The 54379-nt window shown below is 60.6% G+C and carries 59 protein-coding genes and 1 pseudogene (2 of these 60 only partly in view); 43 read left to right on the top strand and 17 right to left on the bottom strand.

Translation table 11 applies throughout. From position 1 onward, the window contains the following. The 25 genes from napA to HYN24_RS12820 form a co-directional block, all read left to right on the top strand. A protein-coding gene (napA, locus tag HYN24_RS12940) for a nitrate reductase catalytic subunit NapA (RefSeq protein WP_117609637.1) crosses the window boundary here: on the top strand, window positions 1-1398 show its 3' portion. 1116 nt of this gene lie to the left of the window's left edge; only the last 1398 of its 2514 coding nucleotides appear in the window; its start codon lies beyond the left edge, outside the window; its stop codon occupies window positions 1396-1398. Between the two features lie 68 nt (window positions 1399-1466). Next, window positions 1467-1916, top strand: coding sequence for a nitrate reductase cytochrome c-type subunit (locus HYN24_RS12935; RefSeq protein WP_240327675.1), 450 nt, complete (start codon window positions 1467-1469; stop codon window positions 1914-1916). Beyond that, a complete protein-coding gene (locus HYN24_RS12930) occupies window positions 1916-2563 on the top strand; it encodes a NapC/NirT family cytochrome c (RefSeq protein ID WP_117609635.1) in 648 nt (215 codons plus the stop codon). Before HYN24_RS12935 ends, HYN24_RS12930 begins: the two co-directional genes overlap by 1 nt. A 223-nt stretch (window positions 2564-2786) precedes the next feature. Then, on the top strand, window positions 2787-3086 hold the full coding sequence (locus HYN24_RS12925) for an HU family DNA-binding protein (protein WP_117609634.1): 300 nt from the start codon (window positions 2787-2789) through the stop codon (window positions 3084-3086). A 58-nt stretch (window positions 3087-3144) separates the two neighbouring features. Further along, window positions 3145-3513 carry a hypothetical protein gene (locus HYN24_RS12920; protein ID WP_117609633.1) on the top strand — a complete coding sequence of 123 codons (369 nt, stop codon included), beginning with the start codon at window positions 3145-3147 and terminating at the stop codon, window positions 3511-3513. Between the two features lie 40 nt (window positions 3514-3553). After that, entirely contained in the window at window positions 3554-4717 is a 1164-nt protein-coding gene (locus HYN24_RS12915) for a UbiH/UbiF family hydroxylase (protein ID WP_117609632.1), read from the top strand. Between the two features lie 9 nt (window positions 4718-4726). Further along, on the top strand, window positions 4727-5428 hold the full coding sequence (locus HYN24_RS12910; protein WP_117609631.1) for a DsbC family protein: 702 nt from the start codon (window positions 4727-4729) through the stop codon (window positions 5426-5428). Between the two features lie 74 nt (window positions 5429-5502). Then, complete coding sequence (locus HYN24_RS12905; protein ID WP_117609630.1) at window positions 5503-6744, top strand: sensor domain-containing diguanylate cyclase; 1242 nt, start codon at window positions 5503-5505, stop codon at window positions 6742-6744. A 300-nt stretch (window positions 6745-7044) separates the two neighbouring features. Then, on the top strand, window positions 7045-7491 hold the full coding sequence (gene mraZ, locus HYN24_RS12900; RefSeq protein ID WP_117609629.1) for a division/cell wall cluster transcriptional repressor MraZ: 447 nt from the start codon (window positions 7045-7047) through the stop codon (window positions 7489-7491). Further along, entirely contained in the window at window positions 7488-8414 is a 927-nt protein-coding gene (gene rsmH, locus HYN24_RS12895) for a 16S rRNA (cytosine(1402)-N(4))-methyltransferase RsmH (protein ID WP_117609628.1), read from the top strand. Before mraZ ends, rsmH begins: the two co-directional genes overlap by 4 nt. Next, entirely contained in the window at window positions 8414-8674 is a 261-nt protein-coding gene (ftsL, locus tag HYN24_RS12890; RefSeq protein WP_117609627.1) for a cell division protein FtsL, read from the top strand. The genes rsmH and ftsL overlap by 1 nt, the downstream gene beginning before the upstream one ends. After that, on the top strand, window positions 8674-10422 hold the full coding sequence (locus HYN24_RS12885; RefSeq protein WP_117609626.1) for a penicillin-binding protein 2: 1749 nt from the start codon (window positions 8674-8676) through the stop codon (window positions 10420-10422). The genes ftsL and HYN24_RS12885 overlap by 1 nt, the downstream gene beginning before the upstream one ends. Then, entirely contained in the window at window positions 10422-11894 is a 1473-nt protein-coding gene (locus HYN24_RS12880; RefSeq protein WP_117609625.1) for a UDP-N-acetylmuramoyl-L-alanyl-D-glutamate--2,6-diaminopimelate ligase, read from the top strand. Before HYN24_RS12885 ends, HYN24_RS12880 begins: the two co-directional genes overlap by 1 nt. Then, window positions 11891-13261, top strand: a complete 1371-nt coding sequence (gene murF, locus HYN24_RS12875) for a UDP-N-acetylmuramoyl-tripeptide--D-alanyl-D-alanine ligase (RefSeq protein ID WP_117609624.1) — start codon at window positions 11891-11893, stop codon at window positions 13259-13261. The genes HYN24_RS12880 and murF overlap by 4 nt, the downstream gene beginning before the upstream one ends. Beyond that, a complete protein-coding gene (mraY, locus tag HYN24_RS12870; RefSeq protein ID WP_117609623.1) occupies window positions 13261-14364 on the top strand; it encodes a phospho-N-acetylmuramoyl-pentapeptide-transferase in 1104 nt (367 codons plus the stop codon). Before murF ends, mraY begins: the two co-directional genes overlap by 1 nt. Before the next feature lie 3 nt (window positions 14365-14367). Further along, complete coding sequence (gene murD / locus HYN24_RS12865; protein ID WP_117609622.1) at window positions 14368-15720, top strand: UDP-N-acetylmuramoyl-L-alanine--D-glutamate ligase; 1353 nt, start codon at window positions 14368-14370, stop codon at window positions 15718-15720. Next, on the top strand, window positions 15717-16880 hold the full coding sequence (gene ftsW / locus HYN24_RS12860) for a putative lipid II flippase FtsW (RefSeq protein ID WP_117609621.1): 1164 nt from the start codon (window positions 15717-15719) through the stop codon (window positions 16878-16880). The genes murD and ftsW overlap by 4 nt, the downstream gene beginning before the upstream one ends. Continuing rightward, window positions 16877-17935, top strand: coding sequence for an undecaprenyldiphospho-muramoylpentapeptide beta-N-acetylglucosaminyltransferase (murG, locus tag HYN24_RS12855; RefSeq protein ID WP_117609620.1), 1059 nt, complete (start codon window positions 16877-16879; stop codon window positions 17933-17935). The genes ftsW and murG overlap by 4 nt, the downstream gene beginning before the upstream one ends. Further along, window positions 17932-19338, top strand: a complete 1407-nt coding sequence (gene murC / locus HYN24_RS12850) for a UDP-N-acetylmuramate--L-alanine ligase (protein ID WP_117609619.1) — start codon at window positions 17932-17934, stop codon at window positions 19336-19338. The genes murG and murC overlap by 4 nt, the downstream gene beginning before the upstream one ends. Further along, entirely contained in the window at window positions 19335-20240 is a 906-nt protein-coding gene (locus HYN24_RS12845; protein WP_117609618.1) for a D-alanine--D-alanine ligase, read from the top strand. The genes murC and HYN24_RS12845 overlap by 4 nt, the downstream gene beginning before the upstream one ends. Window positions 20241-20248: 8 nt before the next feature. Then, window positions 20249-20989 carry a cell division protein FtsQ/DivIB gene (locus tag HYN24_RS12840; RefSeq protein WP_117609617.1) on the top strand — a complete coding sequence of 247 codons (741 nt, stop codon included), beginning with the start codon at window positions 20249-20251 and terminating at the stop codon, window positions 20987-20989. A 4-nt stretch (window positions 20990-20993) separates the two neighbouring features. Beyond that, entirely contained in the window at window positions 20994-22223 is a 1230-nt protein-coding gene (gene ftsA / locus HYN24_RS12835) for a cell division protein FtsA (protein ID WP_117609616.1), read from the top strand. 35 nt (window positions 22224-22258) lie between these two features. Next, window positions 22259-23455: a cell division protein FtsZ gene (ftsZ, locus tag HYN24_RS12830; protein WP_117609615.1), complete on the top strand. Its 1197-nt coding sequence runs from the start codon at window positions 22259-22261 to the stop codon at window positions 23453-23455. 83 nt (window positions 23456-23538) lie between these two features. After that, window positions 23539-24453: a UDP-3-O-acyl-N-acetylglucosamine deacetylase gene (gene lpxC, locus HYN24_RS12825; RefSeq protein ID WP_117609614.1), complete on the top strand. Its 915-nt coding sequence runs from the start codon at window positions 23539-23541 to the stop codon at window positions 24451-24453. Window positions 24454-24558: 105 nt separating this feature from the next. Continuing rightward, window positions 24559-24747, top strand: a complete 189-nt coding sequence (locus tag HYN24_RS12820) for a hypothetical protein (RefSeq protein WP_117609613.1) — start codon at window positions 24559-24561, stop codon at window positions 24745-24747. On the opposite strand, the gene HYN24_RS12815 is transcribed toward HYN24_RS12820, so the two are convergent. After that, window positions 24734-25168 (bottom strand): DciA family protein, encoded by a 435-nt coding sequence (locus HYN24_RS12815; RefSeq protein ID WP_162888733.1) that lies wholly within the window; start codon window positions 25166-25168, stop codon window positions 24734-24736. The genes HYN24_RS12820 and HYN24_RS12815 overlap by 14 nt on opposite strands. Before the next feature lie 10 nt (window positions 25169-25178). Between HYN24_RS12815 and HYN24_RS12810 the strand changes: the two genes are divergently transcribed. The 5 genes from HYN24_RS12810 (at window position 25179) to ydiK (ending at window position 32398) form a co-directional block, all read left to right on the top strand. Continuing rightward, window positions 25179-26099, top strand: a complete 921-nt coding sequence (locus HYN24_RS12810) for a M23 family metallopeptidase (RefSeq protein WP_240327674.1) — start codon at window positions 25179-25181, stop codon at window positions 26097-26099. A 94-nt stretch (window positions 26100-26193) separates the two neighbouring features. Further along, window positions 26194-28908, top strand: coding sequence for a preprotein translocase subunit SecA (secA, locus tag HYN24_RS12805; protein ID WP_117609610.1), 2715 nt, complete (start codon window positions 26194-26196; stop codon window positions 28906-28908). A 65-nt stretch (window positions 28909-28973) separates the two neighbouring features. After that, entirely contained in the window at window positions 28974-30200 is a 1227-nt protein-coding gene (gene argJ / locus HYN24_RS12800) for a bifunctional glutamate N-acetyltransferase/amino-acid acetyltransferase ArgJ (protein ID WP_117609609.1), read from the top strand. 198 nt (window positions 30201-30398) lie between these two features. Then, entirely contained in the window at window positions 30399-31310 is a 912-nt protein-coding gene (locus HYN24_RS12795; RefSeq protein WP_117609608.1) for an ankyrin repeat domain-containing protein, read from the top strand. Window positions 31311-31333: 23 nt separating this feature from the next. Next, the gene (gene ydiK, locus HYN24_RS12790) at window positions 31334-32398 is read left to right on the top strand and encodes an AI-2E family transporter YdiK (RefSeq protein ID WP_117609607.1); all 1065 of its coding nucleotides are present in this window, start codon (window positions 31334-31336) and stop codon (window positions 32396-32398) included. A 3-nt stretch (window positions 32399-32401) separates the two neighbouring features. On the opposite strand, the gene HYN24_RS12785 is transcribed toward ydiK, so the two are convergent. From HYN24_RS12785 to apaG, 4 genes are all read right to left on the bottom strand, one after another. After that, window positions 32402-32995 carry a class I SAM-dependent methyltransferase gene (locus HYN24_RS12785; protein ID WP_117609606.1) on the bottom strand — a complete coding sequence of 198 codons (594 nt, stop codon included), beginning with the start codon at window positions 32993-32995 and terminating at the stop codon, window positions 32402-32404. Window positions 32996-33040: 45 nt separating this feature from the next. Beyond that, window positions 33041-33700: a general secretion pathway protein GspB gene (locus tag HYN24_RS16315; RefSeq protein WP_117609605.1), complete on the bottom strand. Its 660-nt coding sequence runs from the start codon at window positions 33698-33700 to the stop codon at window positions 33041-33043. Between the two features lie 3 nt (window positions 33701-33703). Further along, on the bottom strand, window positions 33704-35377 hold the full coding sequence (locus HYN24_RS12775) for an ExeA family protein (RefSeq protein ID WP_117609604.1): 1674 nt from the start codon (window positions 35375-35377) through the stop codon (window positions 33704-33706). 72 nt (window positions 35378-35449) lie between these two features. Then, on the bottom strand, window positions 35450-35833 hold the full coding sequence (gene apaG / locus HYN24_RS12770; RefSeq protein ID WP_117609603.1) for a Co2+/Mg2+ efflux protein ApaG: 384 nt from the start codon (window positions 35831-35833) through the stop codon (window positions 35450-35452). A 40-nt stretch (window positions 35834-35873) separates the two neighbouring features. On the opposite strand from apaG, the gene rpe reads away from it, so the two are divergent. The 3 genes from rpe (at window position 35874) to trpE (ending at window position 38865) form a co-directional block, all read left to right on the top strand. Next, window positions 35874-36575, top strand: a complete 702-nt coding sequence (gene rpe, locus HYN24_RS12765) for a ribulose-phosphate 3-epimerase (RefSeq protein ID WP_117609602.1) — start codon at window positions 35874-35876, stop codon at window positions 36573-36575. 11 nt (window positions 36576-36586) lie between these two features. Next, window positions 36587-37267: a phosphoglycolate phosphatase gene (locus HYN24_RS12760; RefSeq protein ID WP_117609601.1), complete on the top strand. Its 681-nt coding sequence runs from the start codon at window positions 36587-36589 to the stop codon at window positions 37265-37267. Window positions 37268-37389: 122 nt separating this feature from the next. Then, on the top strand, window positions 37390-38865 hold the full coding sequence (trpE, locus tag HYN24_RS12755; protein WP_117609600.1) for an anthranilate synthase component I: 1476 nt from the start codon (window positions 37390-37392) through the stop codon (window positions 38863-38865). Window positions 38866-38933: 68 nt separating this feature from the next. Here trpE and HYN24_RS12750 read toward each other — a convergent pair whose 3' ends face one another. The 5 genes from HYN24_RS12750 to HYN24_RS12730 all read right to left on the bottom strand — a co-directional run bounded on the left by HYN24_RS12750 (window position 38934) and on the right by HYN24_RS12730 (window position 42838). Next, window positions 38934-39623, bottom strand: a complete 690-nt coding sequence (locus HYN24_RS12750) for a phosphatase PAP2 family protein (protein WP_162888732.1) — start codon at window positions 39621-39623, stop codon at window positions 38934-38936. Further along, window positions 39604-41067 carry a glycosyltransferase family 39 protein gene (locus HYN24_RS12745; RefSeq protein ID WP_162888731.1) on the bottom strand — a complete coding sequence of 488 codons (1464 nt, stop codon included), beginning with the start codon at window positions 41065-41067 and terminating at the stop codon, window positions 39604-39606. The genes HYN24_RS12750 and HYN24_RS12745 overlap by 20 nt, the downstream gene beginning before the upstream one ends. Then, window positions 41064-42074, bottom strand: a complete 1011-nt coding sequence (locus HYN24_RS12740; protein ID WP_117609597.1) for a glycosyltransferase family 2 protein — start codon at window positions 42072-42074, stop codon at window positions 41064-41066. Before HYN24_RS12740 ends, HYN24_RS12745 begins: the two co-directional genes overlap by 4 nt. Before the next feature lie 145 nt (window positions 42075-42219). Next, window positions 42220-42555 carry a hypothetical protein gene (locus HYN24_RS12735; protein ID WP_205421389.1) on the bottom strand — a complete coding sequence of 112 codons (336 nt, stop codon included), beginning with the start codon at window positions 42553-42555 and terminating at the stop codon, window positions 42220-42222. Further along, window positions 42545-42838 carry an ADP-ribosyl-(dinitrogen reductase) hydrolase gene (locus HYN24_RS12730; RefSeq protein ID WP_117609595.1) on the bottom strand — a complete coding sequence of 98 codons (294 nt, stop codon included), beginning with the start codon at window positions 42836-42838 and terminating at the stop codon, window positions 42545-42547. Before HYN24_RS12730 ends, HYN24_RS12735 begins: the two co-directional genes overlap by 11 nt. Window positions 42839-43074: 236 nt before the next feature. On the opposite strand from HYN24_RS12730, the gene HYN24_RS12725 reads away from it, so the two are divergent. The 8 genes and pseudogenes from HYN24_RS12725 to HYN24_RS12695 all read left to right on the top strand — a co-directional run bounded on the left by HYN24_RS12725 (window position 43075) and on the right by HYN24_RS12695 (window position 48064). Then, on the top strand, window positions 43075-43647 hold the full coding sequence (locus tag HYN24_RS12725; RefSeq protein WP_117610382.1) for an aminodeoxychorismate/anthranilate synthase component II: 573 nt from the start codon (window positions 43075-43077) through the stop codon (window positions 43645-43647). Further along, window positions 43644-44672, top strand: coding sequence for an anthranilate phosphoribosyltransferase (gene trpD / locus HYN24_RS12720; RefSeq protein WP_117609594.1), 1029 nt, complete (start codon window positions 43644-43646; stop codon window positions 44670-44672). Before HYN24_RS12725 ends, trpD begins: the two co-directional genes overlap by 4 nt. Before the next feature lie 57 nt (window positions 44673-44729). After that, complete coding sequence (locus HYN24_RS12715) at window positions 44730-44981, top strand: type II toxin-antitoxin system prevent-host-death family antitoxin (RefSeq protein WP_240327787.1); 252 nt, start codon at window positions 44730-44732, stop codon at window positions 44979-44981. Continuing rightward, window positions 44971-45231, top strand: a complete 261-nt coding sequence (locus HYN24_RS12710) for a Txe/YoeB family addiction module toxin (RefSeq protein WP_117609592.1) — start codon at window positions 44971-44973, stop codon at window positions 45229-45231. The genes HYN24_RS12715 and HYN24_RS12710 overlap by 11 nt, the downstream gene beginning before the upstream one ends. Further along, window positions 45228-46010: pseudogene (gene trpC, locus HYN24_RS16195) on the top strand (indole-3-glycerol phosphate synthase TrpC); the annotation flags it as partial. The gene HYN24_RS12710 and the pseudogene trpC, both read left to right, overlap by 4 nt. Next, window positions 45990-46436, top strand: coding sequence for a nucleotidyltransferase substrate binding protein (locus HYN24_RS16190; protein ID WP_240327786.1), 447 nt, complete (start codon window positions 45990-45992; stop codon window positions 46434-46436). The pseudogene trpC and the gene HYN24_RS16190, both read left to right, overlap by 21 nt. Beyond that, window positions 46436-46768, top strand: a complete 333-nt coding sequence (locus HYN24_RS12700; protein WP_117609590.1) for a nucleotidyltransferase family protein — start codon at window positions 46436-46438, stop codon at window positions 46766-46768. Before HYN24_RS16190 ends, HYN24_RS12700 begins: the two co-directional genes overlap by 1 nt. A 201-nt stretch (window positions 46769-46969) precedes the next feature. Continuing rightward, window positions 46970-48064 carry a porin gene (locus HYN24_RS12695; RefSeq protein ID WP_117609589.1) on the top strand — a complete coding sequence of 365 codons (1095 nt, stop codon included), beginning with the start codon at window positions 46970-46972 and terminating at the stop codon, window positions 48062-48064. A gap of 55 nt (window positions 48065-48119) precedes the next feature. On the opposite strand, the gene HYN24_RS12690 is transcribed toward HYN24_RS12695, so the two are convergent. From HYN24_RS12690 to rplU, 5 genes are all read right to left on the bottom strand, one after another. Beyond that, entirely contained in the window at window positions 48120-48791 is a 672-nt protein-coding gene (locus tag HYN24_RS12690) for a recombinase family protein (RefSeq protein WP_117609588.1), read from the bottom strand. A 139-nt stretch (window positions 48792-48930) separates the two neighbouring features. Then, on the bottom strand, window positions 48931-50052 hold the full coding sequence (gene proB, locus HYN24_RS12685; RefSeq protein ID WP_117609587.1) for a glutamate 5-kinase: 1122 nt from the start codon (window positions 50050-50052) through the stop codon (window positions 48931-48933). Then, window positions 50052-51125, bottom strand: a complete 1074-nt coding sequence (gene cgtA, locus HYN24_RS12680; RefSeq protein ID WP_117609586.1) for an Obg family GTPase CgtA — start codon at window positions 51123-51125, stop codon at window positions 50052-50054. Before cgtA ends, proB begins: the two co-directional genes overlap by 1 nt. A 104-nt stretch (window positions 51126-51229) precedes the next feature. Continuing rightward, entirely contained in the window at window positions 51230-51493 is a 264-nt protein-coding gene (rpmA, locus tag HYN24_RS12675; protein WP_117609585.1) for a 50S ribosomal protein L27, read from the bottom strand. 17 nt (window positions 51494-51510) lie between these two features. Beyond that, window positions 51511-51822 (bottom strand): 50S ribosomal protein L21, encoded by a 312-nt coding sequence (gene rplU, locus HYN24_RS12670; RefSeq protein ID WP_117609584.1) that lies wholly within the window; start codon window positions 51820-51822, stop codon window positions 51511-51513. Between the two features lie 129 nt (window positions 51823-51951). Here rplU and HYN24_RS12665 point away from each other — a divergent pair, with 129 nt between their 5' ends. Both HYN24_RS12665 and HYN24_RS12660 read left to right on the top strand, forming a co-directional pair. Then, window positions 51952-52296: an FKBP-type peptidyl-prolyl cis-trans isomerase gene (locus tag HYN24_RS12665; protein ID WP_117609583.1), complete on the top strand. Its 345-nt coding sequence runs from the start codon at window positions 51952-51954 to the stop codon at window positions 52294-52296. Next, entirely contained in the window at window positions 52293-53492 is a 1200-nt protein-coding gene (locus HYN24_RS12660) for a pseudouridine synthase (RefSeq protein ID WP_240327673.1), read from the top strand. Before HYN24_RS12665 ends, HYN24_RS12660 begins: the two co-directional genes overlap by 4 nt. 85 nt (window positions 53493-53577) lie before the next feature. Here HYN24_RS12660 and HYN24_RS12655 read toward each other — a convergent pair whose 3' ends face one another. Further along, window positions 53578-53997 carry a MaoC family dehydratase gene (locus HYN24_RS12655; protein ID WP_117609582.1) on the bottom strand — a complete coding sequence of 140 codons (420 nt, stop codon included), beginning with the start codon at window positions 53995-53997 and terminating at the stop codon, window positions 53578-53580. A gap of 78 nt (window positions 53998-54075) precedes the next feature. Beyond that, window positions 54076-54379: the end of an ABC transporter permease gene (locus HYN24_RS12650; protein ID WP_117609581.1), read on the bottom strand. The gene runs 896 nt beyond the window's last position; only the last 304 of its 1200 coding nucleotides appear in the window; its start codon lies beyond the right edge, outside the window; its stop codon occupies window positions 54076-54078.

Genomic DNA, 54379 nt, shown 5'->3' with positions numbered 1-54379 from the left:
GTCAAGGTCATTTCATTCTGGACCATGGGGTTCAATCAGCACACGCGCGGCACCTGGGCGAACAACCTCGTTTACAACATCCACCTGCTGACCGGCAAGATTTCCGAGCCGGGCAACAGCCCCTTCTCGCTGACCGGGCAGCCGTCGGCCTGCGGTACGGCACGGGAGGTCGGTACCTTCTCGCATCGTTTGCCGGCCGACATGGTCGTCACCAACCCGGATCATCGCAAGCACACGGAAGAGTTGTGGGGGCTGCCCGAAGGCACCATCCCCGACAAGATCGGCTTCCACGCCGTGGCCATGGCCCGGGCGCTCAAGGACGGCAAGGTCAATTTCTACTGGCAGCAGTGCAACAACAACATGCAGGCCGGACCGAACATTAACGAAGAACTCTATCCGGGCTGGCGCAAGCCGGAGAACTTCATCGTCGTCTCCGACCCCTATCCGACCGTCTCGGCAATGGCGGCCGACCTCATCCTGCCGACCGCCATGTGGGTCGAGAAGGAAGGTGCCTACGGCAATGCCGAGCGGCGTACCCAGTTCTGGCGGCAGCAGGTCAAGGCCCCGGGCGAGGCACGCTCCGATCTTTGGCAGGTTATGGAGTTTTCCAAGCGTTTCAAGTTGGAGGAGGTCTGGCCCGCCGAATTGCTCGCCAAGGCGCCCAAGCTCAAGGGCAAGACGATGTATGACGCCCTTTTTGCCAATGGTGTGGTGAACAAGTACAAAGTCGGCGAAACGGCCTCCGGCTTCGATAACGACGAGTCCAAGCACTTCGGTTTCTACGTTCAGAAGGGGCTCTTCGAGGAATACGCTGCCTTCGGGCGAGGCCACGGCCACGACCTGGCGCCGTTCGATACCTACCACCAGGCGCGTGGCCTGCGCTGGCCGGTGGTCGATGGCAAGGAAACGCTGTGGCGCTTCCGCGAAGGTTATGACTCTTACGTCAAGAAGGGTGAGGGCGTGAAGTTCTACGGCCACAAGGACGGCAAGGCAGTGATCTTCGCGCTGCCCTACCAGCCGCCAGCCGAGTCGCCGGACAAAGAATTCGACATGTGGTTGTCGACCGGTCGCGTCCTTGAGCATTGGCACACCGGTTCGATGACCCGCCGTGTTCCCGAGCTGTACAAGGCTTTCCCGGATGCCGTCGTTTTCATGCACCCGGATGATGCCAAGGCGCGTGGACTGCAGCGCGGCATGGAGGTCAAGGTGGCTTCGCGGCGTGGAGAAATCCAGCTCCGGGTTGAAACGCGCGGCCGCAACAAGCCGCCACGTGGCTTGGTCTTCATCCCCTTCTTCGATGCCGGTCGTCTGGTCAACAAGCTGACCCTGGATGCCACCTGTCCGATTTCCAAGGAAACGGACTACAAGAAGTGTGCGGTCAAGGTCACTCGGGTCTGATGACGGTTAACGACAAAAATGAGCGAAAAAGCGGCCGGTGGCAGCGCCTCGGCCGTTCATCGGAGGTAATGAATATGAGATTGATCACTGCTCTGGCTTTGGCCGCCGGCATGCTCCTCGGGGGAGCTGGAGGCGTCAGCGCGCAGGAACTGCGGGTGAATGAGATCGGTATCGAGTCGATCGAGGGGAATTCGAAGGTTGACATGTTCCGTCCCGAAAAGGAACAGAGCGTCATTCCGCGCAACTTCCAGAAACAGCCGCCGCTGATTCCGCACAGCATCAAGGGTTACAACATCACGCAGAACTTCAACAAGTGCATGGACTGCCACTCCAAGGAGCGCGCCGAGGAAACCGGGGCGACCAAGGTAGCCAAGTCGCACTACCTGGACCGCGAAGATAAGAAGCAAAGCAATATTTCGCCGCGCCGCTATTTCTGCATGCAGTGCCACGTGCCGCAGTTCGACGCCAAGCCGCTCGTCGCCAATATATATAAGCCGGCTGCCAAGAAGGGGGAATGATGAGTCTCGATAAATTCACGCCCGCATGGGTCAAACGCATCGGGCTGGTCACTGTTCTTGGCCTGTTCGTCGCCGGTATTGTCTTCTGGGGGGGCTTCAACTGGGCCCTGGAGGCCACCAACAAGGAAGCGTTCTGTATCTCGTGTCACGAAATGGAGGAAAACGTCTTCCGCGAATATCAAAACACGGTGCACTACACCAACCGGACCGGGGTTCGTGCCACCTGTCCGGATTGTCACGTCCCCAAGGAGTGGGGCCCCAAGATGATCCGCAAGATCCAGGCGTCCAATGAAGTCCTGCACAAGATCCTCGGGACCATCGATACGCCGGAGAAGTTCAACGCCAAACGTGGTCAGCTGGCGCAGAACGAATGGCGTCGGATGAAGGCGAACGATTCGCAAGAGTGTCGTAACTGTCACCGCTTCGACTACATGGACTATACCGAGCAGGGCAATCGTGCCGCCCGGCAGCATCCGCAAGCCTTTATCGAAGGCAAGACGTGTATCGACTGTCACAAGGGAATTGCCCACCAACTGCCGGCCATTGACCAGCATATCGGCAAGCAGAATGATGGTGCCGTTGCTATCTCGCATGGCGAAAAGCCAGCCGAGCCGGCCAGGGAAGAGGCCAAGCCCGAGAGCAAATAGGCTCGTTTTTGCGCACCTCAAGACAAACCCGGCAAGTCGCCGGGTTTGTCTTTTTGGGCTAAAGCGTGTGGCTGACGTATGAATATTACAAATTTTCTTGCAATCGCCCGCAAATAGGCACTCTTGGGCCAACACTTATTTAAAAAGGTGTGCTACTTTTATTGTGCTGCCGTTCCGACGGCCAGTTTTCTTAAACATTGATAGGTAACTAGGAGGCACTTAGATGAATAAATCCGAGCTGGTCGAAGTTGCTGCAAAAGAAGCTGGTATAACCAAGGCTGCTGCTGACAAGGCGCTGTCTGCAATTATCGGAGCGGTGGTTAAGACCGTTACCAAAGGGGAGTCAGTTACACTTGTTGGCTTCGGTACTTTCAAGTCCGCCAAGCGCGCAGCGCGCACCGGCAAGAATCCCAAAACCGGCGCTACGCTGAAAATTCCCGCTACCACGGTTCCGAAATTTACTGCTGGTACGGCTTTCAAGGCTTCGGTCGCTGCTAAAAAGACCGCCGCCAAGAAGAAGTAATCCGGTGTTATCGAATGCGGGGTTCGTCTTTGACGGGCTCCGCTTTTTTTAAGTTGCAATGAACAATCCCAATCCAGAAAACCCGCCCGAAGTTCCCGTCGCTGCAGCGCCACCGCCGCCCGATACGCGTCGCCGCCTGCGTGATCTTCTCTCGATTCCCGAGCGAGATCGCACCGACGAACAGTGGGACGAAATCATCGAGCTGGAAATTCAGCTCGCACCGGGTAACCGTATCTCCAGCAACGAGCCGCTGGGGGGCAATCCCGGACGTAGCAACATGCAGCACGGCAAGCCGGGTGGCAATCCCGGTGGTGGCCCGGGCCAGCAGCAGAAGAAGCATCGCCCGCGCACCAACAACAATCGTCGGCCCCGCCCGAACAAGCCGCAAACCGGCGGTGGTGGCGGCACTGGCGGCACGCCCGCCTGATCTGCTTGTTTCATTCCCCTGAAGCGGCATAATCGCCGTCATGCAGCAGTTTGATCTGATCATCGTTGGTGGTGGGCTGGCCGGCGCCAGTCTCGCTCTCGCTCTGCGCGACACTCGCCTGCGTATCGCGCTCGTCGAAAGCCAGCCTCCGCGTCTGCCGGAGGGCTGGGATGCGCGCATTTACGCGATCAGTCCGGCCAATGTCTCGTTTCTTGAGGCGATCGGTGCCTGGCGCCATCTCGATGCGGCCAGAATGGCCCCCATCCGCACCATGCAAATTCATGGCGATGACGGCGGCCGACTCGATTTTTCCGCTTTTGAGACTGGCGTTCCCGAACTGGGCTGGATCCTTGAGTCATCGCAGATGGCCTGCGAGTTCTGGGAAAGCGCCAAGCGCCAGGGCAATCTCACGTTATTCTGCCCGGCCCGGCCTGACTCGCTCGAGTTTCGCCAGGATGCAGCCGTCCTCCACCTTTCCGATGGCACGGTGTTGTCGGCCCGTCTGCTGGTCGGTGCTGATGGTCGCGATTCGTGGGTGCGTCAGGCTGCCGGACTGGCTGCGGTCAATACGCCATATGGCGAAAAAGGCCTGGTTGCCAATTTCGCTACGGAAAGGCCGCATAACAATACCGCCTTCCAGTGGTTTCGCGACGATGGTGTGCTGGCCTATCTTCCTTTGCCCGGGAACCGCATCTCTATCGTGTGGTCAAGTCCAGATGACCATGCTGACCAACTTTGTGCCCTGTCGCCCGAGATGCTCTGTGAGCGGGTGGCAGATGCTGGCGGACGGGTGCTCGGTCAGCTCGAACAACTTACTTCCCCGGCAGCCTTCCCCTTGCGTCTGATGCGCGTCCCGAAGACCGTTGCGCCCCGTCTCGCTCTGGTCGGTGATGCGGCGCATGGTATTCATCCCTTGTCCGGTCATGGCATCAACCTCGGATTTCAGGATGCTATGGTGCTTGCCGCTCAGCTGGCGGCCACCCAGCCGTGGCAGGATATCGGGCAGGAACGATTCCTGCAGCGTTATCAGCGGGCGCGTCGCGAGGAAACCGTATTGATGCAGACGACCACTGACAGCCTGCGTCGTATGTTCAAGGCTTCGCCTGCCGGTTTGCGCCCCTTGCGCAACTTTGGCCTGGATATGGCCAACGGGCTGCCTCTAATCAAAAATGCCCTGGTGCGCTATGCGCTCGGCGCCCTCTAGGAGATTCACATGTTGAACAAATTGTTGCCGACGGTTTTGGTTATGACGTTTTGCCTGAACGTAGCGGCCGATGAGGCAGAAGTCCGCAAAATGATGGAGAGCAAACTTGGCGCCAAGGTGGAAAGCGTCACCAAGTCTGGCTTCATGGGCTTATACGAAGTCTTTGCTGATGGCAATATCGTATATACAGATGAAAAGGGTACGGCGATCATTGTCGGTCCTCTGATCGATGGCAAGACCATGAAAAATGTTACCGAAGAGCGCATGAAGAAGCTGTCCGCCATCAAATTCAGCGACTTGCCGCTCGATCGCGCCATCAAGCAGGTGCGCGGCGATGGCAAGCGCACCCTGGCCACCTTCGAGGATCCCAACTGCGGTTATTGCAAACGTCTGGCCAAGGAGTTGCTGAAGCTCGATAACGTTACGGTCTACACCTTCCTGCTGCCCATCCTCTCAGAGGACTCTGTCCGCAAATCCAAGCAGATCTGGTGCTCGGCTGATCGCGCCAAGGCATGGAACGACTGGATGGTCGACGGCAAGGCGCCGGCTGGGCGTGAGGACTGCGACACGACAGCGGTGACCAAGAATCAGGAGTTTGGCCGCAAACTCAATATCACCGGTACGCCGACCATGTTCTTTGCCGATGGCGAGCGTGTTCCCGGGGCCATTCCGCTGGCCCGGATCGAGCAGAAGCTCAGTCAGGCAAAATAAGCAACGGCTTTGGTGCCGAGGTGTCGCTGGCTGGGGCTGTTGTGATTTGATGATCCGAATGGCATGATTGGCTGATGGATATAAGCCCCTCCGGATACAAGAACCGACGAACCTTTGGGGCGCGTCTTCGGTTGGTGCTGTTTTTTCTGTTCACCTGGCTGGGCGTTGCACTGATTCTGTTTTTGTTCGGTGCGCGAGGTTTGCAGGGTGATGATTTTACCGTGGGGTCAAATCCCGGCCTTGGTGTCGCAGCGGTTTCGGCGCTGTTGCTTTTCCTTGCCTTGTCGCTGCTCCTGATTCGCCTGTTGCGGGTGGAAAAAGAAGAGGGTGTGATAGCCGCCAGGTTGATGGAAAGTGAGGCGCGCTATCGCATGCTGGCGGAAAACAGCCATGACGTCATCTGGACGCTCGATATTGCATCACGCTGCTACACCTACGTCAGCCCTTCGATTACCGAACTGTGCGGTTATTTGCCGGAGGATCTGGTGGGTCGGCCATTCGATGCCTGTCTTACGCCGGATTCTGCGGCGCGGCTGGCGCGCGACATTGATCTAAGCCTGCGCCGTATCGCCGCTGGCGATAAGACCGCCAAGGTGGTGGTCAGCGAGCTGGAGAAGGTGTGCCGGGGCGGCGAGGTGATTCAGACCGAAGTGGTGTCGAGTTACCTGCACAATGCCGAAGGGGTGGCCCATACGATTCTCGGGATTACGCGCAACGTCAGCGAACGCAAGGCGGCAGAACTGGCCTTGCGCGAAACCAATCGTCAATTGCACGCCCGCATCGAGGAGATTGGCCGTCTGCAGACGGCGCTTCAGGATCTGGCTGTGCGCGACAGCCTGACCGGTCTCTATAACCGGCGCTATCTCGATGAAACACTGGAACGCGAGGTTTCCCGCGCCCGTCGCGAGGGAGCGCCGTTGTCGTTGGTGATGCTCGATATCGATTACTTCAAGCAGGTCAACGATACCCATGGTCACCAGGTGGGTGACGAGGCCTTGCGCATGCTGGCAGCAACCCTGCTGGCCAACGTCAGGGCCGAGGATGTTGCCTGTCGCTATGGTGGCGAGGAGTTCCTTATCCTGCTCCCCAACATGCCGCTCGATGCTGCCATCCAGCGCGCACAGGCGTGGCGGGAGGCGGTTGAACGGCTAGCCGTTCCGGCTGGTGGAGCACCTGTCTGTTTCACTGTTTCGCTTGGGGTGGCTGCCTTCCCCGAGCATGGCAAGACACCGGACGAACTGACCCGGTGCGCCGATCGGGCCCTTTATCGTTCCAAGAACGACGGCAGGAACAGGGTTTCCGTTTTTTCGGCTTGATTCGATCGCGGCGGGCCGATGGCCTGCTGGTTAGTTGAGCTTCCTTGCCTGCTGATTTTTATGCGGCGTCGGCTTGCGAGCAAATATCCCAAGCTTTCCCACTCCTGATAAGTCACTTTAAGTGTCGATGTTCTCGCATTGATTTTTAAGGGTAATTTTCCTCAAAAATCGTCGCAGAAAACATCTGTAAGTCCTTGTTGCATAAGAAAAAAATCCGATTTCCCGCTTGACTGAGTGCATTCGTTGTTCTAAAGTGGGTAAACGTGTAGAAAAGTGGGAAAACGAGGAGCGAGACGGGAAATGTTTGAAGGCGCAGCAGCACTTAATCTGGATGCGAAGGGACGGCTTGCCATACCGGCAAGGCACCGTGACGCCCTGCTCGCTGCCAGTGAAGGCTCGCTGGTGCTGACCGCGCATCCGCATCGCTGCCTCCTGCTCTATCCGTCGCCCGCCTGGCAGCCGATCCGCGAACAGATTCTCAAGGCATCCAGCCTTGATCCTCGTTCGGCTTCAATCAAACGCGTGCTGGTTGGTAATGCGCGCACCGAGGAGCCGGATTCGGCGGGTCGTATCCTGATTGCCCCGGAGTTGCGCGATTACGCCAAGTTCGAAAAGACCGTCTATCTGGTCGGTATGGGCTCGCACTTCGAAATTTGGAGTGAGGCTGGCTGGAGGCAGCAGAACGATCTGGCTGCCGAGGCGCTGTCCGGCGATTTGCCGCCGGGCTTCGGGGATATTGTCCTGTGACCCGCGGTGCCGCCCATGTGACGGTGCTGCTCGAGGAGGCGGTAAGTGCGCTGGCGATCAAGGCCGGCGGTACTTATATCGATGCCACCTTCGGGCGCGGTGGCCATAGCCGCCGGATTCTTTCTGCGCTGAATGAAAGTGGCCGCCTGGTGGCGGTTGATCGCGACCCGCAAGCGATTGCGGCGGGTGCGGCTATTTCTGATTCCCGGTTTTTGCTGGTCCATCGTGCTTTCGGCGAGCTGTGTGAGGCGGCTGCCGACGCGCGGGTTAGCGATGTGGATGGGATCTTGTTTGATGTAGGGGTGTCGTCGCCGCAAATCGACGATGGGGAGCGCGGCTTCAGCTTTCGCTACGACGCGCCGCTCGACATGCGTATGGATACGACGCAGGGCGAGACGGCAGCCGAGTGGCTGGCACGGGCCGAAATACGGGACATAACGGAGGTCATTAGAAATTATGGCGAAGAACGGTTTGCTTTCCAGATTGCAAAGAAGGTTGTGGCTGCTCGGGTCGAACAACCAATTGTCACAACAGGTCAGTTCGCGGCCCTCGTACGCGAGACCGTGCGCACCCGTGAGCCAGGGCAGGACCCGGCGACGCGCAGCTTTCAAGCTCTACGGATTCATATCAATCAAGAGCTCCGCCAGCTGGAGGTAGCCCTGCCGCAGGCACTTGGCTTGCTCAAGCCAGGTGGTCGGCTGGTGGTGATCTGCTTTCACTCGCTGGAGGATCGCATCGTCAAGAATTTCATGCGCGCCCAGTCGACGGCCGATGATCTGCCCAAGGGCTTGCCCTTGCGCGCTGATCAGTTGCCGAAGCCGAAGCTGCGCCTGCTTGGCAAGCCGATGAAACCCTCCGTGGCGGAAATTGGCGCCAATCCGCGGGCGCGTAGTGCTGTGATGCGGGTCGCAGAGAAACTGTAATGTTGCGCTTCAATGTCATCCTTCTCCTTGTTGTCGTCTTTTGCGCGCTCGGCGTTGTTACCTCCCAGCACCGTGCCCGCAAGCTCTTCCAGGGACTTGAGGCGGAGCAGGAGCGGGCTCGCCAGCTCGATGTCGAATACGGGCAACTGCAGCTCGAAATGTCGACATGGGCGAACCATCCTCGTATCGAAAAAATTGCCCGTGAGCGCCTGCGCATGGTGACGCCGAATTCCGCCGTCGCGTCGAAGGGAGTGCGCTGATGGGCGTTCGTCGCCGTCCGCAGCGGGGCCATCGCTTTACGGAAAGCCCGGTGTTGCAACTGGCCTTGCAAGGCTGGCGTTCGCGCACGGTGGGGCTGCTCCTGATGGCAGCCTTTCTCGCATTGGTGGCGCGCGGCTTCTATCTGCAAGTTATCAACAATGATTTCCTGCAGCAAAAAGGCGATTCACGTTATCTGCGCGACATCGAGATCTCGGCTTCGCGCGGCAAAATTGTCGATCGCAACGGCGACATGCTGGCCGTGTCAACGCCGATGAAGACCATCTGGGCCATTCCTGGCGATGCACGGACGATGACGGGCGAACAGAAGCGCCAGTTGGCCGGGTTGCTCGACATGAATGTCCGTGAGCTGGATGGCAAGCTCGCTTCCGAAAAGACCTTTACCTTCGTCAAGCGTCAGGTTTCCCCGGAGACGGCTGATCGCATCGGGGCCCAGAAATTTCCCGGCGTGCATCAGGAAAAAGAGTATCGCCGCTTTTACCCGACTGGCGACATGACGGCCCATATCGTGGGCTTTACCGGAGTCGACGACAAGGGGCTGGAAGGTGTCGAACTGGCCTTCCAGAACAGCCTCCTTGGGCGTTCCGGAAGCCGCACCGTGATTCGTGACCGGCGCGGCAACATCGTCGAGGACATCGGCGCCACCAAGCCGCCCCAGGATGGCAAGGATGTTCGCCTGGCCCTCGACTCGAAAATTCAGTACCTCGCTTTCAGCCAGCTCAAGGCGGCGGTCGAGGCCAACAATGCCAAGGCTGGCGGTGCCATCGTGATCGATGCACGCACCGGTGAAATCCTGGCGCTGGCCAATTGGCCGACCTACAACCCGAATAACCGTGAGCACCTCTCCGGAGCGCAACTGCGTAATCGTGCCATCACCGATACTTTCGAGCCGGGGTCGGTGATGAAGCCGTTTACCGCCGCGCTGGCCCTTGAAAAAGGCAAGGTGCGCTTCGATACCATCATCAACTGCGCGCCCGGCCGGCTTACCATTGGCAGCGCCACCATTTCAGATGCACACCCGCATGGCGCGCTGACCGTTGCTCAGGTCATCCAGAAGTCGTCCAATGTTGGCACGACCAAAATTGCCCTCGGCTTCCCGCCCAAGGAAATGTGGGAAATGTTCGACAGCGTCGGTTTTGGGCAGGCTCCCAACCTGGGCTTCCCCGGCGAGGTCAATGGCCGCTTGCGCCCGTGGAAGAACTGGAAGCCGATCGAACAGGCGACGATGTCCTATGGCCACGGGATTGCCGTTAGCCTTGTCCAGCTGGCCCGGGCCTATACCGTGTTCGCCCATGATGGCGAGTTGATGCCGCTGTCGCTGACCAAGATCGACGACGCCCCACCGCATGGTGTCCGTGTTTTCTCGCCGCAGACCATGAAGGAGCTGCGCATCATGCTGGAAATGGCGGTCCAGCCCGAAGGAACCGCGCCCAAAGCGCGCGTCGCCGGTTATCGGGTCGGCGGCAAGACGGGGACAGCCTACAAGATCGAGGGTGGTGTGTATGCCCGCAAATACGTCGCTTCCTTTGTGGGTATCGCACCGATCAGCGATCCCCGCCTGGTTGTCGCGGTGATGATCGACGAGCCGACCGGTGGCGCCCACTATGGTGGCGATGTGGCCGGCCCGGCGTTTTCGCAGATCGTTGGCGGTGCCCTGCGTACCCTCGGCGTGCCCCCGGATGCGCCGATTCAGGTGGCCGAAGCAGAAGCTGGAAAGGGCAAGCTGTAATGTCGCCGCGTCAACTTCTCGACCAGCTTGAAGCGATGGGCGTCGTGCCAACCGGCGTTGCCGACGATAGTCGTCAGGTGCTGCCGGGCGATATCTTCCTGGCTTATCCCGGCGATCTGGCCGATGGCCGTCGTTACATCGCCGATGCCCTGACGCGCGGGGCGGTAGCAGTCCTTTGGCAACCGGGTGGCGACTTCAACTTCTCGTTCCAGGTCGCCAATCTGTCGGTGGAGTCGCTTCGCCCGCTGGCCGGCCCCTTGGCGCATGCTGTTTATGGCCACCCTAGCGAAGGCTTGTCACTGATTGCTGTCACCGGCACCAATGGCAAGACGACGATCAGCCAGTGTCTGGCCAAGGCCTATCCGAAACCGTGTGCCATCATTGGTACGCTCGGTGCAGGTTTTCCGGATGGGCTCACCGAAACCGGCTTTACAACCCCCGAAGCCACCACGCTGATGCGCTATCTGGCGCAATTCCGCACGGCGGGGGCTGCCGCCTGTGCCCTCGAAGCCAGTTCGATCGGTATCGAGGAGGGGCGGATGAACGGTGCCCGAGTCGATGTCGCGGTGTTTACCAACATGACGCGCGATCACCTCGACTATCACGGCACCATGGAAGCCTACGCCGAGGCCAAGAAAAAGCTCTTCCTGTGGCCGCGTCTGCGCACGGCCGTCATTAATCTGGATGACGAACTCGGTCGCATCCTGTCACGCGAAACGACGGCGCAGCGTATTCTCGGCTACGCCATTGGGGAGCAGCGGCGCGATTATCCCGCGCTGGTACGGGCCGAAAATCTGGTCGATACGCCGTTTGGTCAGCGCTTCACCCTGGTTGTGCCGAATGGCCGGGCGGTGGTCGATAGCGGACTGGTCGGTTGCTACAACATCTCCAATCTGCTGGCCGTGGCTGCTGTGTTGCACGATGCCGGCGTGCAGGCGGTCGAAGTGGCGCGTCGCCTCTCCGAGCTTATGCCGCCGCCGGGACGCATGGAGCGCGTCGGTGGCCAGGGCGAGCCCCTGATCGTCGTGGATTATGCCCATACCCCTGATGCCCTCGAGAATGCGCTGGGCGCGTTGCGTGGGGTGGCCAACTCGCGGGGCGGCCGCCTGTGTGTCGTCTTCGGTTGCGGCGGTGACCGCGATCCGGGCAAGCGTCCGCAAATGGGCGAAGTGGCCGAGCGGCTGGCTGACCGTGTGCTGGTGACCAGTGACAATCCGCGCAGCGAAGCCCCGCAGGCCATCATTGCCGCCATTGTTGCCGGTATGTCCCAGGCCGAAGTCGAGGTTGACCGGGCCGCCGCCATTCTCCGTGTCATCGGCGAAGCTGATGCGGCGGATGTCGTCCTGCTCGCCGGTAAGGGCCATGAGTCCTATCAGGAAGTCGCTGGTGTTCGTCATCACTTCTCCGATGTCGAGCAAGCCGGCGCAGCGTTGGCTATGCGCAATCCGGAAAACAAGGAGGTCGCGGCATGAAGTGGCTGCTGTCACAAGTCGCCCAGGCGACACAAGGCCGCCTGATCGGCCACGATGTCATGGTGACCGGTGTTTCTACCGATACCCGTACGGTCGCTGAGGGGCAGTTGTTCATTGCTTTGAGCGGCGAGCGTTTCGATGCCCATGACTTTCTTGCCCAGGCCGTAGCGGCCGGGGCTGTTGCCCTGCTGGTCGCCGACGAGAGCAAGTTGCCGGTCGGCGTGTCGGCCGTGCTGGTCGATGACACACGTCTCGCCCTTGGGCGCTTCGCGGCAGCCTGGCGTGCCCAGTTCTCCTTGCCGGTCATTGCCGTCACCGGTTCGAATGGCAAGACGACGACCAAGGAAATGATCGCCTCGATTCTCAAGGCCGCCTTTGGCGCTGCCGTGTTGTCGACGCGGGGCAATCTCAACAACGACATCGGTCTGCCGCTCACCCTGCTCGGACTGCGCGCCTCGCATCGGGCCGCCGTAATCGAGATGGGCATGAACCATCCGGGTGAAATTGCCTACCTGGCGGGGATCGGTGCCCCGACCGTGGCGCTGGTGACCAATGCTCAGCGCGCCCACCTTGAAGGCATGGGCGACCTCGATGAAGTGGCTCGGGAAAAAGGCAGCATCTATGGCGGCCTGCAAGCGAACGGCGTCGCCGTGATCAATGCTGATGACGGCTACGCGGCATTCTGGTGCAGTATGGCCGGGTCGCATCGGGTCAGCACTTTCGGCATCGACCAGGCGGCCGATGTGGCCGGTGTCGTCCATCAGCATGGACTGGAAATCGGCATCGCTTTGGTTGCCCCGCAAGGTGAGGCGGCAATCATCCTGCGCATTCCCGGTCGGCACAACGCTCGCAATGCCGTTGCCGCAGCTGCCGCCTGTCTGGCGGCCGGTGTGCCGATGGCCGCCGTGGCCGCCGGCCTGGATGCCTTTGCAGGCGTCAAGGGCCGCCTGCAACGGCGGGATGGCCACAAGGGGGCCGATATCCTCGATGACACCTACAACGCCAATCCGGATTCGGTCCGCGCTGGTATCGACGTGTTGGCCGCGACCATTGGCCGCAAGTTGCTGGTTCTCGGCGACATGGGCGAAATCGGTGAGGCCAGCGGCCAATATCACGACGAAATCGGCGGCTACGCCAAGAGTCAGGGTGTTGACCGCCTGTTCGCCCTCGGTGATGCCGCCCAGCAGGCCGTGCGCAATTTCGGCGAAGGCGCCAAACATTACTGCAACGTGGAAAAGCTAATTGCTGCGGTCGACAAGGAGCTGGGGCCGGAAACCACCGTCCTGGTCAAGGGCTCGCGCTTCATGAAAATGGAGCGCGTGGTCGATGCCTTGGCCGTACCCGCTACCCCCGAGGAGAAACACTGATGCTGCTGGCACTTGCCCAATGGCTCGCCCAGGACGTTCGCTTCTTTAACGTCTTCAACTACATCACGCTGCGTACCGTGCTGGCGACGATGACCGCGCTGCTCATTTCCTTCGCTGCCGGCCCGGCTGTCATCCGCTGGCTGGCCGCCAAGAAAATCGGCCAGGCAGTGCGCACCGATGGTCCGCAGACCCACCTTGTCAAATCCGGTACGCCGACCATGGGCGGCGTGCTGATCCTGATCGCCATCGGTATCACGACCCTGCTCTGGGGCGACCTGACCAACAAGTACGTGTGGACCGTGCTCGTTGTCACCCTCGGCTTCGGCATCGTCGGCTGGTACGACGACTGGAAGAAGGTGGTCTATCGTGACCCGAAGGGCCTGTCGGCCGGCTGGAAGTATTTCTGGCAGTCGGTGCTCGGCCTAGGTGCTGCGCTGTTCCTTGCCTATTCGGCCAAGTCCGGGGCGCAGACCGAGCTGATCGTGCCTTTCTTCAAGACGGTGGCCTACCCGCTCGGAATCATCGGTTTCATCACGCTGACCTACTTCGTCATCGTCGGTACCAGCAATGCGGTGAACCTGACTGACGGTCTGGATGGTCTGGCGATCATGCCGACCGTCATGATCGCCGGGGCCTTTGCCATCTTCGCCTACGTCACCGGTCATGCCGTACTCGCCAAGTATCTGTTCATTCCTTACGTGCCGGGTGCCGGCGAGTTGTGCATCCTGCTCGGTGCGATAGCCGGGGCCGGCCTTGGCTTCCTGTGGTTCAACGCTTATCCGGCAGAAGTCTTCATGGGCGACGTCGGTGCCCTGTCGCTGGGCGCGGCACTTGGCACCGTGGCAGTGATCCTGCGGCAGGAAATCGTACTGCTCATCATGGGTGGCGTCTTCGTTGTCGAAACCCTGTCGGTAATGCTGCAGGTCAGCTACTTCAAATACACCAAGAAAAAATTTGGCGAGGGCCGTCGCATCCTGCGCATGGCACCGCTGCACCATCACTTTGAACAAACCGGCTGGAAGGAGACGCAGGTCGTCGTCCGCTTCTGGATCATCACCATCATGCTCGTGCTTATCGGGCTTTCTTCGCTGAAGCTGCGTTAGAACATGGAACTTCGGGGCAAACGCGTTCTGGTAGTCGGACTCGGTGAGTCCGGACTGGCGATGGCCAAGTGGCTGCATCGCCAGGGCGCGCTGGTCCGCGTTGCCGATTCGCGCGAAACCCCGCCCAATGTTGCCGCCCTGGCGCAGGTTGCGCCCGGTGCTGAACTGGTTGCCGGACCCTTCGTCGATGAACCCTTTGCCAGCGCCGAACTGGTCGCCCTGTCGCCCGGCGTGGCCAAGGCAACGCCGGCGATCGCCGCCTATGCCGACAAGCTGGTTTCGGAAATTGAACTGTTCGCAGCCGGCGTGCGGGAACAGGTGCCGGCCTCGAAGATCATCGCCATTACCGGCAGCAACGGCAAGACCACGACGACGGCCCTGACTGCCCATCTGCTCAACGGTGCCGGTGTGTCGGCGGTTGCTTGCGGCAACATCTCGCCGTCCGCCCTCGATGCCCTGATGGATGCGCAGGATGCCGATCAATTGCCGCAGGTCTGGGTGGTCGAGCTGTCCAGCTTCCAGCTCGAGACGACACATCACCTGAATGCCGCCGCAGCCACCGTCCTCAATATCTCGGAAGACCATCTCGATCGCTACGAGGGCAGTTTGGCCAACTACGCTGCCGCCAAGTCGCGGGTTTTCAAGGGCAAGGGGGCAATGATCCTTAATCGCGACGACGACTGGTCGATGGCTAATGGCCGTTGTGGTCGTCAGATGATCACCTTCGGCCTCAATGCCGCACCGCGTGGCGTCGATTACGGTCTGGCCAACGGTTGTGTCTGCCGCGGCAAGGAGCCCATTGTCGGGCTGGACCAGATCAAGCTGTCGGGCCTGCACAATGCCGCCAACGTGATGGCCGCCCTTGCCCTGTGCGAAGCTATTGGCGTCGAGGCATCCCGTTTGGTGGTGCCGCTCAAGTCTTTTTCCGGCCTGCCGCATCGCGTCGAAACCGTGGCCGACATTGATGGCGTGCTCTACGTCGATGACTCCAAGGGTACCAATGTCGGTGCGACGCTGGCGGCGATCGAAGGCATGGGTCGTCCGGTCGCCATCGTGCTTGGTGGCGACGGCAAGGGGCAGGATTTTTCACCACTCAAGCCGGCACTCGAAAAGCACGGCCGGGCCGTGGCGCTGATCGGCCGTGATGCCGCCGCCATCGGCATGGCCCTCGAAGGCAGTAGTGTGCCGACGCGCATCCTTGGCGACATGGAAGCAGCTGTCCGCTGGCTTGCCGCTCAAGCACAAGCGGGTGATTGTGTCCTGCTCTCTCCGGCCTGCGCCAGTCTCGACATGTACCGCAACTACGCGCACCGGGCCGAGGCTTTCATCGACGCGGTGCAGGGGCTGTCATCATGATGCTCGGCGTCCTCGATTCGCCGCGCCGGCAAGTGGCCGAGATCGACTACGCCCTCCTGTGGAGCGTGCTGATCCTGCTGTTTTCAGGGCTGGTCATGGTCTATTCGGCGTCCATCGCCATCGCTGAAGGTGGCCGCTTCACCGGGCATCAGCCGGCCTACTACCTGGTCCGCCACGGCATCTTCCTGTGCATCGGGCTGGTTGCTGCAGCGGTGACTTTCCAGGTGCCGCTGTCGCTATGGCAGAAAAATGCACCTTACCTGTTCATGATCGGTGTCGCCCTGCTCGCCCTGGTGCTGATTCCCGGTATCGGGCGTGATGTGAATGGGGCGCGTCGCTGGCTGTCGCTCGGCTTTGCCAACCTCCAGCCGTCAGAACTGATGAAGCTGTTCGCCGTGCTCTACGCTGCCGACTACACGGTGCGCAAGATCAACGTCATGCATGACCTCAAACAGGCCTTCCTGCCGATGTTCGGCGCCATGGCGGTGGTCGGCATGCTGCTCCTCAAGGAGCCGGACTTCGGGGCCTTCGTCGTCATCATTTCGATCGCCATGGGCATTCTTTTCCTCGGTGGTCTAAAGGCGCGGCTGTTTGCCCTGCTTATCGTCGGCCTGCTCATTGCCTTCGCCGTCATGATCATTGTCTCGCCCTACCGGCGCGACCGCGTTTTCGGCTTCATGGACCCGTGGGCTGATGCTTACGGGCGGGGCTACCAGTTGTCGCATTCGCTGATTGCCTTCGGTCGTGGCGAATTGTTTGGCGTCGGCCTTGGCGCTAGCGTCGAAAAGCTGTTTTACCTGCCGGAAGCCCACACCGACTTCCTGCTCGCCGTGATCGCCGAGGAACTCGGCTTCTTCGGCGTCGTCGCCATCATTGCCCTGTTCGCCCTGCTCGTGCAGCGCGCCTTTGCCATCGGCCGCCAGTGTGTCCAGCTTGATCGTCTTTACCCGGCGCTGGTCGCCATGGGCATGGGCATCTGGTTCGGTGTCCAGTCCTTCATCAACATGGGCGTCAACATGGGCCTCCTGCCGACCAAGGGTCTGACCCTGCCGCTGATGAGTTTTGGCGGTTCAGGAGTCCTCGCCAACTGCGTGGCTTTGGCCATTCTCCTCAGGGTCGACTGGGAGAACAGGCAGTTGATGAGAGGTGGAAAATTATGAGCAAGACCATCCTTGTCATGGCTGGCGGCACTGGCGGCCACATCTTCCCGGCCCTCGCCGTCGCGCATGCCCTGCACGACGCCGGCTGGCGCGTCGTCTGGCTGGGAAATCCGGAGGGTATGGAAGCCCGCCTCGTACCGCAGCACGGTTTTGAGATGGTCAATCTGAAGTTTGCTGCCCTGCGCGGCAAGGGCCTTCTGCGCAAGTTGCTGTTGCCGTTCAATCTTCTGCGCGGTTTCTGGCAGGCCCTCAAGGCCATTCGTCAGGTCAAGCCTAACGTGGTTCTCGGCATGGGTGGCTACATTACCTTCCCGGGCGGCATGATGGCTGCGCTGAAGGGTGTGCCGTTAATCCTGCACGAGCAGAATTCGGTGGCGGGGCTGGCCAACAAGGTGCTGGCCGGTGTCGCCGATCACATCGTCACCGGTTTTCCGGATGTCCTGCGCAAGGGTGTTTGGGCCGGCAATCCGGTGCGTCCCGAGATTGCCCGCATGGCTCCTCCGGCCGAACGTTTTGCCGCGCGGACCGGGCCTCTGCATGTGCTCATCATCGGCGGCAGCCTTGGCGCCCAGGCGCTCAACGAGATGGTGCCCAAGGGCTTTTCCCTGCTCGGCGCCAGCGACCAGCCGGAAATCGTCCATCAGGCCGGCGAGAAGCACATCGAGGCGCTCAAGGCCAATTACGCAGCGGTTGGCGTTCAGGCCCACTGCGTTTCCTTCATTGACGACATGGCCGGTGCCTACGAATGGGCTGATCTGGTCATCTGCCGGGCGGGTGCCCTGACTGTGGCCGAACTGGCGGCAGCTGGCGTGGCGAGCATTCTGGTTCCCTTCCCGCACGCGGTTGATGATCACCAGACCGGCAATGCACGCTTCCTGGTCAATGTCGGCGGTGCCTTCCTGCTGCCGCAAAGCGAACTGACGCCTGAATCGATTGCCCTGATCCGCAATTACTCCCGTGGTCAGTTGCAGGAAATGGCCGAAAAGGCCCGCAGTCTGGCCAAGCCCGATGCCACCGAAGAAGTGGCGAACATCTGTGCAGAGAGCGCGACATGAAACACAAGGTCAAACACATCCATTTCGTCGGTGTCGGCGGTTCGGGCATGAGCGGCATTGCTGAAGTGCTGGCCCACCTTGACTATGCGGTCACCGGCTCGGACCTGGCGGCGAGCGCCACTACCCGTCGTCTCGAAGGCGAGGGCGTCAAGGTGATGATCGGCCACGCCGCCGAAAACATTGCCGGCGCTGATGCCGTCGTGACATCAACGGCAGTCAAGGCCGATAACCCGGAAGTCATTGCCGCCCGCGAACGAAAGATTCCCGTCGTGCCGCGCGCCCAGATGTTGGCCGAACTGATGCGCCTCAAGCACGGTATCGCCATCGCCGGCACGCACGGCAAGACGACGACAACCAGTCTGGTGGCCAGCATTCTGGCCGAAGGTGGCGTCGACCCGACCTTCGTCATCGGCGGTCGCCTCAATGCGGCCGGTGCCAATGCCCGGCTCGGCAGTGGCGACTTTCTCGTCGCCGAGGCCGACGAGTCGGATGCCTCCTTCCTCTTCCTGTCGCCGGTCATCTCGGTGGTCACCAATATCGACGCTGACCACATGGAAACCTACGGCCACGATTTCGAGCGCCTGAAAAGCGCCTTCGTCGAGTTTCTCAATCGCCTGCCCTTCTATGGCGTGGCCGTGCTCTGCGGTGACGATGCCAATGTCCGCGCCATCATGCCGCGGGTGCCGAAGCAGATCATTACCTACGGCCTGTCCTCAGACTGCAATTTCTACGCCGAAAACATCGTCGCCGCCGACGGCCAGATGCGCTTCGATTGCGTGCGGGTCAATGGGACGACCTCGCGTCTGGCCATCACCCTCAATACCCCGGGTCTTCACAATGTGCTCAACGCGCTGGCCGCTATCGCCGTGGCGACCGAAGTGCAGGTCGCCGACGCTGCCATCGTCAAGGCGCTGGCCGAGTTCAAGGGCGTCGGCCGCCGCTTCCAGCGTTATGGCGAAGTAGCCCTGCGCAATGAGGATGGCACGTCGGGTGGCAGCTTCACGCTGGTCGACGACTACGGCCACCATCCGGTCGAAATGGCCGCAACGCTGGCTGCGGCCCGTGGCGCCTTCCCCGGTCGCCGCCTGGTGCTGGCTTTCCAGCCGCACCGCTATACCCGGACACGCGACTGTTTTGAGGATTTCGTCAAAGTCCTGTCGACCGTCGATGCCCTGTTGCTGGCCGAAATCTACGCTGCCGGTGAAGCCCCCATCGTCGCTGCCGATGGCCGCTCGCTGGCCCGCGCCCTGCGCGTCGGCGGCAAGGTCGAGCCGGTCTTTGTTGAAGATATCGCGGCCATGCCGCAAACGATCATGGATGTCGCCCGCGATGGCGACGTGGTGTTGTGCATGGGCGCCGGCTCGATCGGTGCCGTGCCGGGCAAGGTGGTGGAGTTCAAATGAGCGGGTTCGGTAAAGTTGCAGTCCTTTTCGGTGGCACCTCCGCCGAGCGCGAGGTGTCCCTCAACAGCGGTTCGCGAGTGCTGGCCGCGCTGCAGGGGCAGGGTATTGATGCCCACGCCTTCGACCCGGCAACGCAGGCGCTCGATGCGCTCAAAGGCTATGACCGCGCCTTCATCGCGCTGCATGGCCGGCATGGCGAAGACGGCACCATTCAAGGCGCACTCGAAGTCATGCGCATTCCCTATACCGGTTCCGGCGTACTTGCGTCGGCACTGGCCATGGACAAGTTCCGCACCAAGCTGATGTGGCAGGCGGCCGGTCTGGCTATTCCCGAGTATGCCCTGCTCACCGCTGATTCGAACTTTGCCGACATCGAGGAAGAACTTGGCCTGCCGCTCTTCGTCAAGCCGGCTCGCGAAGGCTCGTCGATTGGCGTCAGCAAGGTCAAGGAACGTGGCAGCCTCAAGGCGGCCTATGTCGAGGCGGCGCGTCACGACCCGCTGGTGATCGCTGAAAAAGGGGTCATGGGTGGCGAATACACGGTCGGCATCATCGGTGATCAGGCGCTGCCGATCATCAAGATCGAACCGGCCACCGAATGGTACGACTACGAAGCCAAATACAACCGGGACGACACCCAGTATCGCTGTCCCTGCGGGCTGCCGGAGGCCAAGGAAATGGAAATCCGCAAGGGTGCCCTGGAGGCCTTCCGTATTCTGGGCGGGCGCGGCTGGGGCCGGGTTGACTTCCTGATGGACGAAGACGGCAAGCATTACTTCCTCGAAGTGAATACGGCACCGGGCATGACCGACCACTCGCTGGTGCCAATGGCCGCCCGCGTCAGTGGTATGGATTACCCGACGCTGGTCCGCCGGGTCCTTGAACTCGCCACTAACGACTGAGCCGATGAATGTGGAACAAACCGCACCTGCTGAACGCCATCGCCGACCTGCTCATGCTGGTCGCTGCGGCTGCGTTGCTGGCCGCAGCGGCGGTCTGGCTGGTGCGCGTGCCTTCGCTGCCGGTCAAGCAAGTGGTTTTTGCCGAGGCGCTGCCGCACACCAAGCGCGGCGAGGTCGAGCAGGTTTTGCCGGGGTCGCTGAAAGGCAATTTCTTCAGCCTGAATCTGGAAATGGTTCGTGGCGCACTGGAAAAGTTGCCCTGGGTACGCAAGGTGGAAGTGCGGCGCATCTGGCCGGCCAAACTGGAGATCAGGATCGAGGAGCACAAGCCCGTGGCGCGGTGGGGCGAGGGGCGCGGCGAACTGGTGAACAGCTACGGCGAGGTCTTTGCCGCCGGCCTGCCGGAACCCGAGGCGGCCGATTTGCCGCAGTTGTTCGGCCCCTTGGGGACGGCCCAGGATGTGCTGCGGCATTACAGCGAATTTGTCGGGTCCTTTGCCAAGGTAGGAGAGCGGCCGGTACAGCTGACCCTGTCACCGCGACTGGCCTGGCAGCTCAAGTTGCAGAACGGCATGGTGGTGGACATCGGGCGGGAACAGACCAAGGCACCGGTCGGTGTGCGCCTGCAGCGGTTTTTGGAAATTTATCCGGAAACGGTCGCGAAGCGGGCGGTCCGGCCGGTGGTCGTGGATTTGCGGTATCCGAATGGTTTCGCCATGCGAATGGCGGGCGAAGGGAAGGGAAAGTAAGCATATGAGCAGGGATAACAAGGATCTGGTCGTCGGTCTCGATATCGGTACGTCGAAGATCGTCGCGCTGGTCGCCGAGATCAACCAGGAAGGCAAGCTCAACGTTATCGGCATGGGGTCGCAGGACTCTCGCGGCCTCAAGAAGGGCGTCGTGGTCAATATCGAAGATACCGTGCATACCATCAGCCGGGTGGTGCAGGAAGTCGAGTTGATGGCCGACTGCAAGGTCAGGGATGTCTATACCGGGATTGCCGGCAGCCACATCAAGAGCTTCAACTCGAACGGCATGGTGGCGATCAAGGACAAGGAAGTGACCCCAACCGACGTCGAGCGCGTCATCGAAACGGCCAAGGCGATGCCCATCCCGGCCGATCAGGAAATTCTCCACATTCTCACCCAGGAATTTGTCATCGACGGCCAGGACGGCATCCGCGAGCCGATCGGCATGAGCGGCATGCGCCTCGAAGTGAAGACCCATATCGTGACCGGCGCTGTCTCGGCCGCCCAGAACATCGTCAAGTGCGTCCGTCGCTGCGGCCTTGAGGTCAATGACCTCGTCCTGCAGCCGCTGGCCTCCAGCTATGCCGTGCTCTCCGAAGATGAAAAGGATCTCGGTGTCTGCCTCATCGACATCGGTGGTGGTACTACCGACATCGCCGTGTGGACGCAAGGGGCCATCCGACACACCTCGGTGATCCCCATCGCCGGCGACCAGATCACCAACGATATCGCCATGGCGCTGCGTACGCCGACGCGCGAGGCCGAAGATATCAAGTGCAAGTACGGTTGTGCCCTGTCGCAACTGGCCGATGCGGCCGAAAACATGGAAGTGGCCGGTGTTGATGATCGCCCGAGCCGCAAGCTGAGCCGCCGCGCTCTGGCTGATGTCATCCAGCCGCGCGTCGAGGAGCTCTACGAACTGATCCAGAATGAACTGCGCCGCGCCGGCTTCGAGGAAGTGCTGTCGTCCGGCATCGTGCTGACCGGCGGCGCCAGCGTCATGCCGGGCATGGTTGAACTGGGTGAGGAAATCTTTCATATGCCGGTTCGCCTCGGCAACCCGAAATACAGCGGCAGCCTTGCTGATGTCGTGCAAAGCCCGCGCTTTTCGACGGCTTTCGGCCTGCTGCTCGAAGCGCAGGCCCAGCGCAAGCGCGGCCAGAAGATCCAGGAAAAGCAGGGCTTCAAGGACGTCTTTGACGGCATGAAGTCGTGGTTTGCCAAGAATTTTTGATTTGTTGTTGAACAGTTTTTTCAGAGGAGGTAATCATGTTTGAGATCATCGAGAAAGACGAAGACGTCGGTACGATCATCAAGGTGTTCGGAGTGGGCGGTGCCGGTGGCAATGCCATTGAACACATGATTCGCGAAGGCGTCAGCGGCGTCGAATTCATCGCCGCCAATACCGACGCCCAGGCGCTCAGCCGCAATGCCGCGTCGGCCAAGTTGTCGCTGGGCAAGACCGGCCTTGGTGCCGGGGCCAAGCCGGAAGCCGGTCAGGCCGCTGCCGAAGCCCATCGGGAAGAAATTCGCGCCTCGCTGGAAGGTGCGCACATGGCTTTCATCACCGCTGGCATGGGTGGTGGCACGGGCACCGGTGCCGCTCCGGTGGTCGCCGAGATCGCTCGCGAAATGGGCATCCTAACCGTCGGCGTGGTGACCAAGCCGTTCAGCTTTGAAGGCAACAAGCGGATGAAGTCGGCCGAAGCCGGTATCGCCGAATTCTCCAAGCATGTCGATTCGCTGATTGTCATCCTCAATGACAAGCTGATGGAAGTCATGGGCGACGACGCCGATGTCGACGATTGCTTCCGCGCTGCGGACGACGTGCTCAAGAACGCCGTCGGTGGGATTGCCGAAATCATTACCTACCCGGGCCTCGTTAACGTCGACTTCGAAGACGTGCGCACGGTAATGGGCGAAATGGGCCGCGCCATGATGGGCTCCTCGGCTGCCGCCGGCGTCGATCGCGCCCGCATCGCTGCCGAGCAGGCCGTTGCTTCGCCGCTCCTCGAAGGCATCAACCTGTCCGGCGCGCGCGGTGTGCTGGTCAATATCACGGCAGCCAAGGGCGGCCTGAAGATGAAGGAAGTCAATGAAGTGATGAATACCGTCAAGGCCTTCGCAGCCGAAGACGCACACATCATCTTTGGTGCCGTCTATGACGAGCTGATGGGCGACGCCCTGCGCGTCACCGTTGTCGCCACCGGCCTCGGTCAGGCCGCGGCTATTGCCCGCAGCAAGCCGGAAGTATTCACCCAGCCGGTTCTCGTCCAGGCTCAAGCTACGGGCACCAATGACGCGGTTGCCTTCGGTTCCTCGCCGGATTACTCGCACCTTGATGTCCCTGCCGTTCTGCGCGGGCGCGGTCAGCGTTCGGGTAGCAACGTGACCGTCGAGGCGCTGGCCAACAGCGGTGTCGATCGTTACGACATTCCGGCTTTCCTGCGCAAACAGGCGGATTGATGTAACAAAAGCTCTCTCTGAAAAAGGGTGGTGACGGCTTGTGTTACAATCCGTCACCTTCCCCAATCATTCAAGCACTTAGCATGCTCAAGCAACGCACGTTGAAGACTGTCATTCGCGCCTCCGGCGTCGGCCTGCACGGCGGTGTCAAGGTTAACATGACCCTGCGCCCGGCAGCTCCGGATACCGGTATCGTCTTCCGTCGCGTCGATCTGCCCGAGCCGCTCGATATTCCCGCCCAGGCCTTCATGGTCGGCGATACGCGGATGTGCTCCTGTCTTGAAAAGGACGGGGTCAAGGTCGGAACCATCGAACACCTGATGTCGGCCCTCGCCGGTCTCGGCATCGACAATGCATGGATTGACCTGGATGCGCCGGAAGTGCCCATCCTCGACGGTTCGGCTGCACCGTTCGTTTTCCTCATTCAGTCGGCGGGGATCGAGGAACAGAACGCTGCCAAGAAATTCATTCGCGTCACCAAGACCATCGAAGTGCACGATGGCGACAAGTGGGCGCGTTTTGAGCCTTACGACGGCTATCGTCTGGCTTTCTCCATCGTTTTCAACCATCCGGCCATCGACAAGTCGGCCCAGAAGGCCGAAATCGACTTCGCCGAGCAGTCGTATATCCGCGAAGTTTCGCGGGCGCGCACCTTTGGCTTCATGCAGGAAGTCGAATATCTGCGTGAAAACGGGCTGGCCCTTGGGGGTGGCCTGGAAAACGCCATCGTTCTCGACGAGTTCCGTGTCCTCAATCAGGATGGGCTGCGCTACGGCGACGAGTTCGTCAAACACAAGATTCTCGACGCCATCGGCGATCTCTATCTGCTCGGTCACCCTTTGCTGGCGGCTTATTCGTCCCATAAAGGCGGCCATGCCATGAACAATCAGCTGGCTCGCGCCCTGCTGGCCCAGCAGGACTGCTGGGAAATTGCCACCTTCGAGCAGGCCGAGCATGCGCCGAGCGGTGTAACCCGCTGGCTGGTGCAAGCCGCCTGATTCCTTGACTCAGCCCCCCGTGCCTTTGTCGATGTCGCCCCGCAGTGCTGAAGCGCTGTCCCTGGCAGGTCTTCGTGGCTTGGGTTCCCGGTCCACGGAATAGCCATGTGGCTGTTGCGCCTGCTGGCAGCCATTCTGGGTGTAGGTATCGGGGCTGGGCTTCTCGTCTACACCCTGACTGGCAATCGCTATTACCTTGCGCTGAGCGGGCGGCTTTTCAAGTTTGGTATCGTCATCGCCCTGATCGTTTTTGCCCTGATGTTCATTGAGCGTCTGGCGATTATTCCGTTGTAGCGGCGCGCTTCACGAGATTCTCCAGCGCCTTCCTGAGCGGCCCTTCCGGCAGGTTTTCGGTGGTCGAGCGCAGCATGCCAATCGCCTTGCCAGAGATGGGTTTCTGAGTTGAAGTCGTTGATTGGCAAGGGATTTGGCGGGGTTGTACTTTTACCTCGATGCCGCTACACTCCACCCCTCCTTTAGATAATTCGTTGCCCAGACGCTGGCTTAACTGGCGAATCTTGGCGGCGACCGCGCCGTTATCGGCGTGGATAATGATGATTCCCAACTTGTAATTGGCAACGTGTGCCGAGTGTCGCAGTCCTGCCGGGGCGACGGCCTCGAAACGCCGCGAGAGCTTGAGCAGCAGTCGTGCGTGGGCCATTACCCGGCCAGCGGCGGCGTCCTTGTCGAGGTAGTGTTCAGGCCCGTTGTACATTGGAGTGTCCGTGCAGATTATTCTGGTTTCGCGCCATCTCAAGGCGGCTCGTACGATCACCATTATGCCTCGGCATCTGGTGGCGGCGGTGTTCGTCCTTCTGGCGCTGGTCTTTTCGACCTCGGCACTGTTCTCCTGGCTTTCCGTTCACCTGCGTCTGCCGCTCGTCGAAGAGTTGATGCTTTCCTTGCAGCAGCAGGAGGACAAGAAGGCGCGTGATCACCTCGACAACAATCTCCAGTTGATGGCGACGCGACTCGGTGAGTTGCAGGGCAAGGTCTTGCAACTTGATACGCTGGGTGAGCGCATTTCCGGCCTGGTCGGCGTCAAGCATCCGCCGGTCGAGGCCGGTCCAAGGCCGGGGCAGGGTGGGCCGTACATTGCTGCGCCCATGTCGGCGGCCGAATTGCAGCGCGAGATCGACCGGTTGGCCGGGATGGTTGAGCAGCGCAGCGACGACCTCGCTTTTCTCGAGTTCAAGTTGCTCGAAAAGCGGGTCAAGGATCGCTTGTTGCCGACCATTCTGCCGGTCAAGGATGCGGCTCTGGGGTCGCTCTTCGGTTATCGCAGTGATCCCATCGCCGGTTTGCGCGCCATGCACGAAGGGCTGGATTTTTCTGCCGAGCCGGGGACGCCGGTCGTAGTTGCCGCGGATGGTGTCGTCCTCTCGGCCACCTATCATCCGGAGTACGGCAACCTGATTGAGGTTGATCATGGCGAAGGGCTGACTTCGCGCTATGCCCATCTGTCACGCATAGATGTGCAGCCGGGCGCGCTGGTCAAGCGGGGTACCCCGATCGGGGCGGTCGGCAATACCGGGCGGTCCACCGGGTCGCATCTCCATTTTGAGGTGCGCATGCTCGGGGTGGCCCAGAATCCTGCTCACTTCCTCAGGCAGGGCGACGAGTTTGCCCTGGTCAAGCGTCGTTAGGCAGCGAATCCCTTGATTTAGGTCGTCATCATCGGGTCATGGGGGCGTGTTAGAATCGCCCCTTTGCTGCAAGCGCAACCACCATTCGAACGCGATGATTTCCGGCCTACTCAAAAAGATTTTCGGCAGCCGCAACGATCGGCTGATCAAACAATATTCCCAGGCAGTCAAGCGCATCAATGCGCTCGAGCCGGCCATGCAGGCCCTGAGCGACGACGCGTTGCGCGGCAAGACGGACGAGTTCCGTCAGCGTCACGCCAATGGTGAATCGCTCGACGATCTCCTGCCCGAAGCTTTCGCGGTAGTTCGCGAAGCCGGTGTCCGGGCCTTGGGCATGCGTCACTTCGACGTCCAGATGATCGGCGGCATGGTTCTGCACAACGGCAAGATCGCCGAAATGCGTACCGGCGAAGGCAAGACCCTGGTGGGCACGTTGCCCGCCTACCTTAATGCCATTTCCGGTCAGGGTGTTCATGTCATCACCGTCAACGACTACTTGGCCACCCGCGACTCGGACTGGATGGGACGGTTGCATCGTTTCCTCGGTCTGACCGTCGGCGTCAATCTGTCGCAGATGGATCACGAGGCCAAGCAGGCGGCTTACGCGGCCGACATCACCTACGGTACGAACAACGAATTCGGCTTCGACTACCTGCGCGACAACATGGTCTATACGGCCGGCGAGCGCGTCCAGCGCAGCCTCAATTTCGCCATCGTCGATGAGGTGGACTCCATCCTTATCGACGAAGCGCGGACGCCGCTGATCATTTCCGGCCAGGCTGAAGACCATACCGACCTCTATTTGCGCATGAAGGACATCGTTCCTAATCTGTCGCGCGCCATGGAGGAGGCCGATGAGGGCGATTACTGGGTGGACGAGAAGGGCCATCAGGTCCATCTCTCTGAAGCCGGTTACGAACACGCCGAGCAACTGCTCGCCGAGTCCGGCCTGCTCAAGGAAGGCACCAGCCTTTACGACGCTGCCAACATCACCCTGATGCATCACCTCAATGCCGCCCTGCGCGGCATGACGCTGTTCCATAAGGATCAGCATTACGTTGTGCAGAACGGCGAAGTCGTTATCGTCGACGAGTTCACCGGGCGCCTGATGTCTGGCCGCCGCTGGTCGGATGGCTTGCACCAGGCGGTGGAAGCCAAGGAAGGCGTGCAGATTCAGGCCGAAAACCAGACCCTGGCCTCGATCACCTTCCAGAACTATTTCCGCATGTACAACAAGCTGTCCGGGATGACCGGCACGGCGGATACCGAAGCCTACGAATTTCACCAGATCTACGGTCTGGAAACAGTCGTCATCCCGACCCATCGCCCGATGGTCCGCAAGGACATGAACGACCTGGTCTTCAAGACGGCCGACGAGAAGCATGCGGCGATCATCGCCGACATCAAGGATTGTGCCCAGCGTGGCCAGCCGGTGCTGGTCGGCACCACGTCGATTGAAGCGTCGGAACTTCTGTCCGGGCTGCTCGACAAGGAAAAGCTTTCGCATCAGGTGCTTAACGCCAAACAGCACGCCCGTGAAGCCGAAATCGTCGTCCAGGCCGGACGGCCGGGGATGGTGACCATCGCCACCAACATGGCCGGTCGCGGTACCGACATCGTGCTTGGGGGCAATATCGAGAAACATCTGGCCGCCATTCGTGACGACGAGTCGCTGTCGGCCGCCGAGCGTGACAAGAAGGCCGCCGCCATGAAGGCCGAATGGCAGGAAGTGCATAATGCCGTGCTGGCTTCCGGTGGCCTGCATATCATCGGCTCCGAGCGTCACGAGTCGCGTCGTATCGACAATCAGCTGCGTGGCCGTGCCGGTCGTCAGGGTGACGCTGGTTCCTCGCGCTTCTATCTGTCGCTCGATGACCCGCTCCTGCGCATTTTTGCCGGCGAGCGTCTGCGCGCCATCATGGACAAGTTGAAAATGCCCGAAGGCGAGGCGATCGAGCATCCGCTCGTCACTCGTTCGCTGGAGTCGGCGCAGCGCAAGGTCGAGGCCCGCAACTTCGATATCCGCAAGCAATTGCTGGAATACGATGACGTGTCGAACGATCAGCGCAAGGTGATCTACCAGCAGCGCAATGAACTGCTAGAAACCGAGGATATTTCGGAAACCATCACCGCCATGCGCCAGAGCGTCATTGCCGATGTCTTCCGTATCTACGTTCCGGCCGAATCGGTCGAGGAACAGTGGGACATGGACGGCCTGGAGCGAGCCTTGTCTTCCGAGTTGCTGATCAATGCACCGGTGGCCCAGTGGTTCAAGGACGAGCCGACCCTCTCCGACGATGAAATTCTCGAACGGATTACGAAAGAGGCCGACGAACTCTATCTGGCCAAGGTTGAACTGGTCGGTGCGACCAATTTCCAGCAGTTCGAACGCAATGTCATGTTGCAGAGCCTGGACAGCCATTGGCGCGAGCATCTGGCAGCCCTCGATCATCTGCGTCAGGGCATCCATTTGCGTGGCTACGCCCAGAAGAACCCGAAGCAGGAGTACAAGCGCGAAGCCTTCGAGCTGTTCGAGGGGCTGCTTGACCTCGTGCGCAAGGAAGTGACCCGTATTGTCTTCACCGTGCAGATCCGTTCGCCGGAAGATATCGAAGAAACTGCCCCGCATGCCGATGTCCAGAACGTCCAGTATGAGCATGCCGGATTCGACGAAACCCTCGGTGATGCCGAGGCTGCATCGGTGGCCCTGCAGCAGCCAATTGATGCCGGGCCGAAGGTTGGGCGTAACGATCCCTGCCCCTGTGGCTCGGGCAAAAAATACAAGCACTGCCACGGAAAACTCAGCTGATAGGCGCTAGCCATTTTTGCTAGTGCCTGCCGCGCGATCCTGATAACTCGATCCTCGATCCTAAAATGCCCGTCAATTACGCTACCCCCGCCGCCGATCAACTTTTCCCGGTTGCCGGGGTTCGTCTCGGCGTTGCCGCCGCCGAAATTCGCAAGAAAAACCGGCGCGACCTGACCCTGGTGGCACTCGATGCCGGTTGTACCGTGGCCGGGGTATTCACCCAGAACCGCTTCTGCGCCGCCCCGGTACAGATTTGCCGCAAGCATCTGGCCGGCGGTCAGGAAATCCGTGCGCTGATTGTCAATACCGGTATTGCCAATGCCGGAACCGGTGAGCCAGGACGTCAGGCGGCACAGGAAACCTGTGAAGCGGTTGGTCAATTGCTCGGGATTGCGGCCGGACAGGTCCTGCCCTTCTCGACGGGCGTCATTCTTGAGTTGTTGCCGGTTGAGCGGATCAGGGCCGGCTTGCCGGCGGTGTTCGCCGACCTCAAGGCCGATAACTGGCACGGGGCAGCGCACGGCATCATGACCACCGATACCGTGGCCAAGGCGGCATCGCGACGGCTGACGGTCAACGGCAAGACGGTAACCATTTCCGGTGTCTCCAAGGGGGCTGGCATGATCAAGCCGAATATGGCGACCATGCTCGGTTTTCTCGCCACCGATGCCGGTATTGCCCAGCCCTTGCTCGACAAACTGGTGAAGGAGGCGGCTGATACTTCGTTCAACTGCATCACCGTCGATGGCGACACCTCGACCAATGACTCCTATGTGATGATTGCCAGCGGCCAGTCGGGCGCCAGCTTTGCGGCAGAAACCGATGCCGGCTGGGCCGAAATCAAGGCCGCCATCATTGCTGTTTCAGTCGAGTTGGCCCAGGCCATTGTTCGTGACGGCGAAGGTGCCACAAAATTTATTACTGTTGCCGTGCAGGGCGGCAGGGATATCGAGGAGTGTCGCAAGGTTGGTTATGCCATTGGTCACTCACCGCTGGTCAAAACCGCCTTTTTCGCGTCGGATCCCAATCTTGGCAGAATTCTCGCGGCTGTCGGTTATGCCGGTATTGGCGATCTTGATGTGGACGGCGTCAAGGTCTGGCTGGATGATGTGCTCGTCGCGGAAAAGGGCGGTCGGGCGGCGGCCTATCGGGAAGAGGATGGGGCCCGTGTCATGGCCCAGGCGGAAATCACCGTGCGGGTTGACCTCGGGCGCGGTATGGCCCTGGCCAATGTTTATACCTGCGATTTTTCCTACGACTACGTCAAGATCAACGCCGACTATCGTTCCTGAGAACTACCGGCCCGGCCGGCATCGCCCCGGATCGGCGCCATTGTGCGGCCTTTCTGTCGGGCGTAACGCGGTACGCATTTGTATTAAGCGCCGGGAAGTTGTACCTTTCCACCTTCGGCGTATTTAGCACACGGTCATCGGGCACTACAGGGTCGGGACGACCGGCTTTGCTGCGACCGATGGCGAAAATTGAAAGACATGACCGAATCCAAGGCTCCGCTCTCCTTCCTGCTCAATAGCGAATTCCGCGAAAAATATCCGCACCAGTTAGTGGCGCGCTACCCGCATATCGCCCAGCATATCGAGTCGCTGTGGCACAACGCCGATGCGGTGGCCGATTACTTCAGTGACCTGATGATTCCCAGTCGCCCCAACCGGCAAGGTTTTCCAGCCGACGTCGCGGCTGAAATCATGTCCTTGAGCATGGCTTTTGACCGCATAGGCTCGTTGGTTTTTGCCGATGCTGAATCGGCCAAGACGACCAAGTCGGGGACCTATCACTGGGAGAGCGAAAGTCAGATCGGGGCTGATGACATCGGCTTTGACCTCACCCGGGCCGGCTTTGCGAAGGCGGCCGAGGCAGGTGACCGCCAGGCCTGCCTGCGCTTTGTCAGAGCCGGCTTTGATGTCGACACGCGTGATGCCCGCGACTGGACGCCGCTCATGATCGCCGCGTTCTATGGCCGCGAACAGCTGGCCCTCATGTTGCTCGAGAGCGGCGCCGATATTTACGCCACGGATGGCGGTGGCTATAGCTCCCTGCACTGGGCGGCCTTCAGCGGCTATCTCGAACTGGTCCGCTTGCTGCTGCAACGCGGCCTGCCAGCCAATACCCCGAGCAACGCCGGGATCACCCCCTTGCTGCAGGCTGCAGCCCGCGGGCATGTCGCGGTGGTCCGGTTGCTCCTCGAATTTCAGGCCAATCCCAATCTCCTGGCCAAGGATGGCTCAAGCCCCCTGCTCAAAGCTGTCGCCAACAACCATCTGGCGGTTAGCCAGTTGTTGCTGAATGCCGGCGCTCATCGCAATGTCACCCTCAAGGATGGCACGACGCTCGATGATATGGTCGCGAAAGCCAAAGATCCGCGAATCCGGGCTATATTTGCCTGATTTTCCTTGCTGCCTACGGCCTCATGACTGAAATCCGCCGCGATCTTGCCCGCAATACGCTGGCCATACTCTGCATTCTCGGGCTGATCGGCCTGTCGGTCTGGGTTTTGCTCCCCTTTCTGGCGGCCACCGTATGGGCAGTGATGATCGTTGTCGCTACCTGGCCGCTATTCAGGTCGCTCGAAACACGGCTCGGCAATCGGCGTACACCGGCGGTGGCCATCATGTCGCTAGGTCTCCTGCTTCTGCTGGTAATGCCGTTGTGGGTAGCATTCGACACCATTTTTTCGCATACCGAACAATTGACCGCTGTCGGCAAGTCGTTTGCCGCCGATGGCCTGCCGCCGCCACCGGACTGGGTAAATAATCTCCCGTTGATTGGCGATAAGGTAGCTGTTGCCTGGGCTCAGCTCGATGCCGCGGGAACCGGTGGATTGCTCAAAAAGGTCACGCCTTATGCCGCCGATGCGGGTAAGTGGGTGTTCTCTCAGGTGGGGGGTATCGGTGGCATGCTCATCCAGTTTCTGCTGGTCGTCACAATTGCCGCCATCCTCTATGCCGGGGGTGAAACGGGGGCGCGCATGGCTCGCCGTTTTGGTCGTCGGCTGGCCGGTGAGCGAGGCGAGAATTCAGTGGTTCTGGCCGCTCAGGCGATTCGTGGTGTGGCCCTCGGGGTTGGCGTCACCGCCATCGTTCAGACGGTCCTGGGCGGTCTCGGGCTGGCGGCTGCCGGCGTCCCCTTCGCTTCGCTGTTGTCGGCCGTCATGCTGATTCTGTGCATTGCCCAGATCGGGCCGATGCCGATACTGTTGCCAGCGGTTGGCTGGATGTTCTGGACCGGGGATACCGGCTGGGCGACCGTTCTGCTGGTGTGGAGCGTGATCGTCGGCAGCCTCGACAGTTTTTTGCGGCCGATGCTCATCAAGCGAGGGGCGGATCTGCCCTTGCTGCTGATCTTTGCCGGGGTTATTGGCGGCATGTTGAGCTTCGGTCTGGTTGGCATCTTCGTCGGCCCGGTCGTTCTCGCCGTTACCTATACGCTGACGCTGGCCTGGATCGAGGATGGCCTCGGGCGCGACGAACGCTGAGTTTCAGGATTTGCGCAGGCAGATCAGTCGAAACCAGCCACCCGCCAGCGCCGGCTGATCGATTTCCACCCTCAGGCCGGGCGCTGCCGCCAGTAGGTCTTCAAAAACGACATCGAGTCGGGTCGCCACCCGGCGCACCAGCGGATTGATCAATCGACGCAGGCGGGCGGGTTGCCCACGACGCAGGAACTTGTCAAAAACCAGTACCTGGCCACCCGGTTTAAGTACTCGGGCGATTTCCGCCAGGCATTTGGTTGGTTCCGGGACAACGGCAAGAATCAGGTGCAGCACGGCACAATCAAATGAAGCATCGGCAAAGGGCAGGCCTTGCGCGTTGCCCTGTACCGGCACGAAATCAACATGGCCAGACCGGGGCCGAGTGCGGCGCAGCATGGCGTGGGTCAGATCGAGGCCGACGTAATGGTGATGGGCCGGCAGGTGCGGCAGGTCGAGGCCGGTGCCGACGCCGGCGAGGAGTACGCGGCCCGGCCGGATGGGCAGGGCGGCCAGGCTGTTTGCCCGCGCCTGGTGGGTGGCGCGGGCAATGAACGCATCGTAGAACGGGGCGATCAAAGTGTAGCTATGTTTCAGGCTCATGGACCACGCCTGTCGGCAGCGATGAAAGGCATCGGGCTGGCTTCGCTAACGGCGGAAGCGTTGCCCCTTGTAGTTAAAGTAAGCGTTTTCGCCATCAATCCTCTCCAGGCGCAGGCCGGGGAGAACCTCGTCACCTTCGCGCACCAGCTTGTCGTTGATGATCGCCAGATTGACGCCGCTTTCATCCTTGATAAAGCCGGAAACACTCACCGCCGGCAATGACTTCGGCGGTTCGCCCGTGGCCTCGCTCTTTGGCGCATGCGCCGTAACCTGGGCCGGAGGGGGTGGAGTCGGCATCGTCCTGGCCGGCTTTTCGGGGGCTGAAACGGGTTGCGGAGCAGCTTCCACCGCCGACTTGGGGGCGGGCGAGGGGCTGGGTGCGATAGCTGGTTGTACGGCCGGTTGGGTTGGCGCCGGTGGCGTTGGAAGGGTGGCTGGGGCAACAACTGGCGGAACGGCCCGGGTTGCCGCCAGCGCTGGCGGGGGGCTGGCCGGGGGCGTCTTGGGCGGGGTCGTGACGCGTGACCACGACCACCAGTTCAGGCCTATCGTCACGATCAGCAGAATAATGCCGAACAGGATCACCTTGCGACCAAGGCCCGGGCTGGTCTCGGCGGTGGCCGGATACAGCATGCCTGTCCCGCGGCCGGCGGCGAGTTGCCGCTCCTGTTCGGACTTGCGCAAGGCGTCGAGAATGTAGGACATTGCTCAGCCCTCCCGCTGGTTGATCAGGCGCGGCCCGGCCGGCGTGCTGCGGGCGCTGATACGGATGGCGGTGACCGGACCGACATAGCCATCGGGGCGGATGCCTTCGGCCAGTTGAAAGGCACGAACGCGCCGGGCCAGCTCCGGGTCGAAAACATCGGAGCCATTGTCGGCAATGCCGTCGACCTTGCTCATGACCTGGCGCAGCCAAGGGATTGCCGGCCCATGCTGGCCCGGAGCCAGTTGTTCGCCGAAGCCGGCCGGCGCTTTCCAGAGCACGATGAAATTGCCGGACCAGGCGTCGGCAAGGTCGGCCAGTGCGACCCGGCGCTCTTCGCCACCGATCAGCAGGGTGGCGGTGTGCGGCTCGAGCGCCACCAGCGTTGCCGCATAGTCCCGGCGACTGGCGTCGGTCAGGCGGATCAGTGCCGGGTGGTCGAGCAGGCGAAGATCGGTGATGCCGCCCCGCGCTGCGTAACACCGCAGGCCTTGGGTTTCGGCCAGCCGGCAGTTGCCGCCGCGAGGCGAGCCGAGGGCATTGATGCCATTGCGGTCAAAGAGGGCCTGAAAGGCGAGCCGCTCACTTTCCGTCCGGGCCATCCGCTCCGGCCAGTCGATGCTTTTCAGTGGCCCGGCATCGCTCTTGCTCTGGTTTGCCGCAAGACTGCTCGCCGTAGCCTGAGGTGGGACTTCCGTCTTTGGTGGCTCGGCCGGAGGTGGCGGCGGTGCAACCGGCTCGGGGATGGGGGGCGGGGCCAGCCAGGCGCTGATCGCCTCGTTGACCGGTGGTGTAGTGGCAGCGATACCGGCCAGCCCGATAACCAGCACGGTGGCAACTATCGTCCGCCAGGGATGGCGGGATGGCTGATGCGCTGCGATTACCTCGCGAATCGCCTGGCGCAGGGTGGCGGCATTGACCTGCTGTCTGGCCTGAACGTAAGTGCCGAGGAGCGCCCGGTCACAAACCAGGTTGATCAGGCGTGGTACCCCGCCGGTGGCTTGATGCAGTTTCTTGCACAGGGCATCGGGGAAAATGACCTGAGCCGCGCCGGAAACGCGCAGGCGATGTCCGACATAGGCGCGGACCTCTTCCGGCGCGAGCTGGGTCAGGTGGTAACGGGCAATCACCCGCTGGGCGACCTGGCGCATTTCCGGTCGGGACAGCATCTCCTGCAGTTCCGGCTGACCGATCAGGATGATCTGCATCAACTTGCGGCTATTGGTTTCGAGATTGGTCAGCAGGCGCAGTTGTTCAAGCACCAGCGGGTTGAGATTCTGCGCTTCGTCGATGATCAGGATGGCTCGCCGGTCCCGCGCATTGGCTTCAAGCAGCCAGTGATGGATGGCGTCTACATAGGCCTTGATGCCGGGCCGCTCGGCCGTGACGGCGATGTGATACTCCTCGCAGATGGTCTGCAGCAGCTCTTCGGCGCTCATCAGGGGATTGAGGATGAACGCGATGTCGATATTGTCCGGCAACTGTTCGAGCATGCTCCGGCAGATGGTGGTCTTGCCGGTACCGACCTCGCCGGTGAGCAACACGATGCCGCCTTCTCCCTGGATGCCGTAGAGCAGATGGGCCAGCGCTTCGCGGTGGCGGTTGCTCATGAACAGGAAGCGCGGGTCCGGCACAATCGAGAATGGCATCTCGCCAAGCCGGAAGTAATCCTTGTACATGGGGGAAATATCCAGATGAGTGCGCTATAGAGGCAAATATTCTATCGGGTTCCGCTCAATTCACGGCAGTCCTTAGTGCAGGGCGCGTGGGCTGGCCAGGACGAATTCGGGGATCTCCGCGTCAAAATGGGTGCCATCCTCGGCCACCATCTGGTAAGTGCCTTTCATCGTGCCGATCGGCGTGGTCAGTGACGAGCCGCTGGTATAGCGAAAACTCTCGCCAGGCTGGAGCAACGGCTGCTTGCCAACGACGCCGAGGCCGCGAACTTCCTGCACATCATTGTTGCCGTCGGTGATGATCCAGTGGCGCGAAACCAGTTGCGCCGGCACGCTGCCGATATTTTTGATGGTGATGGTGTAGGCAAAGATGTAGCGGCTGTTATCCGGGTCAGACTGCTCCGGGATGAACTGCGGCATGGGTTGAATGTCGATTTGGTACTTGTCGGTGTCGGGCATGGGATAATTTCGTCTATCTGTTCTTGTTCAGGGAAACATCATGTCAGCCAAAGATTACGTCATCGCGCCGAGCATTCTGTCCGCCAATTTCGCCAAGCTGGGCGAAGAGGTGGCCAACGTCATCGCTTCCGGCGCCGACTGGATTCACTTTGACGTGATGGACAACCATTACGTTCCCAACCTGACCATCGGTCCGCTCGTCTGCGAGGCCATTCGTCCGTGTACCACGGCGCCGATCGATGTCCATCTGATGGTCAAGCCGGTAGATCGCATCATCCCCGATTTTGCCAAAGCCGGGGCCAATATCATCACCTTCCACCCGGAAGCCTCCGACCACGTTGACCGCAGCCTGTCTCTGATCCGCGATGCCGGTTGTCTGGGTGGCCTGGTTTTCAACCCGGCAACACCTCTCGATTACATGGACTACGTCCTCGACAAGATCGACGTCATCTTGCTGATGAGCGTCAATCCCGGCTTCGGCGGTCAGAAGTTCATCCCCGGCACGCTGGCCAAGGCCCGCCAGGCACGCGCCAAACTCGATGCCTACGAAAAGGAAAGCGGCCGGCGCATCCGTCTTGAAATCGATGGCGGGGTCAATGTTGGCAATATCGCCGACATCGCCCGTGCCGGCGTCGACGCCTTCGTCGCCGGTTCGGCCGTCTATGGTGCCGGCAAGGACAGCGACCCGCATCGCTACGACACTATCATTGGCGCACTGCGCACTGAATTGGCGAAGGTCTGAGGGCAAACCCAGTGCAGTTTCAGTCCGTCACCTTCGACCTCGATGGCACCCTCCTCGACACCATTGCCGATCTGGCCGAGGCCTGCCGCCTGATGCTCGACGAAGTCGGCGCCCGGCCACGGTCGCTCGCCGAGGTGCACAGTTTTGTCGGCAAGGGCATGGCCGTGCTGGTTGAGCGCTGCCTGACCCATGAGCAGCCGCCGAGCGATGACCAACGGCACGCGGCGATCGAATCCTTCAAGCGTCACTATGCGGCGGTTAACGGGAAATTCACCCGGATTTATCCGGGCGTGATCGACGGCTTGCAAGCCTGGCAAGCCAGCGGCCTCAAGATGGGCGTGGTCACCAACAAGCCGGGCATGTTCACGGGAGTGCTGCTCGAACGCATGGGGCTGGCTGATTATTTCGATGTGGTGGTGTCCGGCGACACCACGGCCCACAAGAAGCCGCATCCCGAGCCGGTTCTCCATGCCTGTCGGCTGTTTGGTGTCCGACCGGATCGCAATCTGCATATCGGTGATTCCCGACACGACATTCATGCCGCCCATGCTGCCGGTTGTCTGGCCTATGCCGTACCCTACGGTTACAACGAAGGTGAGCCGGTGGACAGCGCCGATTGCGATGCGCTAGTATCCGATCTGCTCGCCGCTTACCGGCAAGCACTTACTTTTAAAGACCTCCCACAAAAATGACGACTCTGCGCATCTGGAACGAATGGCAAGGTTGGCGTCGCTGGCGCCCCTGATCTCCTTTCGCGCGCCTATGCGGCGCTCCGCTCCAGACCGCAACACCCTGTCATTTTCGAGGCTTCCCCATGACTGAAACCGAATTCAACGCCCTTGCCGCGCAAGGCTACAACCGTATTCCTGTTACGCTGGAAACGTTTGCCGATCTCGACACGCCGCTGTCGATCTACCTCAAGCTGGCCAACGCGCCCTACACCTACCTGCTTGAATCCGTGCAGGGCGGTGAGCGTTTCGGCCGCTACTCGATTATCGGCCTCGCCGCCCAGACGCGTATTGTCGTCAATGGCCATCAGGTTCTGGTTCTCACCGGCAACCGTGTCGCCGAGCGCGAGGACGATACCAATCCGCTCGATTTCATCGGCAAGTTCATGCAGCGTTTCCGTGCCGCACCCCAGGCTGGCCTGCCGCGCTTCTGCGGTGGACTGGTCGGCTGCTTCGGCTACGACACCATCCGTTACGTCGAAACCAAGCTGACGCGCACCCACAAGCCGGACGACATCGGTACGCCGGATATCGGCCTGCTCCTCTCCGAAGAAATCGCCGTCGTCGACAACCTCTCCGGCAAGCTCACCCTGGTCGTCTTCGCCGAGCCGAGCTTCCCCGGCGCATATCAGAAAGCGCGGGCGCGGCTCATGGAGCTTCTCGCCAAACTACGCACGCCGGTGGTCATCCCGAGCGAAAAGCCGGTCCACTCCGAGCCGGCCGTTTCGGTGTTTGGTGAGGCTGCTTTCAAGAAGGCTGTACTCAAGGCCAAGGACTACATCACCGAAGGCGACGTCATGCAGGTCGTCCTCTCGCAGCGCATGACCAAGCCCTTTGGGGCCACCCCGCTGGCGCTCTATCGCACCCTGCGGAGCCTCAATCCGTCGCCCTACATGTTCTACTTCGATTTCGAGGATTTTCATGTCGTCGGCGCCTCGCCGGAAATTCTCGTCCGTCTCGAAGGCGACCGCGTCACCGTCCGCCCAATCGCCGGCACCCGCAAACGCGGTGCTTCTCCGGAAGAGGATGCCGCCCTGGCCAGCGAACTGCTTGCCGATGAAAAGGAGCGCGCCGAGCACACCCAGTTGCTCGACCTCGGCCGCAACGACTGTGGCCGCGTCGCCAAGGTCGGCAGTGTCAAACTCACCGAAAACATGATCGTCGAGCGTTACTCGCACGTCATGCACATCGTCTCCAATGTTGAAGGCCGCCTGCAACCGGGGCTCGATGCGCTCGACGTGCTGAAAGCAACTTTTCCCGCCGGTACTGTTTCCGGTGCCCCCAAGGTTCGGGCCATGGAAATCATCGATGAACTGGAGCCGGTCAAGCGTGGCATCTACGCCGGCGCCGTCGGCTACCTCGGTTTCCATGGCGACATGGATATCGCCATCGCCATCCGCACGGCCGTCGTCAAAAACAAGCAGCTGTACGTCCAGGCCGGTGCCGGCATCGTCGCCGACTCCGATCCGCACTCGGAATGGGAAGAAACCCGCAACAAGGCCCGCGCCGTGCTGCGCGCCGCCGAACTGGCCGAGCAGGGGCTGGATACGCGAGTCGATTGATATCCTTGCCTGCCTGGACACAAAAAACCGCCAATTTCGGCGGTTTTTTGTGTCAGCAATGACGATACTTAGTCAGTAACGGGCGGCAGCCATTTCAGGCGCCGGAAAATCCACTCCGTCAGCCACAGGCTGAAATAGGTCGCGAACCACGCAAAGAGGGTGTCGGACAGGAAATGTCCTCCAGCCGTCAGGCGTACCAAGGCGAGCAGGCTGGCAGTGGCCAGGCTGGTCAACAGCCAGCGTCGGCGCACAGCCGGGGTGGCCAGCCAGCCGAAGGCCATGACGAAGGCGGCGGTGGCGACGTGGCCACTGACGAAGGAACAATTCTTGACGCACTGGTCGCTCAGCATGAAAGCCGGGGTGAATTTGAGCGGCCCACCGAATTCCGTCACGGTCGTCGGGCGGGCGCGGTGCCAGCCATCCTTGAGCGTGGCATCGACGAGCAGTACTGGCCCGAGCAGCGCTGCGGCCAGCAGGAAGCCCAAGGTCGTCCGCCGCGCCTGCAGCCAGGGCAGACGTTTGAATGTGCCGAGCAGCAGTCCGCCCGTGAGAATGATCAGCAAGACCTGTCCGGCGCGCGGTGTGCCACGGTAGAGAAGTTCGAACAGGGGCCAGTTGCCATCGGAAAAGGCCCAGCGGCCGTCTTTATAAAAATGGCCGCTGGTCGCCAGGTCGATCTCCGGGAATGCAACAAAGAGCACCGCGAGCAGCGCAAACACGACGCCGGCAATGCGGAGCTCAATAACCCTTGAAGGCATGCAGCAGGTAAACATCCATGTTTCGGCTGGTTTGCGCGTCGAGTGGCACCTTGAGTCTGGCCAGTTGCTCCATGCCGGCGAAGCGCGGGGCGAAATCGGTGCCCGGTGTGGTGTCGGTGATCAGGATCACATCCTTGCCGACATGGGGGCGGAGGTCGGTGGTCAGCTTGTAATGGTCGCTGACGACGCCGGATGGGTTCCAACTGGCGGCCAGCGGTCGCACATCGCGCAGCTCGTAGAGCATGTGGGCGAGCAAGGTACGGTTGTCGGCGATGAGGATGGCGTCGGGGTGGGCCTGCACAATGGGCTTAAGCTGGCGGCCAAGTTCATCCCAGCCCATGGCGCGCTTGTAGGGGCTGAGTTTGGCCTGGTTGTCGGGGCTGCTGGCAGCGAGTATTTGCGGCCAGTGATAGAGCAGGCCGACGAGCAGCAGGTTGAGGGCGAGGCCGGCGATCAGGAGCTTTTTCTTTTCGCGCTGGAGCAGCCAGGCGACGGCTGCAATCACGGCCGGGGCAAAGGCGGGGGCCGCCCAGTTGGCATTGGCGCTGCTCTTCAGGGCCTGCATTGAGACGACGGCCCACAGCGGCAGGGCGAACCAGAGCAGGAGGCGTGTCCGTTCGTCGTTCCAGCTTTCGCGGACGCGCAGCAAGAGGAGCAGGAAAATGCTGCCGAGGACAGGGCCGAAGGCGATCCACTGTGCTGCCCAGAATTCGCCCAGAGAGGCCAGGCCACCGCCGGATTGCCGGTTCAGCGTGATGTCGGCAGTGTGTTTTAGGGTCGGGAAATCGTGATTGATGTTCCAGACGATATTGGGCGACAGCATGAGCAGGGCCAGAGCCGCTGTCAGCCAGGGCTTGGCCGAGGCCAGGCGCGGCCGGTGGAAGGCCAGCAAATAAAGGAAAGCGGCGCCGAGGCAGGCCGCCATGGTGTATTTGGAGAGCAGGCCCAGGCCGCAGATCAGCCCGAGCAGCAGCCAGTCGGCCCACTTGTCGGAATCCAGCGCACGCAGGAAAGCCCATAGGGCGAGCGCCCAGAGCAGCGTGAGCAGCGCATCGGTGGAGACGAACAGGCCGAGCCAGGAAAAAATCGGCAGGGTGAGAACGGCCACGGCCGACCAGAAGGCCACGCGTTTGTCGTAGAGGCGGCAGGCGATAGCCCAGCAAGCGGCAGCCGCCAGCGGGTAGCAGAGCATGGACAGCGCCTTGACGCCGATCATGCCGTCGCCAAACAGCGCCGTGGACAGCCAGATCAGCGCCGCAACGCCGGGCGGTTTGGAGAAATAGCCCCAGTCGAGATGCTGCGCCCAGGTCCAGTATTGCGCTTCATCGACGTAGAGCGTGATGCCCAGATTGGGCAGAAGCCAGAAGCGCCAGGCCAGCAGCGCGGCGGTCAGGGCAAACAGCCATTTGACATGGCTGTTGCGGTTAGCCTCCGCGAGGTTCACGCCGATTTATGCCAGCCTTCATCAGCCGCCAGTGCGCGCTCGGGGCGGGCCGAGTAGGAGCGGATGGTGCCCGACTCGAAGTAGATGCGGGCTAGCAGTTCGGACAGTACGCCGGTCGTGATGAAGTGAATGCCGGCAATCAGGGTACCGATACCGACGATGAGCAGCGGGCGACCGCCGATGTTCTCGCCGAGGCCGAATTTGACCCAGGCCAGCCAGGTCATGATCAGGCCGGAAAGTGCTGTCAGGCCAAGGCCGATGCCGCCGAAGAAATGGCCGGGGCGGGCGCGGAAGCGCATGAAGAAATAGACGGCGATCAAATCGAGAATGACCCGGAAAGTACGCGAAATGCCGTATTTCGACACCCCGGCCGTGCGTGCATGGTGCGTCGTCGGCTCCTGGGCGATGCGGCGCGGCGTCGTTACCGTGGCAAGCCAGGCGGGGATAAAGCGGTGCATTTCGCCGTACAGGCGCACACTCTTGATGACGCTGCCGCGGAAAGCCTTGAGGCTGCAGCCGTAGTCGCGCAGGTGAACGCCGGTCATCCGGGCAATCAGCTTGTTGGCGATTTTCGATGGAATCTTGCGCAGGATCAGCCCATCCTGGCGGTTCTGCCGCCAGCCGGCAACCAGATCAAGATCTTCGTTGATCAGGCGGGCCACCATGCGCGGAATGTCCACCGGGTCGTTCTGCAAGTCGCCGTCCATGGTGACGATCACGTCGCCGCGCGCGGCGTCGATGCCGGCCTGCATGGCTGCCGTCTGCTTGAAGTTGCGGGTCAATTCGACGACGCGGACGTGCGGCCCATATTCACGCGAACACTGGACGGCGCGATCAACGGTGGCGTCGCTACTGCCGTCATCAACCAGTACCAGTTCCCATGGATGGTCGTAACCAACCAGCGCCTCATGCACGCGCTTGACCAGGGGGGCGATGTTGTCTTCCTCGTTATAAAACGGGACGACGATGGACAGGCTGTGCGGGGCAATCGTAAGTTCGGCGCTCATGGGTGAATCCGGCGGGAAAGCGCGCATTTTAATCCAAAAGCACCCCGAGGGCGGCGTGGCGGGTCTTTAATATAGACGTCAGTGCTGGTGAAATAAGCAATGAATCAACAGCCTGCAACAAAAAGCCACCCGAAGGTGGCTTGTCTCAAGCAGCCTTGGATAGGCTCGGGAACTCGATTTCCCGGGATGGCGCATCCTTTTGCATGGCATCGAGAGCGATTTTTTTCAGTTCGCTGTCGATAAAGCGGTGTAGGGCCTGTCGCATGAGCGGTTGGTATCCCATGCCGTAATGCTTGGCCACTGCCTTGTACGAGGCGATCAATTCGGTTTCCAGACGGATGGAAATCGCCTTCAAACCAAAGGCTTCATCGATCACGCTTTGTTCAGCCTCGGTCTCCAGGTGTTTTTCGGCGTAGGCCGCATCTTTCCCCAGCGGGCCATTTTCCCAAGCTTCGGGCGTGCCGGGAATTTTATTGGTCATTGTCGTATTTTCCATAAAGTGCGATTTCTCCAGCGCTGGGTTCGTACGCAGTTTTCAGTTCAACCCGATCAGGGAAGGGGATGAAACATATCTTTAGTTTTCGACCGAAATTCGTTTCGGCAATAAACCAGCGCGTCAGCGGGTTGGTCAAATGATCTTCCCGGTCATCGATTGCATACTCACCGTTTCGGTTGGCAAAACATTGGCGTAACTCGTCAAGGGTTACGCCGCCGTGTTTGGTGTTCAGTTTTTCCAGAACACGATCAGAAATATCGATTTTCATTGTATATACAAACCCTGTTTTGCGCAAATCGTTTTGGCGCCTTGGTCCCTCTGGCCGAATGCGCTACTACAAAATATACCATTGGAATATTATGGGCCGAAGCGCTTTTCGCGACAAAGCTTTTCTGCCTTCTCAATGAGCTAAGGGTTTATCGAGCGAAGAATCTGCGAGACAATGGCCGTTTCGTGCACGAACCGAGCGAACCGTGGCTTGACCGCGGTGGGGAAGAAGAATTTATGCTGCTAATGATCGACAATTACGATAGCTTTACCTACAACATCGTCCAGTACTTCGGCGAGTTGGGGCAGGACGTACAGGTTTTTCGCAATGACGCCATCACGCTTGATGAAATAGCCCGCCTTAAGCCCGAGTATCTGGTCATCTCGCCCGGCCCCTGCGCGCCGGCTCAGGCTGGTATTTCGCTGGCGGCGATCCGTGAGTTTGCCGGCAAGATACCCCTGCTCGGCGTCTGTCTCGGCCATCAGGCCATCGGCGAAGCATTCGGCGGCAAGATTGTCCACGCCAAGCAGCTCATGCACGGCAAGGTTTCGCCAGTGCACCACAAGGATGTTGGCGTCTTCAAGGGGCTGCCCAATCCGCTGACCTGCACCCGCTATCACTCGCTGGCCATCGAGCGTGCCTCGCTGCCCGATTGCCTTGATGTCACCGCCTGGACTGACGATGGCGAAATCATGGGTGTGCGCCACAAGACGCTGGCCGTCGAAGGCGTGCAGTTCCATCCCGAATCCATCCTGACCGAACGCGGTCACGATCTTCTCAAGAACTTCCTGGACGAATTCAAGCAATGACCCCGCAAGCTGCTCTCCAGCGTGTCATCGAACACCGCGAAATTTTTCATGACGAAATGGTCTCCCTGATGCGCCAGATCATGGGCGGCGAAGTCTCGCCGGTCATGATCGCCGCTATCATCGCCGGGCTGCGCGTCAAGAAGGAAACTGTGGGCGAAATAGCGGCCGCCGCCAGCGTCATGCGCGAGCTGGCGACGCCAGTCAAGGTCCCCTACGACAACCGCTTTGTCGACATCGTCGGCACTGGTGGCGACTCGGCCCATAGCTTCAATATTTCGACCACCTCGATCTTTGCCGCTGCGGCGGCAGGGGCCAAGGTGGCCAAGCACGGCGGGCGCAGCGTGTCGTCCAGTTCGGGCAGTGCCGACGTGCTGGAGGCGCTGGGCGCCAATATCATGCTGTCGCCCGAGCGGGTTGCCACCTGTATCGAGGCCTGCGGCATCGGTTTCATGTTTGCGCCGAACCACCATAGCGCGATGAAGCACGTTGCTCCGGTGCGCCGTGAAATGGGTATCCGCACCCTGTTCAACATCCTCGGCCCGCTGACCAACCCGGCGGCGGCACCTAATACCCTGATGGGCGTCTTTCACCCCGATCTGGTCGGTATTCAGGTGCGCGTCATGCAGCGTCTGGGGGCCGAGCGTGTCCTGGTTGTGCATGGTCGCGACAATCTCGACGAAATTTCTCTCGGTGCCGCCACTCTGGTCGGTGAGTTGAAAAATGGCGAAGTCTCCGAATATGAAGTACACCCCGAAGATTTCGGTCTGCAGATGATGTCCCTGCGCAACCTGAGCGTTGCCAGTGCCGAGGAGTCGAAGGCGATGATGCTCGGTGCGCTCGACAACAAGCCGGGGGCGGCGCGTGAAATTGTCTGTCTGAACGCTGGTGCAGCCCTTTATGTCGCCAATGTCGCCGACAGCATTGGCGCCGGCATCGCCAAGGCGCGGGAGGCCATTGCCTCCGGTGCGGCCCGTGCCAAGCTGGCTCAGTTTGTCGAATGCACACAAAAATTGGCGAATGCCTGACATGGTGCTAAAGTTCAATTGTACTTATTTTTGTACAAGGAGTACCCCGTGGATACAATGACTTACAGCTACACCCGCCAGAATTTCGCCAATGTGATGGACCGCGTCAATGATGACCGCGCGCCGCTGCTGATTACCCGTCAGCAAGGCAAGCCGGTGGTCATGATGTCGCTTGACGATTTCAACGCCCTCGAGGAAACGGCCTATCTGCTGCGCAGCCCGGCCAATGCCCAGCGTTTGATCGATGCCATTGCAGAGGTGCGCTCAGGTGGTGGAAGCACCAAAACCCTCCCGCTCGATGCCGATTAAATTCGCTGATCTTGCCTGGGCGGATTACCTGTTCTGGCAACAGGCCGACAAGGCAACGACCAAGCGAATCCATACGCTGATCAAGGATATCCAGCGGTCTCCCTTTGAAGGCATCGGCAAGCCCGAGCCTTTGCGACATAACTTTTCCGGTTTCTGGTCGCGACGCATTGATGAGGAACATCGCCTTGTCTACACCATCGATGATGGTTGCCTCGTAATAGTCCAGTGCCGCTACCACTACCAATCATGAGCGACATCCTCAACAAAATCATCGCCACCAAGCACCAAGAAATCGCTGCTGCGCTGGCCGTCAAACCGCTTGCCGTGGTCGAGGCGGAGGCTGCCGCGCAGCCGGCTCCGCGTGACTTCGTTGGCGCCATCCGTGCCAAGATCGCCCAAGGCAAAGCCGGCATCATTGCCGAAATCAAAAAGGCCAGCCCCTCCAAGGGCGTCATCCGGCCCGACTTTCAACCGGCCGACATCGCGCGCAGCTATGAGCAATACGGCGCTGCCTGTCTGTCGGTGCTGACCGACCGCGAGTACTTCCAGGGCTGCCCCGAATATCTCAAGGCTGCCCGTGCCGCCTGCACCCTGCCTGTGCTGCGCAAGGACTTCATGGTCGACGCCTACCAGGTGGCTGAAGCCCGTGCGATGGGGGCCGATGCCATCCTGCTCATCGCCGCCGCGCTGACCCTGCAACAAATGCAGGCGCTTGAAGCGCAAGCCTTTGCCTACGGCATGGCCGTGCTGGTTGAGGTGCACAACGGTGAGGAACTCGATGCCGCCCTGCACCTCAAAACCCCGCTGCTCGGCATCAACAACCGCAACCTTCGCACATTTGACGTTACGCTCGACACCACGCTCGGTCTGCTGGCGCGCATTCCCGCCGACAAGATCGTCGTCACCGAAAGCGGCATCGTCACCCCGCAAGACGTTGCCCTGATGCGCCAAAATAGGGTTGGCGCCTTCCTCGTCGGGGAAGCGTTCATGCGCGCGCCGGAGCCGGGTGTGGAGCTAGCGAGGTTGTTTGCCGTATCTTCGTCCGAGCAGGATGTGCGCTGGTTGCAACGTCTCAGCAATTATTCGCAAGCATTGCAGCGCTTGTCGGACGCCGTGGAACTCGCTGCTCAGCGCGCCCTGAGTCCTCTAGAGCAGCAAGGCGTGATCCAGGCCTTCGAGTTCACTCATGAACTCGCCTGGAACGTCATGAAAGACTTTTTCCATTGGCAAGGCAATGCCGCCATTGCCGGCTCCCGTGATGCGACCCGTGAAGCCTACGCCAAAGGTCTGGTTGAGGACGGCGATGGCTGGATGGCGATGATCAAGAGCCGCAATCAGTCATCGCATACCTACAATCAGGCCATAGCCGAAGCCATCGTCGGGGCCGTCATCGGGCAATACCACGCCCTGCTCGTCAAGTTTGAGCGACGCATGCAGCAAATCGGCGGGCAGTAATGCTGGAAAGTGGGCATAGCGACGCTTTCGGCCTGCCCATGAGGGCGCGGGAACAGATCGTTGCTGTTCTGAGCGACTACCCGGAGGTGATAAATGTCACCGTCTTTGGTTCGCGCGCCAAGGGAAACTACCGTCCGGGGTCTGATATCGATTTGTGCCTGGATGCCCCTGAACTCGGCATGAGACGTCGCCTGGAACTGGAAAATCGGCTGGATGACCTGTTGCTACCCTGGAAGATTGATGTGCTTCTGCGTCACGAAATCGACAATCCGGCATTGATTGATCATATTGCCCGTGTCGGTCTGGCCTGGCTTCTACCCCAAGGGCGCTGAGTTTCGGCGGGGCCACTTGCGGAGGACTTGGTTGTTGCGTCAAAACAACATAGTTGCGGATAAACGGTGCAACATGCCAATCGCTGGTTGCTAGGGGATAGCCCTCTTTGCCACAATCATTGCCAACTTCTCGATCCGAGAGGTAAAGCTTAGTTCGGCTTGACTGCCGGATTAAAAACTAACCACTAAGGAGATTTTCTGATGCAAAAGAAGATTATTGCTCTGGCTGTTGCCGCTCTGGCCTCTACCGCCGCTTTCGCACAAACCAACGTCACCATCTACGGTATTGCTGATGCATCCGTTTCCGGCACGTCTTACCTGGGTAACGCTGGTCGTCAAACCCAATACGGCGTCAATTCCGGCACCCTCTCGACCTCGCGCATCGGTTTCAAGGGCGTTGAAGATCTGGGTAACGGCCTGAAGGCTCTGTTCGTTCTGGAATACGGTCTGGGCATCGACGGTTCCAATCCGGTTGGCTACAGCACCACCTCTTCTGCTGTTGCTCGTCAGCAAATGGTTGGTCTGACCGGCGGTTTTGGTACGGCTGTCGCTGGTCACCTGCAGACCACCGGTCTTGACTTCACGATCGCCGGTTCTGCTCTTGGTGGCTCTACCGGTCTGGGCGTTGCTCACATGAACAGCGCCGTTGGTGGTACTGGTGGCCTTCAAGGCAATGCCGCTACCCACCTGATCTCCGCTTTGACCGGCGGCCGTCAGTCTAACGCTGTTGCCTACATCTCGCCGTCCTTCGGTGGTGTGACCGTTGCTTACAACCACGCTCGTGTTACCGAAGGTGCTGGCACTGCTGCTTCCACCACGCTTGGTAACAGCGATTGGCACGGCGATCTGGTATCTGCTAGCTACGACAATGGCCCGATCACCGCTGGCGCGATCTACACCAAGGTGACCACGCCGACCACCTCGGCCTCGCTGGCTCAAGACAACATCAAAGAATGGGGTCTCCGCGCCGGTTACGACTTCGGCGTTGCCAAGCTGCAAGCTCAGTACCAGCGCGCGAAGCAGGATGGCGTCACCGGCTCTGATAGTCTGTGGCTGGTTTCCGCTACCGTTCCGGTCAGTGCTAAGGTTGCTCTCATCGCTGAATACGGTCACACCGCTGTGAAGTCCACGGCTGTTGAAGACAACGTCTCTGCCGCTACCGTTGCTGCTACCTACTCGCTGTCCAAGCGTACGACTGCTTACGCTGGCGTTGCTGCTAAGCGTGTTCAGAGCAATGCTGCTGCTCAAGGTCTTGATCAGAACACCTACGCTCTGGGTCTGCGTCACGCCTTCTAATCTGGTTAAATCCAGTTGGAACAGAAACGGGGCTTCGGCCCCGTTTTTTTATGCCTCAAATTTTCTCGATCCGTTTCAGCAACCGCTGAACTTGCGCCAATGACCACGTGCCACCTCTGGCTGCCGTGATCCCCAGTTGATTCAACTCGCTGACCATCTGTCGCTGTGTCAGCCCGCAAGCAACGAACCCTCGCACCACTCCAGATAGATGCCCGGCAAACGCATTTGCCGCTTGCTGGCGCTCTTCATGATTTCGCTTGAGGTTCGCCCTTGCTGTTGCCCCTAAAACGACGCCACGGGCCTTGGCTGCGGCCAGTGCCGCTTTCGTTCTCGATGAAATCTGGTCGCGCTCCCATTCGCTCATGACCGCGTGTATCTGAATCATGACTTTGTTCGCTTGGGGCATGTCAGCCGCTACGAAATCACAACCGCTTTCCAGAAGCCCCGTCACGAAATGAACATTCCGGGCCAGTCGATCTAGCTTGGCGATGATCAGGGTCGCCTTGTGCTTGCGGCACAAATCAAGCGCGGCCCGTAGTTGGGGTCGGGTTTCAAGGGCGTTGGCACCCTTGCCGGTTTCAGTCTCGGTGAATTCCCCGATCAGCCCCGATGCCGCTCCTTTGAGATACGCGGCCACTGATGCCTGCTGTGCCTCCAGACCCAAGCCGCTCTGGCCCTGCTTGAGAGTGCTGACCCGGTAGTAAGCAACGAACTGATGATTCTGCATGATGACTCCGTTTGGCGATCAGGGAGGACGTTCGTCCTATGTGTATCCAAGCCTGTCGGCGTTACCTATCGTTTCTAAGCAAGTGTAAGACAATGAAAAACGGGCGCCTCGGCGCCCGTTTTGTCGTTAACAATTTAGATCAGCTAAACAGGATCAGGTTGTCGCGATGAATGAACTCAGGTTCATCCACGTAACCGAGGATGGCTTCGATTTCGGCGGTCGATTTACGCGTAATCAGCCGGGCTTCACCGCTGCCGTAGTTACACAAGCCACGGGCGACTTCCTTGCCGTCGGGTGAGATGCAGGCGACGGCCGAGCCGCGTTCGAATTCGCCCTCGGCGGCAGTGACGCCGATGGGGAGCAGGCTTTTTCCGACTTTGAGGGCGGTGACCGCGCCATCGTCGAGGTGAAGGCGGCCGGCCAGTTGCAGGTGGTCGGCCAGCCACTGTTTGCGGGCAGCGAGGGGCTGGGTTTGCGAGACGAGCAGGGTGCCGACGGCTTCGCCAGCCGCCAGGCGGATGATCGGGTCGGTTTCGCGGCCGCTGGCGATGGCGGTGTGGGCACCGCTTCGGGCGGCACGTTTGGCGGCGATGACCTTGGTGATCATGCCACCCGTGCCGATGCGGGTGCCAGCGCCGCCGGCCATGGCTTCGAGTGACTCATCGCCGGCCGTGGCTTCGCTGATCAGCGTGGCGCTTGGGTCCTTGCGCGGGTCGGCGGTGAACAGGCCGATCTGGTCGGTCAGGATGATCAAGGCATCGGCTTCGATGAGGTTGGCGACGAGGGCGCCCAGGGTGTCGTTGTCGCCGAACTTGATTTCGTCGGTGACGACGGTGTCGTTCTCGTTGATGATCGGCACGACACCGAGTTCAAGCAGGGTCGTCATCGTCGACCGGGCATTCAGGTAACGCTTGCGGTCGGCCAGGTCGTCGTGGGTGAGCAGGATCTGCGCGGTGTGCAGGCCGTGCTTGGCGAAAGCGCCTTCATAAACCTGCGCCAGACCCATCTGGCCAACGGCGGCAGCAGCCTGTAGTTCATGCACGCTCTTCGGTCGCTTGGCCCACCCCAGACGCTGCATGCCGCAGGCGATGGCGCCGGAGGAGACGAGCACGACTTCCTTGCCTTGCTGGCGCAGGACAGCGATCTGGCGGGCCCAGTCTTCAATGGCAGCGAGGTCGAGCCCGGCCCCGTTGTTGGTGACGAGCGCCGAGCCGACTTTGACGACGAGGCGTTTGGCAGAGGCGAGGCGTGTCGTACTCATCATTCTTCCGTGTCGGCGTCTTCGTCTTCGTCGTCGGGCACTTCCGGCTTGGCCATCTGCTCCAGCGCCTCTTGGATGGCGTAGATCAGGGGCTTGGTGCCCTCGCCGCTGATGGCGGTGATGGGGAAAACCGGGCCGTCGTACTTGGTTGCCTTCTTGTAGGCCTTGAGGAAGTCCTTGACGGTCTTTTCGCGGTCTTCTTCGGGGATCAGGTCGAGCTTGTTGAGGATCAACCAGCGCGGCTTGTCGGCCAGCGCCGGGTCGTGCTTGATCAGTTCGCCAACAATGGCTTTGGCATCGCGTACCGGATTGGCGTCCGGGTCGATCGGTGCAATATCGACGAGGTGCAACAGGATGCGTGTCCGCTGCAGGTGCTTGAGAAAGCGGATGCCGAGGCCGGCGCCGTCGGCAGCGCCTTCAATGAGGCCGGGCACGTCGGCCATGACGAAGCTCTTTTCAGCATCGACACGAACCACGCCGAGGTTGGGGTGGAGCGTCGTGAAGGGGTAGTCGGCGACCTTCGGGCGAGCCGAGGAGACGGCGCGGATCAGCGTGCTCTTGCCGGCATTGGGCAGGCCGAGCAGGCCGACGTCGGCAAGGACGCGCAGTTCGAGCGTCAGTTCGTGTTCTTCGCCCTGGTCGCCATTGGTTTTCTGGCGCGGGGCGCGGTTGGTCGAGGACTTGAAGTGGATGTTGCCGAGTCCACCCTTGCCGCCCTTGGCGATCAGAACTTTTTTCTCGTTGACGTCGAGGTCGGCCAGAATTTCGCCGGTGTTGAGGTCGGAGATGACCGTGCCGACGGGCATGCGCAGGATGATGTCGTCGCCGCCGGCACCGTAACAGTCAGCGCCGCCACCATTTTCGCCGCGCTTGCCGATGAATTTCCGGGTGTAGCGGTAATCGACCAGGGTGTTGATGTTGCAGTCGGCGACGACGTAGATGCTGCCGCCCTTGCCGCCATCGCCGCCATTGGGGCCGCCCATCGGGATGTATTTTTCGCGACGGAAAGTGGCCGCGCCGTTACCGCCGTCGCCAGCCTTGACGTAGATTTTTGCTTCGTCGATAAATTTCATTTTCCGCCTCTACATTCGCGAGGGATATCGCCGCCAGAAAATCTGGAGGCATAAACTAAAAAGCCCCATCCTGCGGACGGGGCTTTTGCTTCCGCTTGGCCGATTTATTCGGCAGCCGGAACGATGGTCACCACGCGGCGCTTCTTCAAGCCCTTGATGGAGAACTGAACCACGCCGTCCTTGAGTGCGAACAGGGTGTGATCCTTGCCGCAGCCGACGTTGTCGCCCGGGTGGAATTCAGTGCCGCGCTGGCGAACAATGATGTTGCCAGCCAGGATAAATTGACCGCCGTAGCGCTTGACGCCCAGTCGTTGGGCTTGTGAGTCGCGGCCGTTACGTGAACTACCGCCTGCTTTCTTGTGTGCCATTTATTAGCTCCTTGAACTTAGGCCGCGATCGCGTCGATGCGCAATTCGGTGTAGTTCTGACGATGGCCTTGATGCTTCTGGTAGTGCTTACGACGACGCATCTTGAAGATCTTGACCTTGTCGTGGCGGCCGTGGGAAATCACGGTGGCTTTGACGGTGGCGCCAGCAAGGAAGGGAGCGCCGATCTTTACCGACTCGCCTTCGCCTGCCATCAGGACCTGGTCAAGGGTAACTTCTGCGCCAACGTCTGCCGGTATCTGTTCTACTTTAAGTTTTAGACCATTGGTAACGCGATACTGCTTACCGCCGGTTTTTATGACCGCATACATGGGTTGGACTCCGAAAATAATACAAAGGGTGCTACAAAGAACCGCGCATTATACGGAAATTCTCTGACAAGTCAAAGCCTTGTCGTGGGGGTGTGGTAAACTGCCCGTCTTTGAAAAAAGGAGTTCCCCATGGCTGAAGTCACCACCGCCTCCGGGCTGGTCTATGAAGATACCGTCGTCGGCGAAGGCGCCGAGGCCAAGGCAGGCCAGCAGGTCACCGTGCACTACACCGGCTGGCTGACCAATGGCAGCAAGTTCGATTCGAGCAAGGATCGCAACGACCCCTTCGAGTTTTCCCTCGGCATGCGTCAGGTTATCGGCGGCTGGGACGAAGGCGTCCAGGGCATGAAGATTGGCGGCACCCGCAAGCTGACCATCCCGCCGCATCTGGGTTACGGCGCGCGTGGCGCTGGCGGCGTCATTCCGCCGAATGCGACCCTGGTTTTCGAGGTTGAACTCCTCGGTCTGCGATGAGCGCTTCCGACGATCCGTGGGCCAAGTGGCGCAAGCCCGAGGCCCCCGCGGCTGAAGCTGAGCCGAAAAAGGAAATTCGGCGCGAGGCCACGCCCCAAGACGATTCGCGGGAAAAGTCCGAGAACCCTTGGGGTAAGGCAGCCCCGGAAAAGCGGCCGGCCAAGAAATCCTCCGATGCCGTGCCGGCCCGGGCTCGTCGTGTCGAAGTGCCGGTTGCCGCACCTGTTTCGGAGCCGGGCGAAGTTACCTTGCCGGAAGGCACGCTGGGCGTTCGTCGCTCGGCCAAGCCAACGCCACGCGCTCCCAACAAGCTGCCGCTGCGCGGCGGATCGTCGCTGCGCAAGCCGATTGCCCCGAAGGTCGCGCCGGTCTTGCCGGACATGACGCGGGAAAGACCGTCGCGCCCGGCACCGGTCGACCGGCCGGCTCCCGTGCCGCGTCCGCCCGTGGTGCGCGAAGGTCCGCCGCCGGACGGGGTGCGCCTGTCGAAAGTGATGTCGGAGCGTGGCATGTGTTCGCGCCGCGAGGCCGATCTGTGGATCGAACGCGGCTGGGTCTTTGTCGATGGCGAGCGGGTCAGCGAACTGGGTTCGCGCATAGATCCGAATGCCGAGGTGGCGATTTCGAAAGAGGCCAAGTTCGATCAGGCCAAGCAGGTTACGGTGTTGCTCAACAAGCCGGTCGGTTATGTCTCCGGTCAGCCGGAGCCGGGCTTCACGCCGGCGATCACGCTGATCACGCCGGACAATCAGTTGCGCCAGTCGGGTGACCCCGAGTTCAAGCCGTGGATGTTGCGCAGTCTGGCTCCGGCGGGCCGCCTCGATATCGATTCGACCGGTCTCCTCGTCCTGACGCAGGATGGTCGGGTGGCCAAGAAGCTGATCGGCGACGATAGCCAGGCCGAGAAGGAATACCTGGTGCGGGTGGCTGGCGAGATGATCAAGGGTGGCCTCGACCTCCTCAATCATGGCCTCGAACTCGACGGCCAAGCCTTGAAGCTGGCGCGCGTCAAGCAACTCAACGAGGACCAGTTGCACTTCATCCTCAAGGAAGGCAAGAAGCGCCAGATTCGTCGCATGTGCGAACTGGTCGGCTTGCGCGTTATCGGCTTGAAGCGGGTGCGCATCGGCCGCGTCAAGCTGGGCGATCTGGAGCTTGGTCAGTGGCGCTTTTTGCGGGCAGACGAGGCTTTCTGAGTCGGACTTTTCGCTGAGTCGCAAAAAACAAAACGCCGGCCGGGATTAACCGGGCCGGCGTTTTTTTATGAGGCTTTGGTGACGATCAGGCGGCGCGCACCGGCGGCATCATGACGCATTCGCCTTCGATGACGGTCTTGCCGGCAACCGTGCACACGGTGTCGAGAATGACGCGGTTCTTGGCGACGTTCACTTCACGGACGGTGACGGTGGCGGTGACGGTATCGCCCGGCTTGACCGGGGCCTTGAACTTGAGGGTCTGCGACAGGTAGATGGTGCCGGGTCCGGGCAGCTTGTTGGCCAGGGTGGCGGAGATGAAGCCGGCCGACAGCATGCCGTGGGCGATACGGGTGCCGAACATCGTCCCCTTGCAGTATTCCTCGTCGAGGTGGGCAGGATTGACGTCGGTCGAAATGCCGGCGAACAGGATGATGTCGGTTTCGGTGACGGTCTTGGACGTGCTGGCAGACATGCCGGGTTGCAGTTCGTCGATGTGATACGCCATGGCTGGGCTCCTTGTGTGGTTTATTGAAATTCGAAACGGCACTCTAACATACGTTAGCGTATGGTAGAAACCGGCTCGCTATTCTGTGCGCAGAGCGTCGACCGGGTCAAGGCGTGCGGCATTGCGGGCGGGCAGCACGCCGGCCGCGAGACCGATGGCGATGGCGATGCCTTCGGCGAGCAGGACGAAGCTGAGCGGCGTATGAACCGGCAGGGCAGGCAGGGCGACATGGATGAGCTGGGCGAGGCCGATGCCGAGAATCAGGCCGAAGATGCCGCCCAGTGCGGAGAGCGCCACGGCTTCGCCAAGAAAGAGGGCGAGGATGGTGCGCCGCCGGGCCCCCAGCGCGACGAGCAGGCCGATTTCACTGGTTCGTTCAGTA

It is taken from the genome of Dechloromonas sp. HYN0024, assembly GCF_003441615.1.
GTDB lineage: Bacteria > Pseudomonadota > Gammaproteobacteria > Burkholderiales > Rhodocyclaceae > Azonexus.
This window is presented reverse-complemented; position numbering and strand designations above follow the sequence as displayed.

What these genes read in the sequence shown, in the direction of transcription:
- HYN24_RS12935 (WP_240327675.1), top strand. Translation starts at nt 1,467, where the DNA reads ATGAATATGAGATTGATCACTGCTCTGGCTTTGGCCGCCGGCATGCTC.
- HYN24_RS12930 (WP_117609635.1), top strand. Translation starts at nt 1,916, where the DNA reads ATGAGTCTCGATAAATTCACGCCCGCATGGGTCAAACGCATCGGGCTG.
- HYN24_RS12925 (WP_117609634.1), top strand. Translation starts at nt 2,787, where the DNA reads ATGAATAAATCCGAGCTGGTCGAAGTTGCTGCAAAAGAAGCTGGTATA.
- HYN24_RS12920 (WP_117609633.1), top strand. Translation starts at nt 3,145, where the DNA reads ATGAACAATCCCAATCCAGAAAACCCGCCCGAAGTTCCCGTCGCTGCA.
- HYN24_RS12915 (WP_117609632.1), top strand. Translation starts at nt 3,554, where the DNA reads ATGCAGCAGTTTGATCTGATCATCGTTGGTGGTGGGCTGGCCGGCGCC.
- HYN24_RS12910 (WP_117609631.1), top strand. Translation starts at nt 4,727, where the DNA reads ATGTTGAACAAATTGTTGCCGACGGTTTTGGTTATGACGTTTTGCCTG.
- HYN24_RS12905 (WP_117609630.1), top strand. Translation starts at nt 5,503, where the DNA reads ATGGATATAAGCCCCTCCGGATACAAGAACCGACGAACCTTTGGGGCG.
- mraZ (WP_117609629.1), top strand. Translation starts at nt 7,045, where the DNA reads ATGTTTGAAGGCGCAGCAGCACTTAATCTGGATGCGAAGGGACGGCTT.
- ftsL (WP_117609627.1), top strand. Translation starts at nt 8,414, where the DNA reads ATGTTGCGCTTCAATGTCATCCTTCTCCTTGTTGTCGTCTTTTGCGCG.
- HYN24_RS12885 (WP_117609626.1), top strand. Translation starts at nt 8,674, where the DNA reads ATGGGCGTTCGTCGCCGTCCGCAGCGGGGCCATCGCTTTACGGAAAGC.
- HYN24_RS12880 (WP_117609625.1), top strand. Translation starts at nt 10,422, where the DNA reads ATGTCGCCGCGTCAACTTCTCGACCAGCTTGAAGCGATGGGCGTCGTG.
- murF (WP_117609624.1), top strand. Translation starts at nt 11,891, where the DNA reads ATGAAGTGGCTGCTGTCACAAGTCGCCCAGGCGACACAAGGCCGCCTG.
- mraY (WP_117609623.1), top strand. Translation starts at nt 13,261, where the DNA reads ATGCTGCTGGCACTTGCCCAATGGCTCGCCCAGGACGTTCGCTTCTTT.
- murD (WP_117609622.1), top strand. Translation starts at nt 14,368, where the DNA reads ATGGAACTTCGGGGCAAACGCGTTCTGGTAGTCGGACTCGGTGAGTCC.
- ftsW (WP_117609621.1), top strand. Translation starts at nt 15,717, where the DNA reads ATGATGCTCGGCGTCCTCGATTCGCCGCGCCGGCAAGTGGCCGAGATC.
- murG (WP_117609620.1), top strand. Translation starts at nt 16,877, where the DNA reads ATGAGCAAGACCATCCTTGTCATGGCTGGCGGCACTGGCGGCCACATC.
- murC (WP_117609619.1), top strand. Translation starts at nt 17,932, where the DNA reads ATGAAACACAAGGTCAAACACATCCATTTCGTCGGTGTCGGCGGTTCG.
- HYN24_RS12845 (WP_117609618.1), top strand. Translation starts at nt 19,335, where the DNA reads ATGAGCGGGTTCGGTAAAGTTGCAGTCCTTTTCGGTGGCACCTCCGCC.
- HYN24_RS12840 (WP_117609617.1), top strand. Translation starts at nt 20,249, where the DNA reads ATGTGGAACAAACCGCACCTGCTGAACGCCATCGCCGACCTGCTCATG.
- ftsA (WP_117609616.1), top strand. Translation starts at nt 20,994, where the DNA reads ATGAGCAGGGATAACAAGGATCTGGTCGTCGGTCTCGATATCGGTACG.
- ftsZ (WP_117609615.1), top strand. Translation starts at nt 22,259, where the DNA reads ATGTTTGAGATCATCGAGAAAGACGAAGACGTCGGTACGATCATCAAG.
- lpxC (WP_117609614.1), top strand. Translation starts at nt 23,539, where the DNA reads ATGCTCAAGCAACGCACGTTGAAGACTGTCATTCGCGCCTCCGGCGTC.
- HYN24_RS12820 (WP_117609613.1), top strand. Translation starts at nt 24,559, where the DNA reads ATGTGGCTGTTGCGCCTGCTGGCAGCCATTCTGGGTGTAGGTATCGGG.
- HYN24_RS12815 (WP_162888733.1), bottom strand. Translation starts at nt 25,168, where the DNA reads ATGTACAACGGGCCTGAACACTACCTCGACAAGGACGCCGCCGCTGGC.
- secA (WP_117609610.1), top strand. Translation starts at nt 26,194, where the DNA reads ATGATTTCCGGCCTACTCAAAAAGATTTTCGGCAGCCGCAACGATCGG.
- argJ (WP_117609609.1), top strand. Translation starts at nt 28,974, where the DNA reads ATGCCCGTCAATTACGCTACCCCCGCCGCCGATCAACTTTTCCCGGTT.
- HYN24_RS12795 (WP_117609608.1), top strand. Translation starts at nt 30,399, where the DNA reads ATGACCGAATCCAAGGCTCCGCTCTCCTTCCTGCTCAATAGCGAATTC.
- ydiK (WP_117609607.1), top strand. Translation starts at nt 31,334, where the DNA reads ATGACTGAAATCCGCCGCGATCTTGCCCGCAATACGCTGGCCATACTC.
- HYN24_RS12785 (WP_117609606.1), bottom strand. Translation starts at nt 32,995, where the DNA reads ATGAGCCTGAAACATAGCTACACTTTGATCGCCCCGTTCTACGATGCG.
- HYN24_RS16315 (WP_117609605.1), bottom strand. Translation starts at nt 33,700, where the DNA reads ATGTCCTACATTCTCGACGCCTTGCGCAAGTCCGAACAGGAGCGGCAA.
- HYN24_RS12775 (WP_117609604.1), bottom strand. Translation starts at nt 35,377, where the DNA reads ATGTACAAGGATTACTTCCGGCTTGGCGAGATGCCATTCTCGATTGTG.
- apaG (WP_117609603.1), bottom strand. Translation starts at nt 35,833, where the DNA reads ATGCCCGACACCGACAAGTACCAAATCGACATTCAACCCATGCCGCAG.
- rpe (WP_117609602.1), top strand. Translation starts at nt 35,874, where the DNA reads ATGTCAGCCAAAGATTACGTCATCGCGCCGAGCATTCTGTCCGCCAAT.
- trpE (WP_117609600.1), top strand. Translation starts at nt 37,390, where the DNA reads ATGACTGAAACCGAATTCAACGCCCTTGCCGCGCAAGGCTACAACCGT.
- HYN24_RS12750 (WP_162888732.1), bottom strand. Translation starts at nt 39,623, where the DNA reads ATGCCTTCAAGGGTTATTGAGCTCCGCATTGCCGGCGTCGTGTTTGCG.
- HYN24_RS12740 (WP_117609597.1), bottom strand. Translation starts at nt 42,074, where the DNA reads ATGAGCGCCGAACTTACGATTGCCCCGCACAGCCTGTCCATCGTCGTC.
- HYN24_RS12735 (WP_205421389.1), bottom strand. Translation starts at nt 42,555, where the DNA reads ATGACCAATAAAATTCCCGGCACGCCCGAAGCTTGGGAAAATGGCCCG.
- HYN24_RS12730 (WP_117609595.1), bottom strand. Translation starts at nt 42,838, where the DNA reads ATGAAAATCGATATTTCTGATCGTGTTCTGGAAAAACTGAACACCAAA.
- HYN24_RS12725 (WP_117610382.1), top strand. Translation starts at nt 43,075, where the DNA reads ATGCTGCTAATGATCGACAATTACGATAGCTTTACCTACAACATCGTC.
- trpD (WP_117609594.1), top strand. Translation starts at nt 43,644, where the DNA reads ATGACCCCGCAAGCTGCTCTCCAGCGTGTCATCGAACACCGCGAAATT.
- HYN24_RS12715 (WP_240327787.1), top strand. Translation starts at nt 44,730, where the DNA reads ATGACTTACAGCTACACCCGCCAGAATTTCGCCAATGTGATGGACCGC.
- HYN24_RS12710 (WP_117609592.1), top strand. Translation starts at nt 44,971, where the DNA reads ATGCCGATTAAATTCGCTGATCTTGCCTGGGCGGATTACCTGTTCTGG.
- HYN24_RS12700 (WP_117609590.1), top strand. Translation starts at nt 46,436, where the DNA reads ATGCTGGAAAGTGGGCATAGCGACGCTTTCGGCCTGCCCATGAGGGCG.
- HYN24_RS12695 (WP_117609589.1), top strand. Translation starts at nt 46,970, where the DNA reads ATGCAAAAGAAGATTATTGCTCTGGCTGTTGCCGCTCTGGCCTCTACC.
- HYN24_RS12690 (WP_117609588.1), bottom strand. Translation starts at nt 48,791, where the DNA reads ATGCAGAATCATCAGTTCGTTGCTTACTACCGGGTCAGCACTCTCAAG.
- proB (WP_117609587.1), bottom strand. Translation starts at nt 50,052, where the DNA reads ATGAGTACGACACGCCTCGCCTCTGCCAAACGCCTCGTCGTCAAAGTC.
- cgtA (WP_117609586.1), bottom strand. Translation starts at nt 51,125, where the DNA reads ATGAAATTTATCGACGAAGCAAAAATCTACGTCAAGGCTGGCGACGGC.
- rpmA (WP_117609585.1), bottom strand. Translation starts at nt 51,493, where the DNA reads ATGGCACACAAGAAAGCAGGCGGTAGTTCACGTAACGGCCGCGACTCA.
- rplU (WP_117609584.1), bottom strand. Translation starts at nt 51,822, where the DNA reads ATGTATGCGGTCATAAAAACCGGCGGTAAGCAGTATCGCGTTACCAAT.
- HYN24_RS12665 (WP_117609583.1), top strand. Translation starts at nt 51,952, where the DNA reads ATGGCTGAAGTCACCACCGCCTCCGGGCTGGTCTATGAAGATACCGTC.
- HYN24_RS12660 (WP_240327673.1), top strand. Translation starts at nt 52,293, where the DNA reads ATGAGCGCTTCCGACGATCCGTGGGCCAAGTGGCGCAAGCCCGAGGCC.
- HYN24_RS12655 (WP_117609582.1), bottom strand. Translation starts at nt 53,997, where the DNA reads ATGGCGTATCACATCGACGAACTGCAACCCGGCATGTCTGCCAGCACG.